The sequence below is a fragment of the Roseivivax isoporae LMG 25204 genome, assembly GCF_000521865.1.
GTDB classification, from domain to species: domain Bacteria; phylum Pseudomonadota; class Alphaproteobacteria; order Rhodobacterales; family Rhodobacteraceae; genus Roseivivax; species Roseivivax isoporae.
Genome location: NZ_JAME01000021.1, coordinates 1 through 57,370, shown reverse-complemented (window position 1 = coordinate 57,370; position 57,370 = coordinate 1). Strand labels below are relative to the sequence as shown.

General features: G+C 70.1%; 48 protein-coding genes and 1 tRNA gene (1 of these 49 cut by a window edge). 13 read left to right on the top strand and 36 right to left on the bottom strand.

Annotated elements, in window-relative coordinates; translation table 11 throughout:
* Both RISW2_RS14040 and RISW2_RS14035 read right to left on the bottom strand, forming a co-directional pair.
* Positions 1-1,651: the 5' portion of an SLC13 family permease gene (locus RISW2_RS14040; RefSeq protein ID WP_043772287.1), read on the bottom strand. The gene continues 134 nt to the left of window position 1, outside the view; the window shows 1,651 of its 1,785 coding nt (coding positions 1-1,651); its start codon is at positions 1,649-1,651; the stop codon falls past the left edge of the window.
* A gap of 85 nt (positions 1,652-1,736) precedes the next feature.
* The gene (locus tag RISW2_RS14035) at positions 1,737-2,549 is read right to left on the bottom strand and encodes a TIGR00282 family metallophosphoesterase (protein WP_043772285.1); all 813 of its coding nucleotides are present in this window, start codon (positions 2,547-2,549) and stop codon (positions 1,737-1,739) included.
* 126 nt (positions 2,550-2,675) lie between these two features.
* On the opposite strand from RISW2_RS14035, the gene RISW2_RS14030 reads away from it, so the two are divergent.
* The 4 genes from RISW2_RS14030 (at position 2,676) to RISW2_RS14015 (ending at position 7,423) form a co-directional block, all read left to right on the top strand.
* Complete coding sequence (locus RISW2_RS14030) at positions 2,676-3,059, top strand: hypothetical protein (RefSeq protein WP_051492047.1); 384 nt, start codon at positions 2,676-2,678, stop codon at positions 3,057-3,059.
* A 125-nt stretch (positions 3,060-3,184) separates the two neighbouring features.
* Entirely contained in the window at positions 3,185-5,062 is a 1,878-nt protein-coding gene (cobT, locus tag RISW2_RS14025; protein WP_043772283.1) for a cobaltochelatase subunit CobT, read from the top strand.
* Positions 5,063-5,216: 154 nt separating this feature from the next.
* Positions 5,217-7,022 (top strand): aminopeptidase P family protein, encoded by a 1,806-nt coding sequence (locus tag RISW2_RS14020; RefSeq protein WP_043772281.1) that lies wholly within the window; start codon positions 5,217-5,219, stop codon positions 7,020-7,022.
* Positions 7,023-7,078: 56 nt separating this feature from the next.
* Positions 7,079-7,423, top strand: coding sequence for a DUF427 domain-containing protein (locus RISW2_RS14015; protein ID WP_043772279.1), 345 nt, complete (start codon positions 7,079-7,081; stop codon positions 7,421-7,423).
* A gap of 248 nt (positions 7,424-7,671) precedes the next feature.
* On the opposite strand, the gene RISW2_RS14010 is transcribed toward RISW2_RS14015, so the two are convergent.
* The 3 genes from RISW2_RS14010 to RISW2_RS14000 form a co-directional block, all read right to left on the bottom strand.
* On the bottom strand, positions 7,672-8,286 hold the full coding sequence (locus RISW2_RS14010; RefSeq protein WP_043772278.1) for a response regulator: 615 nt from the start codon (positions 8,284-8,286) through the stop codon (positions 7,672-7,674).
* Positions 8,287-8,301: 15 nt separating this feature from the next.
* Positions 8,302-10,887 (bottom strand): hybrid sensor histidine kinase/response regulator, encoded by a 2,586-nt coding sequence (locus RISW2_RS14005; protein ID WP_162164331.1) that lies wholly within the window; start codon positions 10,885-10,887, stop codon positions 8,302-8,304.
* 222 nt (positions 10,888-11,109) lie between these two features.
* On the bottom strand, positions 11,110-12,501 hold the full coding sequence (locus RISW2_RS14000; RefSeq protein ID WP_051492045.1) for a WecB/TagA/CpsF family glycosyltransferase: 1,392 nt from the start codon (positions 12,499-12,501) through the stop codon (positions 11,110-11,112).
* A 288-nt stretch (positions 12,502-12,789) separates the two neighbouring features.
* Between RISW2_RS14000 and RISW2_RS13995 the strand changes: the two genes are divergently transcribed.
* Positions 12,790-14,283 (top strand): GumC domain-containing protein, encoded by a 1,494-nt coding sequence (locus tag RISW2_RS13995; RefSeq protein WP_156943857.1) that lies wholly within the window; start codon positions 12,790-12,792, stop codon positions 14,281-14,283.
* Positions 14,280-15,551 (top strand): capsular biosynthesis protein, encoded by a 1,272-nt coding sequence (locus RISW2_RS13990; RefSeq protein ID WP_043772276.1) that lies wholly within the window; start codon positions 14,280-14,282, stop codon positions 15,549-15,551. The genes RISW2_RS13995 and RISW2_RS13990 overlap by 4 nt, the downstream gene beginning before the upstream one ends.
* A 75-nt stretch (positions 15,552-15,626) precedes the next feature.
* On the opposite strand, the gene RISW2_RS13985 is transcribed toward RISW2_RS13990, so the two are convergent.
* From RISW2_RS13985 to RISW2_RS13970, 4 genes are read right to left on the bottom strand one after another with little or no spacing between them, the layout of a single operon-like run.
* The gene (locus RISW2_RS13985; RefSeq protein WP_162164330.1) at positions 15,627-16,625 is read right to left on the bottom strand and encodes a glycosyltransferase; all 999 of its coding nucleotides are present in this window, start codon (positions 16,623-16,625) and stop codon (positions 15,627-15,629) included.
* Positions 16,626-16,654: 29 nt separating this feature from the next.
* A complete protein-coding gene (locus tag RISW2_RS13980) occupies positions 16,655-17,653 on the bottom strand; it encodes a glycosyltransferase family 2 protein (protein ID WP_043772273.1) in 999 nt (332 codons plus the stop codon).
* A gap of 23 nt (positions 17,654-17,676) precedes the next feature.
* Positions 17,677-18,597 carry a glycosyltransferase family 2 protein gene (locus RISW2_RS13975; RefSeq protein WP_043772272.1) on the bottom strand — a complete coding sequence of 307 codons (921 nt, stop codon included), beginning with the start codon at positions 18,595-18,597 and terminating at the stop codon, positions 17,677-17,679.
* Position 18,598: 1 nt separating this feature from the next.
* On the bottom strand, positions 18,599-19,849 hold the full coding sequence (locus RISW2_RS13970; RefSeq protein WP_051492044.1) for an oligosaccharide flippase family protein: 1,251 nt from the start codon (positions 19,847-19,849) through the stop codon (positions 18,599-18,601).
* A 196-nt stretch (positions 19,850-20,045) separates the two neighbouring features.
* Between RISW2_RS13970 and RISW2_RS13965 the strand changes: the two genes are divergently transcribed.
* Entirely contained in the window at positions 20,046-21,272 is a 1,227-nt protein-coding gene (locus RISW2_RS13965; protein WP_043772270.1) for a polysaccharide biosynthesis/export family protein, read from the top strand.
* Between the two features lie 44 nt (positions 21,273-21,316).
* On the opposite strand, the gene RISW2_RS13960 is transcribed toward RISW2_RS13965, so the two are convergent.
* The 20 genes from RISW2_RS13960 to RISW2_RS13865 form a co-directional block, all read right to left on the bottom strand.
* Positions 21,317-22,999 (bottom strand): chloride channel protein, encoded by a 1,683-nt coding sequence (locus RISW2_RS13960; RefSeq protein ID WP_051492042.1) that lies wholly within the window; start codon positions 22,997-22,999, stop codon positions 21,317-21,319.
* A gap of 88 nt (positions 23,000-23,087) precedes the next feature.
* Positions 23,088-24,734, bottom strand: a complete 1,647-nt coding sequence (gene recN, locus RISW2_RS13955; RefSeq protein ID WP_043772268.1) for a DNA repair protein RecN — start codon at positions 24,732-24,734, stop codon at positions 23,088-23,090.
* A gap of 59 nt (positions 24,735-24,793) precedes the next feature.
* On the bottom strand, positions 24,794-25,639 hold the full coding sequence (locus RISW2_RS13950) for an outer membrane protein assembly factor BamD (protein WP_043772266.1): 846 nt from the start codon (positions 25,637-25,639) through the stop codon (positions 24,794-24,796).
* Between the two features lie 133 nt (positions 25,640-25,772).
* Positions 25,773-26,693, bottom strand: coding sequence for a UDP-3-O-acyl-N-acetylglucosamine deacetylase (gene lpxC / locus RISW2_RS13945; protein WP_043772265.1), 921 nt, complete (start codon positions 26,691-26,693; stop codon positions 25,773-25,775).
* A gap of 249 nt (positions 26,694-26,942) precedes the next feature.
* Positions 26,943-28,610 (bottom strand): cell division protein FtsZ, encoded by a 1,668-nt coding sequence (gene ftsZ, locus RISW2_RS13940; protein WP_043772263.1) that lies wholly within the window; start codon positions 28,608-28,610, stop codon positions 26,943-26,945.
* Positions 28,611-28,784: 174 nt separating this feature from the next.
* A complete protein-coding gene (ftsA, locus tag RISW2_RS13935) occupies positions 28,785-30,119 on the bottom strand; it encodes a cell division protein FtsA (RefSeq protein ID WP_043772261.1) in 1,335 nt (444 codons plus the stop codon).
* Positions 30,120-30,123: 4 nt separating this feature from the next.
* Positions 30,124-30,987, bottom strand: a complete 864-nt coding sequence (locus RISW2_RS13930) for a cell division protein FtsQ/DivIB (protein WP_043772259.1) — start codon at positions 30,985-30,987, stop codon at positions 30,124-30,126.
* The gene (locus RISW2_RS13925) at positions 30,975-31,889 is read right to left on the bottom strand and encodes a D-alanine--D-alanine ligase (protein WP_211238704.1); all 915 of its coding nucleotides are present in this window, start codon (positions 31,887-31,889) and stop codon (positions 30,975-30,977) included. The genes RISW2_RS13930 and RISW2_RS13925 overlap by 13 nt, the downstream gene beginning before the upstream one ends.
* Positions 31,890-32,046: 157 nt before the next feature.
* Positions 32,047-32,979, bottom strand: a complete 933-nt coding sequence (gene murB, locus RISW2_RS13920) for a UDP-N-acetylmuramate dehydrogenase (protein WP_043772255.1) — start codon at positions 32,977-32,979, stop codon at positions 32,047-32,049.
* Positions 32,980-33,031: 52 nt separating this feature from the next.
* Positions 33,032-33,292 (bottom strand): DUF2484 family protein, encoded by a 261-nt coding sequence (locus RISW2_RS13915; RefSeq protein ID WP_043772253.1) that lies wholly within the window; start codon positions 33,290-33,292, stop codon positions 33,032-33,034.
* Positions 33,289-33,543, bottom strand: a complete 255-nt coding sequence (locus RISW2_RS13910; RefSeq protein WP_043772251.1) for a DUF2484 family protein — start codon at positions 33,541-33,543, stop codon at positions 33,289-33,291. The genes RISW2_RS13915 and RISW2_RS13910 overlap by 4 nt, the downstream gene beginning before the upstream one ends.
* Positions 33,540-34,943 carry a UDP-N-acetylmuramate--L-alanine ligase gene (murC, locus tag RISW2_RS13905; protein ID WP_043772249.1) on the bottom strand — a complete coding sequence of 468 codons (1,404 nt, stop codon included), beginning with the start codon at positions 34,941-34,943 and terminating at the stop codon, positions 33,540-33,542. Before murC ends, RISW2_RS13910 begins: the two co-directional genes overlap by 4 nt.
* On the bottom strand, positions 34,940-36,058 hold the full coding sequence (locus RISW2_RS13900; protein WP_043772247.1) for a UDP-N-acetylglucosamine--N-acetylmuramyl-(pentapeptide) pyrophosphoryl-undecaprenol N-acetylglucosamine transferase: 1,119 nt from the start codon (positions 36,056-36,058) through the stop codon (positions 34,940-34,942). Before RISW2_RS13900 ends, murC begins: the two co-directional genes overlap by 4 nt.
* A 51-nt stretch (positions 36,059-36,109) precedes the next feature.
* The gene (gene ftsW / locus RISW2_RS13895) at positions 36,110-37,276 is read right to left on the bottom strand and encodes a putative lipid II flippase FtsW (RefSeq protein ID WP_043772245.1); all 1,167 of its coding nucleotides are present in this window, start codon (positions 37,274-37,276) and stop codon (positions 36,110-36,112) included.
* Positions 37,277-37,402: 126 nt separating this feature from the next.
* Positions 37,403-38,353: a nuclear transport factor 2 family protein gene (locus tag RISW2_RS13890; RefSeq protein ID WP_051492041.1), complete on the bottom strand. Its 951-nt coding sequence runs from the start codon at positions 38,351-38,353 to the stop codon at positions 37,403-37,405.
* Positions 38,354-38,563: 210 nt separating this feature from the next.
* Entirely contained in the window at positions 38,564-42,817 is a 4,254-nt protein-coding gene (gene rpoC / locus RISW2_RS13885; RefSeq protein WP_043772243.1) for a DNA-directed RNA polymerase subunit beta', read from the bottom strand.
* A 100-nt stretch (positions 42,818-42,917) separates the two neighbouring features.
* Positions 42,918-47,057 carry a DNA-directed RNA polymerase subunit beta gene (gene rpoB, locus RISW2_RS13880; protein WP_043772241.1) on the bottom strand — a complete coding sequence of 1,380 codons (4,140 nt, stop codon included), beginning with the start codon at positions 47,055-47,057 and terminating at the stop codon, positions 42,918-42,920.
* Between the two features lie 273 nt (positions 47,058-47,330).
* Positions 47,331-47,714, bottom strand: a complete 384-nt coding sequence (gene rplL / locus RISW2_RS13875) for a 50S ribosomal protein L7/L12 (RefSeq protein ID WP_043772239.1) — start codon at positions 47,712-47,714, stop codon at positions 47,331-47,333.
* A 71-nt stretch (positions 47,715-47,785) separates the two neighbouring features.
* Positions 47,786-48,304 carry a 50S ribosomal protein L10 gene (gene rplJ, locus RISW2_RS13870; RefSeq protein WP_043772237.1) on the bottom strand — a complete coding sequence of 173 codons (519 nt, stop codon included), beginning with the start codon at positions 48,302-48,304 and terminating at the stop codon, positions 47,786-47,788.
* Positions 48,305-48,685: 381 nt separating this feature from the next.
* A complete protein-coding gene (locus tag RISW2_RS13865) occupies positions 48,686-49,165 on the bottom strand; it encodes a MarR family winged helix-turn-helix transcriptional regulator (protein ID WP_244437567.1) in 480 nt (159 codons plus the stop codon).
* 66 nt (positions 49,166-49,231) lie between these two features.
* Between RISW2_RS13865 and RISW2_RS13860 the strand changes: the two genes are divergently transcribed.
* Positions 49,232-49,597 (top strand): DUF1428 domain-containing protein, encoded by a 366-nt coding sequence (locus RISW2_RS13860; protein WP_043772235.1) that lies wholly within the window; start codon positions 49,232-49,234, stop codon positions 49,595-49,597.
* A gap of 91 nt (positions 49,598-49,688) precedes the next feature.
* Here the strand turns inward: RISW2_RS13860 and rplA are convergent, their stop codons facing one another.
* From rplA to secE, 4 genes are all read right to left on the bottom strand, one after another.
* Complete coding sequence (gene rplA, locus RISW2_RS13855; protein ID WP_043772233.1) at positions 49,689-50,387, bottom strand: 50S ribosomal protein L1; 699 nt, start codon at positions 50,385-50,387, stop codon at positions 49,689-49,691.
* Complete coding sequence (gene rplK / locus RISW2_RS13850; RefSeq protein ID WP_043772231.1) at positions 50,387-50,836, bottom strand: 50S ribosomal protein L11; 450 nt, start codon at positions 50,834-50,836, stop codon at positions 50,387-50,389. The genes rplA and rplK overlap by 1 nt, the downstream gene beginning before the upstream one ends.
* A gap of 275 nt (positions 50,837-51,111) precedes the next feature.
* Positions 51,112-51,645, bottom strand: a complete 534-nt coding sequence (gene nusG, locus RISW2_RS13845; protein ID WP_043772229.1) for a transcription termination/antitermination protein NusG — start codon at positions 51,643-51,645, stop codon at positions 51,112-51,114.
* Positions 51,646-51,908: 263 nt separating this feature from the next.
* Positions 51,909-52,106: a preprotein translocase subunit SecE gene (secE, locus tag RISW2_RS13840; RefSeq protein WP_043772227.1), complete on the bottom strand. Its 198-nt coding sequence runs from the start codon at positions 52,104-52,106 to the stop codon at positions 51,909-51,911.
* A gap of 338 nt (positions 52,107-52,444) precedes the next feature.
* Between secE and RISW2_RS13835 the strand changes: the two genes are divergently transcribed.
* The gene (locus RISW2_RS13835) at positions 52,445-53,020 is read left to right on the top strand and encodes a hypothetical protein (RefSeq protein WP_211238703.1); all 576 of its coding nucleotides are present in this window, start codon (positions 52,445-52,447) and stop codon (positions 53,018-53,020) included.
* A 156-nt stretch (positions 53,021-53,176) separates the two neighbouring features.
* Here the strand turns inward: RISW2_RS13835 and RISW2_RS13830 are convergent.
* Positions 53,177-53,252: transfer RNA gene (locus tag RISW2_RS13830), tRNA-Trp, on the bottom strand.
* 481 nt (positions 53,253-53,733) lie between these two features.
* On the opposite strand from RISW2_RS13830, the gene RISW2_RS13825 reads away from it, so the two are divergent.
* The 4 genes from RISW2_RS13825 (at position 53,734) to RISW2_RS13810 (ending at position 54,978) form a co-directional block, all read left to right on the top strand.
* Entirely contained in the window at positions 53,734-53,967 is a 234-nt protein-coding gene (locus RISW2_RS13825; RefSeq protein WP_043772223.1) for a hypothetical protein, read from the top strand.
* An 87-nt stretch (positions 53,968-54,054) separates the two neighbouring features.
* On the top strand, positions 54,055-54,288 hold the full coding sequence (locus tag RISW2_RS13820) for a hypothetical protein (RefSeq protein ID WP_043772223.1): 234 nt from the start codon (positions 54,055-54,057) through the stop codon (positions 54,286-54,288).
* Between the two features lie 87 nt (positions 54,289-54,375).
* A complete protein-coding gene (locus RISW2_RS13815; RefSeq protein ID WP_043772223.1) occupies positions 54,376-54,609 on the top strand; it encodes a hypothetical protein in 234 nt (77 codons plus the stop codon).
* A 111-nt stretch (positions 54,610-54,720) separates the two neighbouring features.
* Entirely contained in the window at positions 54,721-54,978 is a 258-nt protein-coding gene (locus tag RISW2_RS13810) for a hypothetical protein (RefSeq protein WP_043772222.1), read from the top strand.
* Between the two features lie 13 nt (positions 54,979-54,991).
* Here RISW2_RS13810 and RISW2_RS13805 read toward each other — a convergent pair whose 3' ends face one another.
* Together RISW2_RS13805 and RISW2_RS13800 are read right to left on the bottom strand one after the other, a co-directional pair.
* Positions 54,992-56,233 (bottom strand): CoA transferase, encoded by a 1,242-nt coding sequence (locus tag RISW2_RS13805; protein WP_043772220.1) that lies wholly within the window; start codon positions 56,231-56,233, stop codon positions 54,992-54,994.
* A complete protein-coding gene (locus RISW2_RS13800; protein ID WP_244437566.1) occupies positions 56,218-57,081 on the bottom strand; it encodes an HTD2 family dehydratase in 864 nt (287 codons plus the stop codon). Before RISW2_RS13800 ends, RISW2_RS13805 begins: the two co-directional genes overlap by 16 nt.
* Positions 57,082-57,370 lie beyond the last annotated feature (289 nt).

The following is a 57,370-nucleotide window of genomic DNA, read 5'->3' as shown; positions in this document are numbered from 1 at the left end:
GGTAGCCGATCGGCGTGGCGAAGCTGCACGAGGCCGCCACCATGACCGCGACCACCAGCGGCCGCGCATCGATCCCCAGCGCGTCGGCGAGCGAGATCGCGATCGGCGTGATCACGACTGCCACAGCGTTGTTGCTGACCATCTCGGTCAGCACCGAGGTCAGCAGGAACACCGCCCAGATGATGAAGACCCCCCGCAGCTCGCCGATGAGCGGCGCGACGGCGTTCACGATCAGCTCGACCGCTCCCGAACTCTCCAGCGCGGCACCGATCGCCAGCATGGCAAAGATCAGCGCCAGGAGCTGACCCTCGACGAACGAGAACGCCTCGTCGGAATCGATGCACCGCGTCAGCAGGACCACGGCCACCGCGATCACCGTCAGCGCGAGGATCGGCGCCACCCCGAGCGCGGCCAGCACCACGATGCCCGCGAGCGCGCCCAGCGCGATCGGCGCATGTCCGCGGCGATAGGCACGCGCCGACGGCTGGCTCACGTCCACGAGCGCCATTTCCTCGGACAGCCGCTTGATGTCGCCCGGCGCCCCCTCGAGCAGCAGCGTGTCGCCCACCCGCACCACCAGCTCGTCGAGCTGCCGGCCGATGTTCTGGTTCCTGCGGTGTGCGGCGATCGTGTAGACGCCGTAGCGCCGCCTGAGCCGCAGCGCCCCGAGGCTCCGGCCCACCATCTTGCATCCCGGCGTGATCAGGACCTCGACGGTACTCGTCTCGACCGACGACACCTGGTCGACGCGTTTCAGCGACTTGTTGCGCTGCAGGCTCAGAAGCTCGGTCATCTGCGTGCGCAGCACCACGCGGTCGCCCACCTGCAGCGTCACGCCCTGCAGGTTGCGGCGCAGCGAGGTGTCGCCGCGGATCACGTCGATCAGCCGCACGCCGTCGCGCTTGAACAGCTGCACGCCCAACACCTCGCGGCCGATCAGGTTGGAATCCGGCGGAATCACCGCCTCGGTGAAGAACTTCATGCGGCTGCGGTCCGAAAGCATGCCCGCCATGCTTGCCCGGTCGGGAAGGAGCCACGGCCCCACGAACCGCAGGTAGAGCATCCCCCACGCCACGAGCACGATGCCGAGCGGCGTGACCTCGAAGATGGAGAAGGGTTCGAGCCCGCGGCTGCGCGCCACCCCGTCGACCAGCAGGTTCGTCGACGTCCCGATCAGCGTCGTCGTGCCCCCGAGGATCGCGCCGTAGCTGAGCGGCATCAGGAGCTTCGATGGCGACAGCCCCATCACGTTTGCGAGTTGCACGAAGATCGGCAGCATCACCACGACGACGGGCGTGTTGTTCATGAAGGCCGAGGCGACCACCACCAGCGCCATGATGCCCGCGAGCGCCATCCTGGGCCGCTTCTCGGCCCCCGCCTGCGCATAGGTCGTGAAGTAGTCGAGCGCCCCCGTCCGCACGAGCGCCCCCATCACGAGGAACATCGTCGCGATGGTCCAGGGCGCGGGATTCGCCAGCACATCGAGCGCGGCGTCGTAGGGCAGCACGCCCAGCGCCAGCAGCACGCCCACCCCGCCCACGGCCACCACCTCGGTCGGGTAGAACTCGCTCACGAACAGCGCGAACATGACGAGGATGACGCCGAGGGTGATGTAGGCCTGCGTCTCCTGGCCGAAACTCAGAAAGTCCATCGCCGTCCGTCAGCCTGTCGCCTGCGCATCCGCGGCATCATGTCGGGTCGGCACGCCCTGCACAAGGGTCGCACGGGCTCCCGCATCACGGCAGCGCCGCCTGCAGCCGCCCGCCGGTCCGGATCATCCGGATCGACGTGGCCTTGCCGCTGCGATCGTCGGTCTCGACCAGCACGCCGGCCAGCGTCGCCTCGCCCAGGGCCGGCTGGAACCGCGCCTTCGGCATGCCGGTGATGAAGCGGCGCAGGGGCTCGGACTTCTCCATGCCGATCACCGAATCGTAGTCGCCGCACATGCCCGCATCGGTCAGGTAGGCGGTACCGCCCGGCAGGATCTGCGCGTCGCCGGTCGGGATGTGCGTGTGCGTGCCGACGACGAGGCTGGCGTGGCCATCGCAGAAATGCCCCATCGCCATCTTCTCGGACGTCGCCTCGCAATGCATGTCCACGAGCACCGCCTGCGCCTGCCCGCCCAGCGGGTGCGCCTTCAGCACGGCGTCCACGGCCGAGAACGGATCGTCGAAGGGGCGTTTCATGAACACCTGCCCCAGCGCCTGCAGGACGAGGATCTTGCGCCCCCGCGCGTCGCTGAACAGCCGGTGCCCCCTGCCAGGCGCGCTCTTGGCGTAGTTCAGCGGTCGCAGGATCCGGCTGTCTGCCTCGATCGCCTGCAGCATGTCCTTCTGGTCGAAGGCATGATCGCCGAGCGTCACGCAATCGGCCCCGGCCTCGAACAGCACCTTGGCGTGGTCCGCGGTCAGGCCCGCGCCGTTCGACGCGTTCTCGCCGTTCACCACGACGAAATCGACCGACCAGTCGCGCTTGAGCCCGGGCAGCGTGGCGGCGATCGCCTCGCGTCCGGCCCGGCCCATCACGTCTCCGAGAAAGAGGATCTTCATGGAACCGAGGCGTAGAGGCCACCGTTCCAAAAGCAAAGCCCGAAAACGCGCATCCGCCCCTCCGCGGCCCGAGCCGGGCGCGGCGTCAACGGGACCTTCACGAGGTTCGCCGCACCCTGTCCCGCCATGCAGAACGCCCTTCGCCTCCTTGCTGCAACCTGCCTGCTTGCCGCTCCGCTCGGGGCGGCACCGCAGGATCCCTCGACGCTCTTCGCGCAATGCGCGGGTCGGCTCGCCGCGACGATCGAACAGGGTTGGCTGACCGGGCGACACGACACCCGCCTCGCCCGGCTCAAGCGCGATTTCGACGTCCTGACCGACGCCGCGCTGCCCGGGTCCGGCGTCCTGCCGCCCGCGACCCGCGCCGCGCGGATCGAGGCCAAGGCGCACCAGGCGTTCCTGCTGCGGATGGCGGCTTTCCATGCCGACCACCGGCGCGCGCGGCTCGCCGCCGCGGCGGCACGCGACCACCGCGCCCGCTGCCTGTCGCTCCTCCTCGGCGCAGGCTGAGCGCGAAATCGCAGCCAAGGCACTGACATGTAATGATAACTGCCCGAGGAACCGCGTCCGCGGCGGCACGGGCCCCGAACCCGCGCCCCCTTGCACTTCGCGCGGCGACGTTGGACAAGGAATCCATGGTCAAAAGCTCCGACAACCCGGCAGATCCGTTCAAGAAGGCGCTCGCCGAAGCGACCAAGGTCATGGCGCATGACCCCGACCTGACGGTCAGCTACTCGGTCGATCCGTCGGGCGTGTCCGGGGACGCGATGCGCCTGCCGCAGGTGTCGCGCCGCCTGACCCCGGACGAGGTGCTGCTCGCACGCGGGACCGCCGACGCGCTGGCGCTGCACCGCCGCTATCACGACGCGAGTACCCACGCGCGTTACGCTCCGCAGGGCGACATGGCGCGCGAGATCTTCGAATCGATGGAGACCGCGCGCTGCGAGGCCATGGGCGCACGCGACATGCCCGGCACCGCGGGCAACATCGACGCCAAGATCAGCCACGAGGCGGCGCGCAAGGGCTATGCCGAGGTGCGCGACGCCGCCGACGTGCCGCTCGCCACCGCCGCGGGCTACCTCGTGCGCCACCTCGCCACCGGCCGCGACCTGCCCGAGGGCGCGCGCAACGTGATGGAGCTCTGGCGCGGGCACCTCGAACGCGAGGCGGGCGGCGCACTCGACACGATCTCGGGCTCGATCACCGACCAGACCGCGTTCGCCAAGCTCGTGCGCCGCGTCATCACCGACCTCGGCTACGGCGACCAGCTTGGGGACGATCCCGACGAGATCGACGACCAGGCCGACGACCAGGCCGAGGACGGCGCCGAGGAGGAACAGGACCCCGATTCGACCGGCCAGGACGACGAGGGCGAACAGGATCCCGAGGCGAGCCCCGAGCAGAGCCAGGAGGACACCCAGGACGCGAGCCAGGCGCAGGTGTCCATGGACGACATGGCAGACCAGGAACTCGGCGAGGAGACCGAGATGCCCGACGGCGAGGCGCCGCTCGAGCCGCCCCCGCCCGCGCCGGTCTCGGATGCCGATCCGAACTACACGATCTACGATTCCGCCCACGACGAGGAGATCCGCGCCGAGGAGCTCGCCGACCCGGCCGAACTCGAACGCCTGCGCGCCTATCTCGACCAGCAGCTCGAACCGCTCAAGGGCGCGGTCTCGCGCCTCGCCAACAAGCTGCAGCGGCGCCTGCAGGCGCAGCAGAACCGCTCGTGGGAATTCGACCGCGAGGAAGGCATCCTCGATGCCGGCCGCCTCGCGCGTGTCGTGGCGAACCCGACGACGCCGCTCAGCTTCAAGGTCGAGAAGGACATGGAGTTCCGCGACACCGTCGTGACGCTGCTCCTCGACAATTCCGGCTCCATGCGCGGCCGCCCGATCTCGATCGCGGCGATCTGCGCCGACGTGCTCGCCCGCACGCTCGAGCGCTGCTCGGTCAAGGTCGAGATCCTGGGCTTCACCACGCGCGCCTGGAAGGGCGGCATGGCCCGCGAGAAGTGGCTGAACGCCGGCCGGGAACAGCAGCCGGGCCGCCTGAACGACCTGCGCCACATCATCTACAAGGGGGCCGACGCGCCGTGGCGGCGCGCCCGCGCCAATCTCGGGCTGATGATGAAGGAAGGCCTGCTGAAGGAGAACATCGACGGCGAGGCGCTGGAATGGGCGCACCGCCGCCTGGTGAACCGCGCCGAGGCGCGCAAGATCCTGATGGTGATCTCTGACGGCGCGCCGGTGGACGATTCGACCCTGTCGGTGAACCCGGCCAACTTTCTCGAGAAACACCTGCGCGACGTGATCGCCATGGTCGAGCGCAAGCGGCAGGTGGAACTCCTTGCCATCGGCATCGGCCACGACGTGACGCGCTACTACGACCGCGCGGTGACCATCACCGACGTGGAACAGCTGGCCGGCGCCATGACCGAGCAGCTCGCCTCGCTCTTCGACAGCGACCCGCGGTCGCGGGCGCGCGTCATGGGCATGCGGCGCGCCTCGTGAGCGGAGTTTCGTCTCGGCCTCCGGCTGAGCCGACGCGCCGGGGGCTGCGCCCCCGGCCCCCCGCGCGGCGTGGAGCGCCCGCGCCCCGTTCTGCGTCGCGCGGGCGGGCCGGGCGGGCTTGGATATTTTTGCCAAGAAGAAGCGGGGACGTGCGGTGAGAGACGACAGGGAGACGCAGTTCCAGACCTTCGAGATCACCGCGCGCCCCGAACAGGGGCCGCCGCGCCTCGCGCGCCTGCGCGCGGAGATGGCGCGCGCAGGCCTCGACGGCTTCCTCGTGCCGCGCGCCGACATGTACCAGGGCGAGTACGTGGCGCCGCGGGACGACCGGCTGGCCTGGCTCACGGGCTTCACCGGCTCGGCCGGCCATTGCGTGGCCCTGGCGGACCGCGCAGGGGTCTTCGTCGACGGGCGCTACCGGGTCCAGGTGCGCGCGCAGGTGGCGTCGGACTTCACGCCCGTGGACTGGCCCGAGACCTCGCTCGGATCGTGGATCGCCGCGGCGCTGCCCGAGGGCGGCCAGGTGGGCTTCGATCCCTGGCTCGTGACGGTCGAGGGCCTGCGGCGGCTCGAGGAAAGCGCGGCGCCGGTGCGCTTCGCGCGCACCGACAACCTCGTCGACCGGATCTGGGAGGACCAGCCGGCCCCGCCCATGGGCGCCCTCTCGGCGCAGCCCGCGGACCTGGCGGGCCGCGACCACGGCCAGAAGATCGCGGAGATGGCCGACGCGCTCGGAGATGCCGCGGCCTGCGTTCTGACGCAGCCCGATTCGATCGCGTGGCTCCTCAACGTGCGCGGCTCGGACATTCCGCGAAACCCGGTGCCGCACGCGCTCGCCGTCCTGCACGCGGACGCACGGGTGACGCTGTTCGTGGCGCCCGGCAAGCTCGCAGGTCTCGGCGAGCACCTGGGACCGGGGATCGCGGTGGCCGCGCCCGAGGACTTCGCCCCCGCGCTCGCGGCGCTCGCGGGCCCGGTGCGCATCGATCCCGCGACCTGCCCCGTCGCGGTGGCGGACATCCTCGCCGGCGCCGGAGCGGACCTGCGCGAGGCGCCCGATCCCTGCCTCCTGCCCAAGGCGCGCAAGACCGAGGCCGAGATCGCGGGCGCGCGGGACGCGCACCTGCGCGACGGCGCCGCGATGGTCCGTTTCCTCGCCTGGCTCGACGCGCAGCCCCCGGGCAGCCTGACCGAGATCGACGTCGTCACGCGGCTCGAGGCAGAACGCCGCCGGACCAACGCCCTGCGCGACATCAGCTTCGACACGATCGCGGGCACCGGGCCCCACGGCGCCGTCGTGCATTACCGCGTGACGCGCGAGACGAACGCGCGGATCGAGGAGGGACACCTCCTCCTCGTCGACTCGGGCGGGCAATACGTGGACGGCACCACCGACATCACCCGGACCGTCCCGGTCGGGGCGGTGGGAGCGGAGGAGCGCGCGGCCTTCACCCGCGTCCTGCGCGGCATGATCGGGATCTCGCGCCTGCGCTGGCCGCGGGGCCTGGCCGGGCGCGACCTCGACGCCGTAGCGCGCGTGGCGCTCTGGGAGGCCGGGCAGGACTATGCCCACGGCACCGGCCACGGCGTCGGCAGCTTCCTCTGCGTGCACGAGGGACCGCAGCGCCTGGCGCGCACCGGCACCGTGCCCTTCGAGCCCGGGATGATCCTGTCGAACGAGCCCGGCTTCTACCGCGAGGGGGCCTACGGGATCCGGATCGAGAACCTGGTCGTGGTGCGCGAGGCCCCGGACCTGCCCGGTGGAACCGTTCCCGACATGCTGACGTTCGAGACGCTGACATATGTCCCCATCGACCGCCGCCTGATCGTGGCCGAGATGCTGGGACAGGCCGAGCGCGACTGGCTCGACGCCTACCACGCCACCTGCCGCGCGCGGCTGGCGCCGCTCGTCGAGGGCGACGTGGCGGACTGGCTCGACCGGGCGACGGCACCGATCTGACATGTTCCCGTGACCTTCGAGGGGTCAATGGAACCGGACAAGACAGGGAGACACAGATGAGCGACGACATCAGGATCCGTCCTGCCGAAGGGACCTGGGTGGTGCGCGCCGGCGGCGCGGTGCTGGGCGAATCCGCGAACGCGCTGGAACTGAGCGAGAAGGGCCATGCGGAAGTGATCTACTTCCCCCGCGCCGACATCGCGATGGCGCTTCTCGACCGGACCGACCACACCACCACCTGTCCGCGCAAGGGGACGGCGAACTACTTCTCGATCATGTCGAAGAGCAAGACCTACGAGAACGCCGCCTGGACCTACGAGGACCCGAAGGCCGGCGCCGAGAGGATCGCGGGCTACATCGCCTTCTACGAGCAGGACGAGGTGATGGTCGAGCAGCTCTGACCTACCGGGTCCCCGGGCGACCGCCGGTCTCAGCGGCCGCCGCACCCTGCGGTTTTCCGCGCCCGGCGCGGTGGCATGCGTGGTCGGCGACCAGTGTGGGCCGCGGGTCGCGTGGACGCCCCGCGGCAAAAGGCGCCGCCGGCGCCGGCGCGTGATTCGTGCGAACCGACGGGAACGGCCGTTCGGTTGCGACCCCGCGGCGCGCCGTCGGCATGTGTGCGGCGCGCCGTCGGCATGTGTGACGAGCGTCAGCCGATGCCCGCGTCCCGCGCGATCATGACGGCGTGCGTGCGGTTCCTGGCGCCGAGCTTGCGGCACAGGGTCTTCACATGGAGCTTGATCGTCACCTCCTGGAGGTCGAGTTCGCGCGCGATCTCCTTGTTCGAGGCGCCGCGCGAGAGCCCGTCGAGCACCTGCCGCTCGCGGTTGCTGAGCTGCGCCGCGATGCCGCAAGCGGGCGCCTCGGCGGCGGAGTGCAGCAGGCTGACCGGGACGTAGCTCTCTCCCGCCGCCATGAAGCGGATGGCGTTCATCAGGGATCTCGCGCCGAGCGTCTTCGGCACGAAGCCGATCGCGCCCTGCGCCAGCGCCTCTCCGGCGACCTGCCGCGACGCGGTGCCGGACATGATGGCGACCGGAACCTCGCCCACCGCCGCGCGCATCCGGTCGAGGCCCTTCAGCCCGTCCATTCCGGGCATCGCGTAGTCGAGAAGCACGAGGTCCCAGGGTTCCGCGCCGACCGCCTTGTCGAGCGCGCCCTGCAGGTCGGAGGCCGTGTCGGTCACGGCGCCGCCTTCCGAGGAGAGGAAGGCCGCGATCGTGTCGCGCACGAGGTTGTGGTCGTCGGCGATGAGGATCCGCATTCTGTCGGTCTCCGGTCAGCAATGCGCCAGGTCATCGGCGCGGGAGGTCTGATCGCGTGGGGGCGGCTCGGGAAGCCCGCGGGCCGACGCGGCAAGGACGGGACGTGTTCCGGCCCAGAGGGGCGCGAGACCGGACAGCGCAGAGGCCGGGACGGGTCCGGGTGCCGTCTTCAGCCGGGTCTCGAGATCGGACAGCGCGCAGCGCAAGGCGGCGGCGCCGACCATGCCGCATCCCCCCGCGAGCGTGTGCACGCGCGCGGCGAGGTCCGCCCGCGGTGCCGCCGCGGCGCCGGGCCCCGTCAGCCACGCGATCGCCGCATCGGCCTCGGTCACGAAATCGGCGCAGAGCGCCCGGAAGGCCGCGGGCGCCAGCATCTCGCGCAACTCGGCCATGACGGCCGCGTCGATCGGGTCCGCCGCGGGTGCGGGCGCCGCGGCGGCGCCGCCGCGCGGGGCGTCCTCCGACGGGACAGGCGCAGAGGGGTCGGCGAGAACGCTCGCCAGCGCGGCGCGCGTCGCGGGCTTCACGATCGTGCGGGCCATGCCGGCCGCGGCGAAGCGGGCGAGTTCCTCGGGCATGGCATGGGCGGTCAGCGCCACGATCGGGGTGTCGCGGCAGGCGCCCTGCCCGCCACGGATCCTCCGCGCGGCGGTGACGCCGTCGATCCGCGGCATGCTGATGTCCATGAGGATCAGGTCGAAGGGGCGTTCCGCTGCCGCCTCGATCCCGGCCTGCCCGTCATGTGCCTCGGTCACGCAATGGCCGAGCCCTTCCAGCATCTCGCGCAGAATCATGCGGTTGACCGCGTTGTCCTCGACGATCAGGACGTCGCGGCGGGGGCTGCGCGGCGGAGACCCGGCCGGCAGGGCGCGCGACGGGGCCGCGGTGCCCGGCGCGGCGGCAGGCAGCGGCAGGCGGACCCAGAACAGGCTACCCTCGCCCGGCTCGCTCTCGACGCCCAAGGTCCCGCCGAGCGCCGCCACAGTGCGCCGCACGATGCCGAGGCCGAGGCCCGTGCCGCCGTGCACCCGCCCGTAAGAGGCGTCGAGCGTCACGAAATCCTCGAAGATGCGCTCCTGCTGGTCCTCGGGGATGCCGAGGCCGGTGTCGAGGATGCGGAGCTCCACGAGGTCGCCGTCCGGCAGCCGCTCGGCCTCGAGCGCGACGGTGCCGCCCTCGGTGAACTTGATCGCGTTGCCGAGAAGGTTCAGCAGGATCTGCCGCAACCGCACCGGGTCGCCGTGCACGTGGTCGTTTCCGTCGAGCCCGCTCGCCGTCAGGGTGTTGCCCGCCTGTTCCGCGAGCGGCTCCTGCGCCGCGGCGATGGCCTCGAGGAACGGGTTCAGCGCGAAGCACTGCTCCTCGAGGCGCATCCGGCCGGCGTCGAGACGCGCGATGTCCAGCACGTCGTTGATGTGGTGCAGGAGCACGTCGCCCGAGCTGCGCATGACCCCGAGATAGCGCGCCTGTGTCGGGTCGAGGGGCGTGTCCTCGAGCAGTTCGAGCGTGCCGAGCAGGCCGTTCAGCGGCGTGCGCATCTCGTGGCTCATGGTCGCGAGCATCCGGGACTTCGACCGCTCGCCCGCCTCCGCCCGGTCGCGCGCCTCGCGCAGCTCCCGCTCGGCCGCGACGCGCTCGGTGATGTCGCGCAGGAAGGACACGAAGATCTCGCCGTCGACGCTCTGCGCGGCGGCGATCGACAGCTCGATCGGGAAGGTGTGCCCGTCCCGGTGCAGCGCCTCGAGCTGGACGCGGCCCGCGCCAACCACGCGCGGGGCGCGGGTCGCGGCATAGCGCGCCATCCCACTGCGGTGACGGTCGCGCAGGTGGGGGGGAACGATCGTCTCCTCCATCTGCCGGCCCACGAGGTCGCCCGGCGCGTAGCCGAAGACGGCCTCGACCGCCGCGTTCGCCTCGATGATGCGCCCGGTGCCGTCCGCGACGATCACCGCGTCGAGCGAGGACGACACGACGGCGGCCCGGCGCGAGGCCGACAGGCGCGCATCGCGGGCGTGGCCATCGAGCACGCGCAGGGCGCGCCAGAGCACCGCGACGAGCAGCATGAGCCCCGCAAGCAGCGCCAGCGTGAGCGACGCGAGGTCCCGCAGCGTGTCGAGGAACCCGGTGCGCCGCAGGTCGGAGGCTTCGGCGAAATGGGCGATCCCGGTCAGCCCGATCGCACGGACGTCGCCGCGGATCGCCTGCATGCGCCGGCCGAGGTCCGGCAGCGCGGCGACCAGGGCGGCGTCGCCAGCATCGATCTGCGGCACGCTCGCCGCGACCGCCGACCAGACGGTGTCGAGCGCCGCCTCGTAATCCGCATGGGCGCGGAGCGCGGCGTAGACCCGGCTTTTGCGCAGCATGTCGATCCGGCTGTAGAAGATGTCGAACCGCAGCCGCAGGTCGGGAAGGCTTGCCCGGCCCTCGGTTTCCGCCCTGAGGAGCTGCGCGTCGAGAGCGAGGTATTCCACCTCGACCTGCGCGAGCACCCACTGGACATTGTCCGATTGCGCCTCGGCGAGCGCGTCGAACCGGCCGCTCGCCTCGCGCACCAGCATCCACGCCGTGACCGCGAGCGCGGCGATGGCGGCCACTGCCACGGCCGCCCGGACCCACGCACCGGGCGACAGCCTGGCGCCCTGCCCGCCCGACGGACGTGTCGCTGCCGATGCGGCCGAAGACGGATGAGGGTGAACGAGGCGCATCGCGATTCCGTGGTGCCGGTGAACGACGCGAACGATGCCATGCGCCCCCCGCCGCAGCGACGGCGCAGATGCTTATGGCGCCTACCCATCGGGATAGCCTTCGGCACCGGCAGGGCGTCAGTAGGCGCCCCGCCCTCCGAGAACGGCCCGGACCGTCAGGCCGATCAGCACGAGGTCCATGAGCACGCTCGGGCGCGCGGCATAGGACAGGTCCATGTCGATCATCTTGTCGAACCCGATATCGGCGCGTCCCGACACCTGCCAGAGGCCGGTGATGCCCGGCCGCACCCGCAGCCGCGCGCGGGCACGGTCGGGATAGGCCGAGACCTCCGCAGGCAGGGCCGGACGCGGTCCGACGATCGCCATGTCCCCCCGCAGCACGTTCAGGATCTGCGGCAATTCGTCGAGCGAGTACCGGCGCAGGATGCGTCCGACCCGCGTGACCCGCGGATCCGAGCGGGACTTGAAGCAGAGGCCACTCCGGTCCGACTGCGCCTCGAGCGCCCCGCGCCGCGCCTCGGCATCGACATGCATCGAGCGGAACTTCAGCATCTCGAAGGTCTGCCCGTCCCGGCCCACACGTATCTGCCGGAACAGGACCGGGCCGCGGCTGTCCAGCGTCACGGCGAGCGCGGTCAGCAGGAACACGGGCGCCAGCGGTACCAGCGCCAGCGCCGCGAGCCCGAGGTCGAGCGCCCGCTTCGCCAGCGCCTGGGCCTGCGGCTGCATCGTGGCATGCCGCGCCGCCCGCAGCAGGAAGACCGCGTTGCCCGCGACGTAGCGCCGCGCCATGCGGCGCGGCTCCATCGCCAGACGCCAGGCCCATTCGAGCCGCGCCCGGCGCAGCGGCCGCGGCGCGCGCGCGACGTTGCCCGCGAGGAAGTCGAGCAGCGCGCCGACGCCAAGCGTCAGGCGGGGCTTCAACAAGTCCGCATGGTCGGCGAGCCAGGTGTCCTGGCGCGGGACGCCCATGGCGACGATCAGGATGTCGGCGCCCGAGGCGTTGATCTCGGCGATCGCGGCGCGCGGATCGGCGGCGCCGGCATACCCGTCGCGGCAGCCGGCCACCACGAGGCCCGGGATATCCCGGCAGAGCCGGTCGGCCGCGGCCTCCGCTGTCCCCGGGCGCCCTCCGAACAGGAAGACCGACAGGCCGGCCCGTGCCGCCGCCGCCAGCAGGCGCGGGGTCAGGTCGGTGCCGTTGAGGTTCTCCGTCAGGGACCGGCCGGCCATCCTGGCAGCCAGCTCGATCCCGATCCCGTCGGGCAGGAGCACGTCGCCCGTGCGCAGCGCCCGGGCATAGGCCGCGTCCCGCGCCGCCACGTTGATGCAATGCGCATTCACGAAGTGCACCCGCCGCCGCCCCGGCGACAGGAGCGCGCGGATCGTGACCTCCGCCGTGGCATCGACGAGGTCGAGACCGAAGAGAGGTGTCGTGGTCAGCGTCCGCCGCGTGCCCGCGGGCAAGACGTGATGTGTGTCGAGCGTGGAGAAGTCTGCGTGTTTCATGGCCCCGGCCACCCGTTGATGGATGCTCGAGATCTCGCCCGGCACTTGAAAAATCGCAAAATAACAGAGGGATAAGGACGCGCATCGAACGGCCATGGGCACCGCCGCGCGCATAGTCGGCCCGTCTTCCGAAGCATAGGGCGCGCCGCGCGCCCTATGCGGGGCGCGGGCGTTGCTACCTCTCCGGATAGGGCGCGCTCTCCTCTGCGACCGGGCGCTGTCCCGCCGCACCCGCGCGGCGCGTGGCGCGCTGGCATATGAGCGGGGCCACAAGCACGGAGGCCCGTCATGATCCACATGCCCACGACCGATACGGGACGGGAGCGCGGGCCCCTGTCGCTGCGCCCTATCCTCCGCCGTGCGCCGGGCGAGATCGGCCTTGGCCGCCTCCTCACGGGCGGCGCGCTCGCCGATACGGGGCGGCTTCCGCGCTACGCCGCCGCCTTCGCGCTCGGCGCGGCGGCGATCTGGGCGCCCATCACGGGCTACCTCGGGACGGCCGCGCCGAGCTATACCTCGGAGATGTCGCTGATCCTGCCCGGCTCGGGCGCCGGCGCGTCGGTCACCCTCAGCGATATCGGCCAGGCATCGACCTTTGCCGACAGCGCCTTTGCCAGCAACGCGGTCAGCCCGACCGTGACCTACAAGCTCCTGCTGTCGGCGGACCGGATCCTCGTCGCCGCGGCCGCGCGCATCGGTCAGACACGCGCGCAGTTCGGCGCGCCGCGGATCGAGCTCGTCGACCAGACGGGCCTCATCCGCGTCGCGGTTCGGGACGGCACGCCCGAAGCCGCCCGCGCAAAGGGCGCGGCGCTCATCGACGCCTTCTTCGCCGAGCTTGACGCGCTGCGGGCGGACGAACGCGATGTGCGCGAGAGTTCGGGCGCCGACGCGATCGCCGAGTACCGCACCTCGATCGCCGAGACGCGGGCCGGGATCGCCGCGCTGCAGGACGAGACCGGCCTCGACTCGGGCGAGCAGTACCGCACCCTCGTCGCCGAGACGGACAGGCTCGCGCTCAGGGTGTCCGAGCTGGCGGCGGCGCTCGACGACGAGGAGGAGGCGGTGGCGCAGCTGCGCGCGACCCTCGGCGTCGACGCGGAGCGCGCCGCGCTGACGCTGCGCCTGCACGCCGACACCGAGTTCGCCGCGCTGGCCGAGGACATGTCCGCGCAGGCAAGCATCCTCGCGGGCGCCCGGGGCCAGTACGGACCGCGCCATCCGAGGGTCGTGGCGCTCGCGGACAATGTCCTCGCGGCCCGCCGCGCCGTCGAGATCCGGGCGCGGCAGATCACCGGCCTGCCCGCGGAGGCCTTCGCGGACCTCGACCTCTCGCCCGTGGGCGAGCGCGGGGCGCTCCTGGCGGATCTCGTGCAGCGCGACGCGGCACGGGCGGGCAAGGCCGCGGAACTTGCCGCCGCCCGGGCCCGCCACGAGGCCGACCTCGCCCGGGTCGCGGCCCTGCGCGCGCCGGCCGCCCGTCTCGAGGACCTCAGCCGCGATTTCCAGGTGGCCGAGGCGATCTTCGCCACCGCGATGGCACGGACGAAATCGTCGCGCTCCGAGCTCTATGCCTCCTACCCGATGGTCCAGGTGCTCGAGGATCCCTCGCTCCCGACCCGGCCGAGCTCGCCGCGCAGGACGCTCGCCCTCGCTGCGGGCGGCGTGGCAACCCTGATGCTGCTCACGGGCTTGGGGCTCGCCTGGATCCGCAGCTCCGTGGTCGCGGCGCTGACCGGGGCGGACCGGGGCGCGAGCGCGACACCTGCAGGCGCGACATGAGCCCGCGCACTCCCGCGGAGCGCCTGCTCTGCCGCGCCATCCTCTGGACCTGGGGCCTCTACGCGATCGGGGCGCTCTACGTCGCGGGGCCCGTGCTCGCCTGGCTCGTGGGCGGGCTCGCGGCGCTGTCGCTCTATCTCGGGCCGGCGATCCGGCCCGACCTGCGCGCCACGGGACCGGTGCCGCCGGTCATCTGGGCCTGGATCCTCGGCATGGCGGTGATGCTCGTGGCGCTCTGGGCCGGCCACCTCGACTGGGGGCTCGGCATGAAGAAGACGATCAAGTCCTCCGTCGGTTGGGCCAAGGGCTGGGCGCTGCTCGCGCTCTTTCCGCTCGCGGGCGCGATCCTGCCGATCCGGCGCGAGGTGCTCGTCCGCGCGCAATGCGTCCTCGGCCTGCAGACGCTGCTGATCGCGCCCGTCCTGCTGGCAGCGCCGTATCTTGGCCTGCCCGAGCGCCTCTTCACCTCGCCCCTGCAGGCGGTGGGCGGACCGGGGCCGGAATATTTCTCGGTCTACCTCTTCACCCTCGATCCCGCCTCGTGGACCCCGCGCTGGCAGTTCTACGCGCCCTGGTCGCCATTCGCGGCCCTCCTCGGCGTGATCATGGTCCTTTTCGCGCTCGAGGACCGCGCCCCGGGCTGGAAGGCCGCGGGCATCGCCGCGGGGCTCCTGATGATCCTCGCGTCGAAGTCGCGCATGGGTCTCGTGGGGCTCGTGGCCTGCACGCTGGGGCCCCGGCTGCTGCCGCTGCTCCTGCGCGGTTGGGCGTGGCAGGTCGGCGCCGCGCTCACCGCATCGCTCGCCGTCCTGGGCCCCGGCCTCCTGCAGGCCGGCAGGACCGGCGTCACAGCCTTCCGCTCCGCGCGCGCGGACAGCACCCGCGTGCGCGAGACGCTGCAGAGCATCGCGCGCCAGCGCTGGCGGGACGAGGCCGTGTGGTTCGGCCACGGCACGGTCGAGCCCGGCCCGCACCTTGTCGAGTTCATGCCCATCGGCAGTCACCACACCTGGTGGGGCCTTCTGTTCGTGAAGGGGCTCGCGGGTTTCCTCGCGCTGCTCGTCCCGCTGGCGTGGCACACGGCGCTTGCGCTCCGGGACGCGGCCCGCACCCCGCGCGGGGCGCTGCCGCTCGGGCTCCTGATGACGCTCTGGCTCCTGTCCTTCGGCGAGAACATCGAGATCGAGGCCTACATGCTCTGGCCCGCCCTGGTCGTGCTCGGCATCCACGCCCGCGAGATGGCCGACGCGCGACCCCGGCGCGGCTGATCCCGTGCCGGCGTCGCGCGCGGCAACGCGCCCCGGCGGCCGGCCGGGCGTCTGCCTGCCTGACGGGCGACCGGCTCAGGCGGCGCGGGCGCGGGACCCGCACAGCTCGCCGATCAGCCGGTCCCAGCCCTCCTCGGACCGGGCCATGGCGCCCGCGGCGTCTGCGCGCGCGGCGGCGATCCGGTCCCGCGGCACGGCGCGGGCGAGGTCCTCGATCGCGGCGGTCCACGCGGCAGCCGCGCGCCCGACGCGGATGGCACCCGCGCGGGCGTGTTCCTCGAGCCCGTCGACACCGGCAGACACGAGAAGCGGCCGCGACGCGGCCCGCGCCTCGAGCGCCGCGAGGCCGTAAGGTTCCCAGCGCGACGGCATGGCCACCGCGTCAAGGGCGGCGAGCGTGCGCTCTGGCGTGGAGGTGAAGGGCGCGAAGGTGATGCGCGGATCGCCCGCGGCCCGGCGCACGAGGTCCGCCCGCTCGGGTCCGTCGCCGGTGAGGCCGAGCGTGAGCGCCGGGTCGGTCGTCGCGCGGAAGGCATCGATCAGGATGTCGAGTCCCTTCTGCCGGTCGAACCGCCCGATCGCGCCGAACCGGCGCGCCGGGCGATGCGGCGCACCAAGCGCGAGGAACGGGCCGAGATCGGTCACCGGCGGGATCACCCGCAGCGCGCCCGTCCCGACGAGCCCCGTCCCGGCGAGCCACTCCGCCTGCGCCCCGCTCACCGCGACCACCCGGTCGAACAGGGCGTAGGCTCCGCCGAGCAGCGCCTGGAAGCGCGCGGGCGCACGGACGCATTCCTCGGCGAAGGCGCCGCTGTAGCTGTGTTCCACGTGGACGAGCGGCAGGTGCGCCGCCCGCGCCCTGAGCGCCGACAGCGCCGGCAGCGTCCGCCAGCTGACGGACAGGTGCGAGACGACGAGGTCGGCATCGAACCGTTTCGGCAGCCGCCCCCGCGGGACGATCACCACCGCGTGGCGCACCCCGCCCGCGAGATGCGCCGTCCCTTTGAGCCGGGCGAGGAACCGGGTGACGCCGCCCGGGCCGCCGTCGTCGAGCAGGTGAAGGATCTGGATCATGTGCGACATCCTTTCGAAGCAGGCAGACGTCAGGTCCGCGCCGACAGAAGAGCCGCCTCGGCCCGGCGGAGGGCGGCCGGGCCGAAGGCAAGCAGGCAAGCGGTGGCGCCGAGCGTCACGAGCGTCCGCCCGGGGTCGCGCCAGAGCGGCACCGACGAGGCGGCGAAGGCACGGCGCAGCCAGCCGAGGGCCGCCGTCCCGTCGCCCGCGCTGACGGCGCGCCGGGCAAGGTAGCGGCACTGGAAGGCCCGCGCGACCGGAGCCTCCGCCGCAAAGAACGCGGGCGCGCAGGGGCCAAGCTTGTCGACCATGCGCTCCCAGCTCGCATATTGCGCGCCGGTATCGGCCGAGAGCCCGGCGCCATGCACGCGGTAGAGCGTGAGGTGCCCCGGGATCCCCTCGATCCGCCAGGCGGTCGTCAGCACGAGCCGCAGCCAGCACTCGATGTCCTCGGACTGCCGGAACGTCTCGTCGAAGACCCAGGGCCGCACGGTCTCGCCCGTCGGCATGAAGGCCAGGGCGCGCAGCGCCCCGGCGCGCACCACCGCCGCCGAGCCGTTGCCGATCGGGTTGCGGCGGAACACGTCCGACGCGGTGACCCCGGTCAGCTTCGGCGTCATCCGGTGACCGGTCCTGCGGCCTGCGGCGTCGATCATCGCGCTGCCGCTGTAGCTGATGCCCAGATCCGGGATCGCGTCGAGATGCGCCACATGCGCGGCGAGCTTCCCGGGCAGCCAGAGGTCGTCCGCGTCGCAGAAACCGACGTAGCGCCCGCGGGCGGCGGCGATGCCGGTGTTGCGTGCGCCCGCGAGGCCGCGATTGGCCTGCCGCACCACCCGCACGCGCCGATCGGCGGCCGCGTAGTCCGCGCACATCGCCGGCGTCGCGTCGGTCGCGCCGTCCTCGACGAGCACGATCTCGAAATCGCCGAAGGTCTGGGCAAGAAGAGACGCCATCGTCGCGGGCAGCGTCGCCGTCGCGTTGTAGGCGGGAACGACGATCGTGGCTGTCGGGCATGTCTCGGGCATCGGGCACTCCGTGTGGCGGCAGGTCATCGGGCAAAGAGCGCGCGGCGCAGGGCGCGCGGCATGACGGGCGCGGCGAGACTGGCAAGGAGCGTGGGCCCCCCCCGGCGCAGCGGGCTCAGGAAGCCGCGGGGGCTCTGGGCGAGTCCCCGGAGCGACAGCCGCAATGCCGTCAGGCCGCCATCCTCGAGCCGGAGCGCGCGGCGCGCGAGGTAGCGCAGGTGGACGGCCTCTGCCCGCCGGCCGGGCCGCGCGCCGAAGCGCGCGGCAGACGCCATCGCCAGGGCACGTCCGCGCGCCATCGCGGTCAGGTCCGCGGACAGCCCGCCCGGGCTCTTGCGGTAAAGGACATGGACCGCGTCCAGGGCTTCCACGCGGTGCCCCGTGCCCACGAGCCGGATCAGCCATTCGAGATCCTCGTTGTGGACCATGTCCTCGCGGAACGGGCCCGCCGCGTCGAAGGCGCACCGCCGCACCGCGATGTTCGACATCGTGCAGACCGGGTTCTCGCCCATCAGGTGCGCCAGGGCGAGGCGGCCTTCGGGCGGGGTCGAAACCGTCGAGACGTGGTCCGGCGCGCCGTCGAAGAACCCGATGCGGGCATAGGCCCCGTCGAGCGCGCGATCGGCGAAGGCCGCGTCGAGCGCGGCAAGCTTGTCGGGCGTCCAGAGGTCGTCCGCGTCGCAGAACGCGAGGACCTGCCCCTGCGCCAGGCGCGCGCCGAAATTGCGTGCGGCGCTCGGACCTTTCCCTGGGTTGCGCAGGGGGCGGACGCGCGGATCGCGCCGCGCTTCCGCCTCGAGGATGGCGCGCGTCGCGTCGGTCGATCCGTCATCGACGCAAAGCGCTTCCCAGTCCGGGAACGTCTGGGCTGCGAGGCTCGCGAGCGTCTCGGGCAGGGTGCGCGATGCGTTGTGGCAGGGCACAACGACGGAGAAACGGGGCATGTCAGGCACTCCGGATCCGAAGGGGGCTCATCGGCCGGCGTCCGCCGGCCAGTGCAAGCAGCGCCGCGCCCCCCTGCAGCGCGACCGCCGCGATCAGGTAACCGATGGCGATTGCGACCAGCCCGCGGGGCGCGAGAAGGACCGTGTTGAGCACCAGCGCCAGCGTGAAGGCAGCGGTCAGGGCCAGTTCCGTGCCCGCGCGGCCCTCGGCACGCAGCCACTGGGCGGCGGCGCTCCAGAGGGTCGCGGGGATCGCGGCAAGGCAGAGGAGCGCCACGAGACCGGCGATGCCCTCCCACGCCCCGCCGTAGAGAAGCGGCACGTAGACCGGGCTCAGCAGCGCCTGCAGCGCGACCACCGGCGTGACCAGGACAAGCCCGACGAGGGCCGCCTGCCGCAGCGCGACCCGCCGGTCCTCGGCGCGGCAGAGATGCGGGAAGAGCACGGTCGCGAAGGCCACCGAGAACGAGGTCGCGAGGCTCAGGCCCGCGTTGAAGGCGAGGAACCAGAGCCCGAGCGCCTCGGCCCCCAGCATGGCGCCCACGACCAGCTTGTCGGCCTGCATCCTGAGGGCCCGCAGCACCTCGACCCCGAGGATGGCGGCGCCGAATGTCAGGAACGGCCCGACCGGCGCGCGGGGCTGGGTCCGGTCGCGCCGCCACGGCCGCAGGCGGCGCATCGCCGCGAGCCAGATCGGCGCGGTCAGGACCTTCGGCAGGACCAGCGCCGCGGGGCTCGGCCAAGCCAGGACCAGCGCCACCGAGATCAGGTTGGCCCCGACCACCTGCGCGCCGCAGATCACGGCCGTCTGCCGCATGAGGCCCGCCCGCATGGCCAGCCCGCAGGAGACGAGGCCGCCGGGCATGAAGAGGTATTCGAGCGCGAGGATCGCCACGAGCCCGGCGAGGGACAGGCTGCCCCCCGTGGCCCAGAGGAGTGCCGCGACCGTAAGCTGGACGAGGCAGAGCCCGAGGCACCAGGCCCAGCCCAGACGGTGCGCCGTGGCGCAGGTCGCCTCCAGCGCGTCGGGATCCGCGGCGATGACCTTCTGCACGATCCCGTTCTCGGTCAGCGCCTTCAGGATGTCGGAGACGGCGAGCGCCGCCGCGGCGACGCCGATCGCCGCCGGGTCGAGCGCGCGCGACACCGCGACCACCACGAGGAGACGCGAGGCCTTGGCCGCAATCTCGGACGCGCCGTAGGCCGCGAGGTGACGCAGGAAGGGCGACGAAAGGAAGGGCGCGTGGCTCATGGGGGACCCGATGTCGTGGCGGGCCCGCCAGGGGCCTGCAGCCCCCGGAATACACCGCGCGCGCCCGGTCCGCGCGGCACCGAGAGCACAGTCGCGGCGCCATTCCGAACAGGCCCATATCCTAAGGCATAGACCGGCCGCGCGCGCTCCCGTAGCCTGCGGGGCAATGGCCGAAGGCCAAGTGGTGAGGCAGACCTTGAGCAGACGCCCGTCCGCACCGCGCGCCCTCGCGCTCGTGGCCGCACTGGCCGCGTGCGGGCCCCAGCGTGCGCCGGAAAACCTCGAACTGGCCGGTCCCGGCGGCAGCGCCTACCAGGCGCAATACCGCGACCCGCCCGCGACGCGGGCCGCCGGCGGGTTCCTCCGCGCGCCGGAGATGAACGCCCGGACCTGTCGTCCGCCCGCCGGCGGCGCGCCCGGCAGCGGCGGCAAGGGCAGCCTGCCCGCGGTCGCGCTCCGCGGGCTGAAGCTGTCGCCCGGCGACCTTCTCGACGTCCGCGTGGGCGAGGACGAGACCCTGACCGGCGCCGTCGAGGTGCGCGGCGACGGCGCGGTCACCCTGCCCTTCCTGCCGCCGGTTCAGGCCGCAGGGCGGAGCGAGGCCGATGTCGAGGCCTCCGTGATCCAGGCGCTGCTCGACGAGGAACTCTACACCACCGCCCCCCGCGTGTCGGTGCGGCTGCAGGACCTGGCCGCCGTCCGGGTGGGCGTCAGCGGCGCGGTGTTCGAGCCGCAGCCGGTGACCGTCGGCAGCGTGCCGGGCGACCAGGTCGACGCGCTCCGCCAGATGGCGATCGGATCGGCGACCGAGGCTCGGAACCTCTCGGTGGCGCTGCGCGCGGCCGGCGGCGTGCGGCCCGACGCCGACCTCTCGGCGGTCGAACTGCGCCGCGCCGGCCGGCTCTACACCCTCGACCTGAGGCCGATCCTCGACGGTCAGCGCGGGCCGGACGTCATGCTCATCGCGGGCGACGAGATCCGCGTGCCCTCGCGCGGCTGCTTCGACGAGGACCTCATGGTGGTCGGCCCGATCTCGCCGCCCGGTATCACGCTCTTCCTGTCGAACCTCACGGTGCCCGCGACCGGCAACGCGCCGTCCGCGGTCGGCCGCGAGGTGCGCGAAGTGCCCTACGGCACGCGGTTCCTGCAGGCGGTCATCGACACGAACTGCGTCGGCGGCATCCGCGGCACCAGCGCGGACCGGGCGGCGGCGCTCCTGTCGCGCAATCCGGTCACCGACGTGTCCATCGTCGTGCAGCGGCGGGTCGAGGACATGCTGCGGCGACCGGACCGCGACGACTACGACCCCTACCTCCTGCCCGGCGACGCGATCGCCTGCTACGACAGCAGCATCACCAGCCTCGCCGACATCGGCCGCGTCCTCGGCATCCTCGGCGGCTCGGCCCTGCTCGTCGCGCAGTGAGCCGTTCCTGCCGGCGCCAACGGCAGAGAACGCGCCCGGCCGCTCTAGCTGTGCTCTTCCTCGGCGGTTGCGGCGAGCGCGCGGTTGTAGGCCTTGAGCGCGTCCACGTGGAAGAGCGCGCCCTGCAATTCGAGCGTGTTGGTCTCGGGCCCGCGGCGGACCACCGGGAGGAACGCGACGCCGCTCTCCTCGAACCGCGGCAGCGCGGTTTCGAGGGTCGCGGTGACGTTCACGGACAGTCCCTTCTCGATCATGTCGAGGCAGGTTTCGGTGTCGGCCGCGCCGAGATCCGTGGGCCTGCGCATCAGCCCCACCACGCGGAACATGCCGAGGAGATAGGCCTGCGGCCCGGCCGCGAGGTGGACGTTGCGCCGCTCGATCTGGCTCAGGAAGAACGACCGGTGCACGAGCCGGGAGGCGACCGCGGTCGACATGGACACCGACACCATCACCGCGAGCCCGGTCTGCCAGTCGCCGGTCAGCTCGAACACGATGAGCGTGGTGGAGATGGGCGCGCCCAGGACCGCCGCCGCGACCGCGCCCATGCCGGCCAGCGCGTAGAGCGTGTCGGCGCCCGACTGGTCCGGGAAGAGCCCCGTCGCGATGCCGCCGAAGGCCAGCCCGGTCAGCGCGCCCACCATGAGCGAGGGCGAGAACACGCCGCCGCCCATGCGCCCGGCGAGCGTGACCGCGAGGGCGGCCACCTTGAGAACGGTGAACACGATTGCCTCGTGCAGCGCCAGCGCGCCGGTCAGCGCGCGCGACGTGGTCTCGTAGCCCACGCCGATGATGTGCGGAAACCAGATCGCCATCGCGCCCAGGAGGACGCCCGCCACCGCCGGACGCAGGAAGTTCGGCAGGCCGAGCCGGGCCTGCAGACTGCTCGCCACGTCGTCAGACCAGAAAATCGCGCGCATGGTCACCACCGCCACGAGCCCGCAGACCAGCCCGAGGATCAGGAAGGCCGGCAGTTCGAGGTAGAACTCCACCACCGTGGTGCCGGGCAGGCGGAATTCGGTGACATCGCCGAAGGCCAGCCGATTGATCACCGTCCCGGCCGCAGACGCGATCACGATGGGGGCGAAGGCGTGCCAGGCGAAGTGCCGCAGGATCACCTCGAGCGCGAAGAGCGCGCCGGCGATGGGCGCGTTGAAGCTCGCAGAGACCGCCGCGGCCACGGCACAGCCCAGGAGGTCGCGGCCGGTGATGCCGTCCGCCCGGATCAGGTTCGCCACCCAGGACGAGATCATCGCGGCCATGTGCACGACCGGGCCCTCCCGCCCGGTGGAGCCGCCCGTCGAAAGCGTGATCCACGCGCAGAGCGCCGAGGCGATGCCGGCCTTCTTCTCGACGCGGCCGTCGTTCAGCGCCGCGCCCTCGATCACGTCCGAGACCGACCGGATGCGGCCGTCCGGGGTGAAGACATGCACGATCCCGCCCACGACGACACCGCCCAGCGTGGGGATGGCGATGACCCAGTACCATGGCAGCTCCGCGGCGAAGCTCGCCAGCAGGTTCACGTCCTCGGTGCCGTAGAGCGCCGTCTGCAGCCATTCGATGGCCAGCCGGAAGACAAGCGCGGCGAAGCCCGCCGCGATCCCGATCATGAGCGCGATGAACCAGAACTGGATCTGACCGGGGCCGCGATGCCGCAGCAGGTCCCAGCCGCGCCGGCAGCGGTCCAGCGCGGAGGTGACGTGACCATTTAATCCCGCGGAATCCGACATCCTGTACCGTGCCGCCGTGCATTGCCCGTCCCCGCATAGGACAATCGCGGCCGCGGTCCAAGGGTGCGGCCGGGAATGCGGGTACGGATCAGCCCGCGAGGAGCGCCCGCGCCGCGGCGCGTGCCTCGTCGGTCACGGTGTCGCCCGCGAGCATGCGGGCGATCTCGGCCTCGCGCGCGGCCGGGTCGAGCGCCACCACGGTCGAGGTGGTGACCTCGTCCGCGACGCTCTTCTCCACGCGCCAGTGATGCGCGCCGAGGGCCGCGACCTGCGGCGAATGGGTGACGACCAGCACCTGCCCGCCGGCGGCGAGCTGCGCAAGCCGCCGGCCGACCGCGTCGGCGGTCGCGCCGCCCACGCCGCGGTCGATCTCGTCGAAGATCATGGTGACGCCGCTGTCACGCTCGGTCAGGCAGACCTTGAGCGCCAGCAGGAAGCGCGAGAGCTCGCCGCCCGAGGCGATGCGGTTGAGCGGCCCGGACGGCGCGCCCGGGTTCGTGGCGACGGTGAAGGTCACCGCATCGCGCCCCTCCGGCCCGTCGGGCGCGGTCGCGATCTCGGTGCGGAACACCGCGCGCTCCATCTTGAGCGGCGCGAGCTCCGCGCTGACCGCCGCGTCGAGCCGTTCGGCCGCCGCGCGGCGCACGGCGCTCAGCGCCTCGGCCGCGCCGTCATAGGCGATGTCGGCCGCGGCGACCGCCTGACGCAGGTTGTCGAGATCGTCCGCCCCGCGGTCCAGCGCGTCGAGCTTTCCCGACAGCGTGTCGCGCAGGGCCGGCAGCGCGTCCGCCGCCACGTTGTGCTTGCGCGCGAGGGCACGGATCGCGAAGAGCCGCTCCTCGGTCTCCTCGAGGGCGTGCTGGTCGAAGGTCAGACCGTCGAGGCAGCTCTCGACCCCGCCCACGGCCTCGCCCAGTTCGACCATGGCCCGGTCGAGCGCCGCGATCGCGCCGTCGAGCGCGCCCTCCCCCTGCTGCGCCACCCCGTCGAGCCAGCGGCCTGCATCGCCCATGGCGGCCTCGGCACCGTCGGTCAGCGCCGCATGCGCGCGCGCGATGTCGGCGCGGATGCGCTCGGCGCCCTGCATGCGGCGGCGCTGCGCGTCGAGCGCGGCCTCCTCCTCGGCGCCGGGGGCGAGATCGTCGAGCTCCTTGACCGCGAAGCGCAGGAAATCCTCCTCGGCGCGCACCTCCTCGAGCGCGGCCTCGGCCGCCTCGAGACGGGCGCGCGACTCGGTCCGCGCGGCCCAGGCGTCGCGCACCGCGCGCCGCTCCTCGACAGCGCCCGCATAGTCGTCGAGAAGCGCGCGGTGCCCGCGCGGGTTCAGGAGGCCGCGGTCGTCGTGCTGCCCGTGCAGTTCCACCAGCGTGTCCGACAGCCGGCGCAGCACCTCGCCCGAGCAGCGCCGGTCGTTGACCCACGCCGTCTTGCGCCCGTCGGTCCCGTTGACGCGGCGCAGGATCAGCTCGGCGCCCGCGTCGAGGCCCGCATCCTCAAGCACTGCGCGGGCGGGATGGTCGGGCGTCAGCTGGAACTCCGCGATGACCTCGCCCTGCGCCGCGCCCGCGCGCACCAGTTCCGCGCGGCCGCGCCAGCCCAGCACGAATCCCAGCGCGTCCAGGAGGATGGACTTGCCCGCGCCGGTCTCGCCGGTCAGCACGTTCAGACCCGGCTGGAACGCGAGGTCCAGCCGGTCGATGATCAGGATGTCGCGGATTTCGAGCGCGCGCAGCATGTGTCAGGGTGTAGGGCGAAACCGCCCCGGCTTGCAACGTGGCGTCCGCGCGGGGCGGGTCAGAGCCATTCGCCCCGCACCATCTGGCGATAGATCGCCGCGAGCCAGTTGTCGCCCCGCGCCCGCATCTGCAGCCCCTGCCCCGTCAGCAGCGCGTAGCTGTCCTCGTACCACTCGGTGCCACGGTAGTTGTAGCCGAGGATCGCGCCTGCCGTCTGCGCCTCGTCCGTGAGGCCGAGCGAGAGGTAGCCCTCGACCAGGCGGTGCAGCGCCTCGGGCGTGTGTGTCGTGGTCTGGAAATCCTCCACCACCACGCGGAAGCGGTTGATGGCCGCGCCGTAATGCTGGCGCTTGAGGTAGTAGCGACCGATCTCCATCTCCTTCGCCGCGAGATGGTCGAAGGCGAGGTCGAATTTCAGCATCGCCGAGCGCGCGTATTCGCTGTCGGGATATTGCTCGATCACCGCGCGCAGCGCCTGCAGCGCCTGGAAGGTCAGGCCCTGGTCGCGGCCGACCTCCTCGATCTGGTCGTAGTAGCTGAGCGCGAGCAGGTACTGCGCGTAGGCCGCGTCGTCGTCGAGCGGGTAGAAGTCGATGAACCGCTGCGCGGCGCCGCGGCTGTTCTCGTAGTCGCGGTCGCGGTGATAGGCGAAGGCCTGCATGATCAGCGCGCGCTTGGCCCAGTCCGAATACGGATAGAGCCGCTCGATCTCGGAGAAGTAGAAGGCCGCGTCGTCGGGCGAGTCGCGGTCGAGCTCGAACTCGCCGCGCTCGAAGATCTGCTCGGCGGTGTAGTTCTCGAGCGGCACACCGCCCTGACGCCCCGGAGATCCGCCGCATCCGGCAACGAAAACCGCCAGCACGCCAGCACCGATCAGCGAAATGCGCGCCCTACCGCCTGCCATGCCCGGTTCACCCTCGATCCGTCCCGGAGGTCTTCACCCCCCTTGCCCGTCGCTCCTAGCACAGAAAAATCCGGGGCAAAACGCCTTTGGATCACATCGTTGCAGGGTGCGGCCGGGACGCCCGGCCTTCGCGTCACGCGACCGCCGGGATTTCCTCCGGCTGGATGCCCACGCCCGGAAGGCGCGCGCGCGTTACCGTGTCGCACATCACCATGCGGAACGCGTCCGGCGTCTGGAAGAGCTCGTGCAGCAGGAGGTTCGTCATCGCGTGGCCCGCGCGGAAGCCCTCGTAATGGCCGAGGATCGGCGCGCCGGCCAGCGCGAGGTCTCCGAGCGCGTCGAGCATCTTGTGGCGCACCGCCTCGTCCGCGTGGCGCAGGCCGCCCGGCGACAGGACCTCGGGACCGTCGACCACGACCGCGTTCTCGAACGTGCCGCCGAGCGCGAGCCCCTGGGCGCGCATCGCCTCGACGTCCGAGCGACGGCAGAAGGTCCGGCTGTCCGACAGTTCGCGCACGAAGGTGCCGTTGCGCAGGTTCAGGCGCTTTTCCTGCGTGCCGATGGCCGCGTCGGCGAAATCGATATGGAAATCCATGATGAGGCCCTCGGCCGGCGACAGGCGCGCCCAGCCGTTCGCGGTCTCGACCGCCACCGGGCGCAGCACCTCGATGGCGCGCACGGGCGCCGTGAGGAACCGCACGCCGCGCGACAGGATGCCCCGCACGAACGGCGCGGCCGACCCGTCGAGGATCGGAACCTCGGGGCCATCGATCTCGATCAGCGCATTGTGCACGCCGCATCCGGCAAGGGCCGCCATCACGTGCTCGATCGTCTGCACCTCGACACCGGCGGCGTTCACGATCCGGGTGCAGAGCGGCGAGCGCTGCACCGCGTCCCAGATGGCCGGGACTATCGTGTCACCCAGCAGGATGTCGGTGCGCTTGAACCAGATGCCGTGCTCGGCCACCGCCGGCCGGATGGTCAGGCGCGCCGGCTGACCGGAATGCAGGCCATGTCCGTCGAACGTGATCGGGGCGCGAAGTGTGGTTTGCACGGTCGTCTCTCCAGTCGGCGAGGAGACGGACGGGGGCCGTTCCTCGACTTGGTACCGAGATAGAGACGGGCGCATTTTCGCTCAAATCAAAGATTGCAACTGTCTGAAACAGAAGTCGCCGCTTCGGGCGGCGGCCCGCCACCTCGTTAAATGGCGCGTGCAAGATATTGTTCCGAATAGAAAAAGCCCCCTCTTTCGAGGGGGCTCCAATCTCATGCCAGTCACGAGATGTGACCGAGTGCGTGGGCCTCAGTTCGCCTGGCGGCGCAGGAAGGCCGGGATCTCGATGCGCTCCTGGTCCGGATCGGGCGCCTCGTCACGCACCGGCTCGGGGCGCGCGGACTGCACCGGGGGCTGCCGGCGGGCGGCCTGGGCCGGGCCCTCGTGGGCGTGGCCGGTCATCCGGTTGATGAGCGAGTTGATCCCGAAACGCGACTTCTCGACATCGCCAGAGGCGGCGGCACGCTGGGCGGCCACGCGCTGCTGGGTCGTCGGCTGCTGCGCCTGCTGCGGGCGGGCGGGTTCGCCGCGGGTCTTTGCGGCGGCCGCCTGCAAACGCGCGAGCGTCTCGGGCGACGGCGTGCCGGGGGCCGCGGGGCGCGGTGCGACAAAGCTCTCGGGGCCTTCCTCGGCCTCGATGGACTGGGCGCGCGGCTGCGCGTCCGCTTGCGGGCGGTAGGCCGGCGGAGGCAGGCCGTCATCCTGCTGGTGCGCCTGCGGAGCGTCGTAGGCGAGGTCGTGACGCGGCTCGGGCGCGGTCCGCTGCGACGCCATGCCCTCGAACAGCGACGGCTCGTCCTCCTCGTAGGTCTCGACGCGGCGGGCGGCCTGGACCGGCTCGGCGGCCGGGCGCGGCGCCGGCGCGGCATGCGCGACCTCTTCCACCTCGACGTTCTGCTTCAGCGGCGCGCGCAGACTGCGGCGCGGGACCGGAACCTCGGTGTCGACGTCCGAAGCGTCGATCCCGGTCGCGACGACCGAGACGCGCATCTTGCCTTCCATCGTGTCGTCAAGCGTCGAGCCGACGATGATGTTCGCATCCGCGTCCACTTCCTCGCGGATGCGGTTCGCGGCCTCGTCGAGCTCGAACAGGGTCAAATCGTGGCCGCCGGTGATGTTGATGAGCACGCCCTTGGCGCCGCGCAGCGAGATCTCGTCGAGCAGCGGGTTCGCGATGGCCTTCTCGGCTGCCTGGATCGCGCGATCCTCGCCCTCGGCCTCGCCGGTGCCCATCATCGCCTTGCCCATCTCGTCCATCACCGCGCGCACGTCGGCGAAGTCGAGGTTGATGAGGCCCGGACGGACCATCAGGTCGGTGACGCCCTTGACGCCCTGGTAGAGCACGTCGTCCGCCATCGAGAACGCCTCGGTGAAGGTCGTCTTCTCGTTGGCGAGCCGGAACAGGTTCTGGTTCGGGATGATGATGAGCGTGTCGACGACCTTCTGGAGCGCCTCGACGCCCTCCTCGGCCTGCCGCATCCGCTTGGCACCCTCGAACTGGAACGGCTTCGTGACGACGCCCACCGTCAGCACGCCCAGTTCGCGCGCGGCCTGCGCGATGATCGGCGCCGCGCCGGTGCCGGTGCCGCCGCCCATGCCCGCGGTGATGAAGCACATGTGCGCGCCCGCGAGGTGATCGACGATCTGTTCGATCGACTCCTCGGCGGCCGCAGCGCCGACCGAGGCCCGCGCGCCTGCGCCGAGGCCCTCGGTCACCTTCACGCCGAGCTGTACGCGGTTGTCCGCCATGGACTGCTGCAGCGCCTGCGCGTCGGTGTTGGCGACCACGAAATCGCAGCCGTCCAGCGCTTTCTGGATCATGTTGTTGACGGCGTTGCCGCCCGCACCGCCGACGCCGAAGACCGTGATCCGCGGCTTGAGTTCGTCGTGGCCTGGCACCGTAAGGTTCAATGTCATCGCTGTTTCCGCCTGCTTGGTTTTGGGGCCGCCCGGACCGTTTTCGCGCCCGTTTGGACGGATTTTATCGACATGTGGCCCGCGCGTCACGCAAAAAACGCAAAAAACCTACCAAATATGGCTGGAAAATGGGCCTCGGCAGCGGGATTTCGCGGACTTCCGCACATGTGGTGGTTACCAGTTGTCCTTGAACCATTTGACCGCGCGGGTGATCGTGCGCCCCGCCAGGCGCTCCACCGGAATCTCGAAATCCCACCATTCGTCCTGCGGATGGGCCGCGAAGAGGCAGAGGCCGACCGCGCTGGCGAAGCCCGGGCCGGTTGCCGCCTGCGGCAGGCCGTGCACGCGCAGGGGCCGCCCCAGCCGCACCTGCTGGCCAAGGATCTTGGACGCGAGCCCGTCGAGACCGGGGATCTGGCTGCCGCCGCCGGTCAGCACGATCTGCTGCGACGGCAGGTGCTCGAAGCCTGCCGCGTCGAGCCGCGCGCGCACCTCCTCGAGCACTTCCTCGACCCGCGGTCGCATGATCCCGATCAATTCGGCCCGGCTGACCGTGCGGCGGTCGTGGTGCCAGTCGCCGGTGTCGCCGCCGATCTCGATCATCTCGCGGTCGTCCATGCCTGTCGCCACGACGCCGCCATAGAACGTCTTGATGCGCTCGGCCGTCGCCATGGGCACCTGCAGCCCCATCGAGATGTCGCCGGTGACATGGTCGCCGCCCATCTTGACCGCGTCGGCGTAGATCATGTGCTTCTTCATGAAGATCGACACGCCGGTGGTGCCGCCCCCCATGTCGATGCAGGCCGCGCCCAGTTCCTGCTCGTCCTCGACCAGCGCCGAGATGCCCGAGACGTAGGAGGACGAGGCGATCCCCGCGAGCTCCATGTCGCAGCGCTTCACGCATTGCGCGAGGTTCTGGATCGCCATGGCGTCGACCGTCAGCATGTGCATGTCGGTGGCGAGCTCCTGCCCCACCTGCCCGCGCGGGTCGATCAGCCCGGAGCGGTGGTCGAGCGCGAAGTTCACCGGCTGGGCGTGCAGCACCTCGCGGTCATGGCCGAAATCGGGCACGTCGCAGGCCGACAGCACCCGCGCGATGTCCTGCTCGCTGACGGTGGTGCCCATGAGCTCGACCTTGCCGGTCAGCCCGTAGCTGCGCGGTTCGGCGCCCGAGAAGCACGCGATCACATGGTCGACGCGGATCTGCGCCATCTTCTGCGCCGCCTGCACGGCGGTGCGGATCGCGCGCTCGGTCTCCTGCATCGCGCTTATCTCGCCGAAGCGGACGCCCCGCGACCGCGTCGTCGCCGCGCCGATCACGCGAAAGCCCGACTGCCCGGCCAGCGAGCCGACACCGTCGAAATCCCCCGGGCGGTCGTTTCCGTCGAAGCGCAGCACGAGGCAGGCGATCTTGGAGCTCCCGACGTCGAGGATCGCCACGACGCCGCGCTGCATCGCCGCCTTGCGCATGTTGCGCATCGCCCGCTGGGATTCGTAGAGCTCGATCATAGTCTTATTGGTCCCCCGAGGTGATCGCCTTGATGCGCCAGAGTTCTTCCAGCGCGTAATCCGTCATCCTGAGCGTCGGCCGTTCCGGCAGTCTCAGGTCCACCGCGACAAGGTCGCGGCCCAGCATGTCCACCGCGTCGTCCATGGCGATGGCACGTTCCAGCGCCTGGACGGCGCCCGTCTCGGGCAGCATGATGCGCTGCCCGCGGTCCAGCACGACGTCCCAGCGCCGCTCGCCCATGCGCACGAGACCGCGCAGGCGCGCCGCCAGCGGCTCGGCCGCGGCAAGAAGCGCCAGCGCCTCGCCCACGGCGCGGTCTGCGCCCTCGCCCGCCACGACCGGCAGGTCGGGCCACGCCGCGCGGTCCGGTGCCGGCCCCACCACGACGCCCTCGTCGTCGAGGATGTCGAGCGTCCCGGGCCGGCGCCACAGCACCGCCGGCACGCGCTCGACCACGTCGACCTGCAGCACGCCGCCCTGCCGCACCCGCAGGCGCGCCGACTTGACGGCATCGAGCCCCGCGACCGTCTCGCGCATCAGGTCGAGGTCGAGGTCGAAGGACGAGATCGGGAAATCGACGGGAAGGACCTCGCGGATGTCCTCGGCGACGCCGTCCGAGGCCCCGTCGATCGCCATGAGTTTGACCATGAACTCGGGCCGCTCGTGCACCATGGCCTCGAGGTCGGCGTAGGTCTGCGCCACCCAGGCGCGGTTCTCCTCGTAGGACGCCCAGAGCGTCGCCGCCCCGAAGGTCAGCGCGAAGGGCAGACCGATGCGCAGCAGGAGCCGGTAGAGCGGCGTCAGCATCATGCGCTGCATGCGGTACTTGAGCCGCGAGGGCGCGGGATCGGTCCTTACCGGTTGCATGACGCCTCCTCCACCAGACGGCGGCAGAGCGCGCCGAAGGAAATGCCGACGCTCTGCGCCTGCTCGGGCGTGAGCGAGGTCGGTGTCATGCCCGGCTGCGTGTTGGTCTCGAGCAGGATCAGCCCGTCCGCGCCGCGCGCCGGATCCCAGCGGAAATCCGTGCGGCTGAGGCTGCGGCAGCCGAGCGCCCGATGCGCGGTCAGCGCGTGCGACAGGCAGGCGTCGAAGATGTCGGCGGGAATGTCGGCGGGCACGACATGACGCGACCCGCCAGGGCGGTACTTGGCGTCATAATCGTACCAGGTGTCGGTCAGGATGTCGGTCACGGTCAGGGCACGGTCGCCCAGCACGGTGGTGGTCAGCTCGCGCCCGGCCGCGAAGGCCTCGACCATCACCACCTCGGGCATGGTGTCGGGCAGCGCCGGCGGTCCGTTCGACCCCTCGTGCACGATGTAGACGCCGACCGACGATCCCTCGTTGTAGGGCTTGACCACGTAGGGCGGCGGCAGGACGTGGCGCGTCCGCACCTCGTCGCGCGGCGCCAGCACGCTCTCGACCACGGGCAACCCGACATTGCGGTAGATCGCCTTGGTGCGCTCCTTGTCGAGCGCCAGCGCCGAGGCGAGCACGCCGGAATGGGTGTAGGGAATGGCCATCCATTCGAGGATGCCCTGCACGGTGCCGTCCTCGCCGAAGGGGCCATGCAGCGCGTTGAAGGCGACGTCCGGGCGGAGCTCGTCCAGGCGCACGGGAAGATCGCGGCCGCAATCGACCTCGACCACCTCGAATCCCTCTTCCCGCAAAGCGGCGGCGCATCCGCGCCCTGACGCCAGCGACACCTCCCGTTCGGAAGACATGCCGCCCATCAGCACTGCCACTTTCGGGTCTGTCCTGCTCGACATCCCCAAACCGCCTGTCATGCCGGTTGTCCGCCGCGATTGACGCGGTCGGATTCCGGCTCGCTTGTTTCTGCAACCTGCCTGTGGTCGCTCTCTTGTCCGCCGGATACGCCGACGGTCTGCCCGGGGTCGGTTGCGGCGCACGATGCGCCATCCGCCCTCAGTCGCGGCCCGGCTCGCCGACCCGCATTATCTCCCAGTCTAGCGTTATTCCACTGGTTTGGAAAACCTTTTTTCGCACGTCCTCGCCCAGTCCCTCGAGATCGGCCGCCGTCGCGCCGCCGGTGTTCAGCAGGAAGTTCGAGTGCTTCTCGGACATTTGCGCCCCGCCCCTGCGGGCACCGCGCATGCCGGCATCGTCGATGACCTTCCACGCCTTCAGCTCGTGCGTATCGTCGGCGCGTCCCGTGGACGAGAACCCCGCAGGATTGCGGAAGGTCGACCCGGCGCTGCGCTCCTTCGTGGGCTGGCTGGCATCTCGGCGGGCGAGCTGCTCCTCCATCCGCGCGGCAAGCTCGGCGGGATCGCCCGGCGCGCCCTCGAAGGTCGCCTCGACGATCACGGTGCCCGGCGCGAGGTCGGTCTCGCGGTAGCGGAAGCGCAGGTCGTCCGGCCCGAGCGTCACGAGGTCCCCGCCGCGCGTGACCGCGCGGGCCGACACGAAGACATCGGCGACATAGGAGCCGTAGCAGCCCGCATTCATGCGGATGGCGCCCCCGACCGCGCCCGGAATCGTGCGCAGGAAGGTCAGGTCGACGCCTGCCTCGGCCGCGCGGCGCGCCACGTGCGCATCGAGCGCGGCGGCACCCGCGGTGACCCGCGTGCCGTCGACCGCGATGCCGTTGAACCCGCGGCCAAGCCGGATCACCACCGCGCGCAGGCCGCCGTCGCGCACGATCAGGTTCGACCCGACGCCCATGGGGAACACCTCGACCTCCGCAGGCAGCGCACGCAGGAAGTCCCGCAGGTCGTCGAGGTCGGCAGGCTGGAACAGCCAGTCGGCCGGTCCGCCCACGCGCAGCCAGGTAAGGTCGGAGAGCGGCCGGTCCGCGGTCAGTCGGCCGCGCACCTCGGGCATCGGGATCTCTGTCATGCGCGCTTCCTGCCCGTCCTCGCATCGGGCGTAAAGCCCCCTCGCCGCGGCGTCAGGCGCCCGACCCGGACCCCGACCGCCCGCGCGCCCAGCGCACGAGGTGGCGTACCGGCCAGCGCAGGACGCTCATGCCGGCGGCGAGCAGGAGCAGCCCGACCCATGGCCCGTTCTGGTAGGTCACGAACCCGAGAAGCGGGATCCCGAGCGCGATCAGGACGTAGGCGCGCATCCAGTGGTTGTCGCGCGAGGGCAGCATGGCCATCAGGTTCGCGGACAGCATCCAGACAAGGGCGAGCACCAGCGAGAGCGTCATTTCGGCACCTCCAGTCGGCGGCCAGCCGGGCGCGCCAAGAGCTGGCGCAGCGGGTTCCAGAACATCGACAGCACCGCGCCGCACGCGGCGAGCGCCACGAGCCAGCCATGCGCGATCCCCAGCGACACGATCACCAGGGGCGCGACCAGCAGGAGCATGATCCCCGGCACGGGCTGCCGGCGGAGCGGCATGCAGGCGGTCACGGTCGCGGCGAGCCCCCAGAAGCAGGCGGCAAGCGCGGCGCCGGTCACGCCGCCTTCTCCAGCCGGCGGGTCAGGCCGTAGGCCCAGGCGCTGATCGTGCCCGCGCCGAGGCAGACCACCATGTCGCCCGGCTGGGCCTGCTCGCGCACGAGGCGTTCGAGATCGTCCTCGTCGCGGATGCCGCGGGCATGGCGGTGGCCGTGGCGCACGAGGCCCTGAACCAGGTCATCCCGCGTGGCACCGGGGATCGGGTCCTCTCCGGCGGCGTAGACGTCGGCGATGGCGACCACGTCGGCCTCGTTGAAGCAGCCGCAGAAATCGTCGAAGAGCGAGGCAAGGCGGGTGTAGCGGTGGGGCTGGTGCACGGCGATCACCCGGCCCTCGCAGGCCTGGCGCGCCGCCTTCAGCACCGCGGCGATCTCCACCGGATGGTGGCCGTAATCGTCGATGATGGTCACGCCGTCAATTTCGCCGACGCGGGTGAACCGGCGGTTAACCCCGCCGAACTTCGCCAGCGCCTCGCGGATCTCCTCGCGCTTCATGCCGAGATGCCGCGCCACCGCCACCGCCGACAGGGCGTTCGACACGTTGTGGTCGCCCGGCATGGGCAGGGTGCAGCCCTCGATCATCGCGCCCTCGGCCTGCAGCGCCACGTCGAAATGCGCGATGCCCTTCTCGTAGCGCAAGTTCACCGCGCGCACGTCAGCCTGCGCGTTGAAGCCGTAGGTGGTCACGCGCCGGTCGGTGATCCGCCCGACGAGCCGCTGCACCTCCTCGTGATCGGTGCAGCAGACCGCGAGCCCGTAGAACGGGATGTTCGACACGAAGTCGAAGAAGCCCTGCTTCAGCCGCTCGAAATCGCCCCAGTGGTCCAGGTGCTCGGGGTCGATGTTGGTCACGATGGCGATGGTCGCGGGCAGGCGGTTGAAGGTGCCGTCGCTCTCGTCCGCCTCGACCACCATCCATTCGCCCTGCCCCATCCGGGCGTTCGAGCCGTAGGCGTGGATGATCCCGCCGTTGACCACGGTCGGGTCGTACTCGCCCGCGACGAGCAGCGTCGCCACCATGGTCGTGGTCGTGGTCTTGCCGTGGGTGCCCGCGATCGCGACGTTCGACTTGAGCCGCATGAGCTCGGCCAGCATCTCCGCCCGGCGCACCACCGGCAGGCCTTTGGCGCGCGCCGCGTCGAGCTCGGCGTTGCCCGGCTTGATCGCCGACGAGATCACCACCACCTCGGCATGTTCGAGGTTCTCGGCCGACTGCCCGATGAAGATCTGCGCGCCGAGGCCCTCGAGCCGCTCGGTGATCTTCGACGATTTCAGGTCCGACCCCTGCACCGTGTAGCCGAGGTTCAGCAGGACCTCGGCGATCCCCGACATCCCGATCCCGCCGATACCGACGAAGTGGATGGGGCCCACATCCGTGGGCAGCTTCGTTGCTGCGTTCATCTGCTCTTGTCCTTGTTGTGTTCCGCCAGCTCGACGACCAGGGCCGCAAGCTCCCGCGCCGCGTCGGGACGGCCCACCGACAGGGCGGCGCGGGCCATCTGCTGCGCGCCTTCGGGATGTTCGAGGACCGCGCGGACGGCATCCGTCATCGCCTCGACGGTCAACTTGGATTCGGGCATCCGGATCGCCGCGCCGGCCTCGGTCAGGGCGCGCGCGTTCGCGGTCTGCTCGTCGCGCAGCGCCGACCCGAGCGGCACCAGGATCGACGGCCGCCCGATCACGCTGATGTCGGCGACCGACGAGGCGCCCGAGCGCGAGATGATGAGCTGCGCCTCGCTCATCCGCGCGGGGATGTCGTGGAAGAAGGGCTGCACCTCGGCATCGACGCCGTTCTCGGCGTAGAAGGCCGCCACCCGCTCGCCGTCCTCGTCGCGCGCCTGGTGGCTCACCCGGAGGTGGCGCAGAAGTTCCATGGGCAGCGCCGCGAGCGCGGGCGGCACCACGTCCGACAGGATGCGCGCGCCCTGGCTGCCGCCGATCACGAGGATCGACATGGGGTAGTCGCCGGGCACGATGTACGGAGCGGCCGCCCGTTCGCGCACCGCCGCGCGCACCGGGTTGCCGACGTGGATGCCTTCCACCCCCTCGGGCAACTCGGTCGGCCAGGTCCCGCAGGCGACTGCGTCGACCCGCGTCGCGAAGAGCTGGTTCACGCGACCGAGCACGCCATTCTGTTCGTGGATCATCCGCGGCAGCCGCAGGAGCCACGCGGCGCCGAGCGCCGGGATCGAGGGATAGCCGCCGAAGCCCACCACGACGTCGGGCGGGTCGCGCCGGAGCCGCGCCGCCATGGACAGCACGCCCGCGCCGATGCGGAACGGCACGCCCGCGCGCGCGACGAGCCCCCCGCGCGCGAAGGTCGCCGACGAGACCTCCTCGATCTCGACGCTGTGGGGGAAGCCGCCGGTGTAGCGCGCGCCGCGCGCATCGGTCGACAGCTTGACCCGCCAGCCGCGCCGGAGAAGGACCTCGGCCAGCGCCTGGGCAGGAAACATGTGACCGCCGGTGCCCCCGGCGGCCATCACCAGAAGCGGCGGGCGCAGTCTTTCCGACATGACGTTTTCCCGGACGGGCGCATCCCGCCTCTCCTTGTCCTCACCAGGTCCTCAGCGGATCCTGCCGCGCAGGATGTCGCCAATCTCGCCCTGCGGGCGCGTACGTGTAAAGGCCAGCAGCATCCCCACGGCGATCCCGCCCGCGATGAGCGAGGACCCGCCGTAGCTCACGAAGGGCAGCGTCATGCCCTTGGCCGGCAGGAGCCGGACCGCCACGCCCATGTTGATCATGGCCTGGACCCCGAAGATGCAGGCCAGCCCCGTACCGGCGAGCCGGATGAACGGGTCGCGCTCGCGCATCAGCCGGATGAGCGACCGCAGGACGATGGCCGCATAGATCGCGATGATGACGAGTACAAGCACGAGGCCGTATTCCTCGGCGGCAACGGCGATGATGAAGTCGGTGTGCGCGTCGGGCAGCGACCATTTCACCTGGCCCTCGCCGACGCCGACACCGAAGAACCCGCCCTCCTGGATCGCGTTCGTGGCGTAGCCGAGCTGTGTCGTCGGATCGACCTCGGGCGACAGGAAGCCGTCGATGCGGCGGGCGAAGTGTTCGGAATTCTCGTAGGCGACGGTGCCGACGAAGACGACCGCCCCGGCCATCCCGATCAGCAGCATCATCGGCGCGCCGGCGACGAAGTACATGACGCCCCAGCCGAAGAGCACGAGGCAGGCCTGTCCGAAATCGGGCTGCAGGGCCAGCATGGCCACGATCGCCACGGCGAGGAAGAAGGACCACAGACGCCCCGGCGGGCCGCCGATCTCCTGGCTTGCCGCCATGAGCCACGCGGTCACGATCACGAAGAGCGGCTTGAGAAACTCCGAGGGCTGCACGCTCGCGAAGCCGAGGCTGTACCAGCGCACCGCGCCCTTGCCGAAATCGGTGCCGAAGACGGGCAGGAACGCCAGCGCCACGAAGGCCGCGAGGAATCCCAGCACCGCGAGACGCCGCACCATGATCGGCGCCATCAGCGACACCGCGAACATGGTCACGAGCGCGAGGCCGCCGAAGAAGGCCTGCCGCTGCACGTAGTGGAAGGGATGCAGGCCGTTGCGCTCGGCCAGCGGCGGCGACGCCGCGAGCCCGAGGAGCAGCCCGACCCCGAAGAGGATCAGGATGCAGCTCAGCGACCACTTGTCGACCGTGCGCCACCATTTCGGAAGGACCGGTTCGCCATCGCGCACCGGTGCCGCACCGTACACCATCTCCGTCATCGGAAACCGCCCGTTATGCCTGTGCCTGAACTGCCTGTCGTGTCGCCCGTTTTTCCGGGTCTGACGCCGAGTCTACCGCATGCGCGGGCGAGCCGCTACCATAATCCGATGGCGCGGCGCGATGGTTCAGCGGCCCGCCAGTATCTGCAGCCAGGTCGCGGCCGGGTCGTGCAGCGTCCATTCGCGGCGCAGGCCGTCCGGGCCGAATTCCGCCTGGCTCAACCCCAGGATGCGCACCTCCGCGCCGGTCGGCGCGCCGAAGGGCCCCCAGCCGTCGTGCCGGCCCTCGAGCGTCCAGCGCAGCGCGGCGCGCGGCGGCATGAGCGGCGCCTCGAGCGCCATGGCGTGCACGACCTCGAACCGGGCGGAAGGAAAGGCCGAGCGCAGGCCCAGCCAGAAGCCGCGCGCGGCGTCAGGGCCCTGCACCTGCACGCCCCCCGGCAGAACGAGATCCGCCGCGGCGTCGTACTGGTCCTCGAACACGCCGAACGCGCCTTCCATCGCGCGCTCGATCATGTCGGCCCAGGCCGTTCCCCAGCCGTCCCCGCGCGCGCCAGGGGCATCGTCCGCCGCGGGCGGCGCAGCGATGCGGGCGCGCACCTCGGGATCGCGGCGCAGCATGTCCTCGGCCCAGCGGACGGGATCGCGTCCGAGGGCGGCAAGGATGGCCGCGCGGTCGGTGACGCGCCAAAGCGCGGTGATCCGGCCGGCCTGCATCCGCGCCTCGGTCAGCACGCGAAACCGCAACCGCCGACCGGTCGGCGGGCCGTAGACCCCCTCGCCCGCATGCACGGTGTCGATGGCGCGGCGGTCCGACAGCACGCTCTCTGCACCGCGGCCGGGCGCGGCAAAGCTGTCCTCGACGAACCAGCGCTGGTCGGGAAAGGCCGCGAGGGGCCCGAGCGCGTCGGTCGCCACCGCCACGCGGCCGATGCTCGTGCCCTCGGGCGCTGCGAGCGTCACGTCGCGGTCGAGATGCGTGTCGACCGGACGGCTGAAATCGCCCTTCTGCCAGATCGCCGCGGCGATGTGCCGGTAGAGTGCCACGACCTCGGGCCCGTGATCGAGATCCTTCACCGCGTGCCTTCCCCCGTATCCCGGCCGCGCCCCCGATCCCGCCGGGGCGCCGGCCCCGGTTATGGGCGCGATGCGGTAAAGACGGGATTAACGTTAACGCCCTCCTGCCGGCTGCGGCGGCGCCCTCCGGAAACGAAAAGGACCTGCCGCGGGCTGCGCGGCAGGTCCGGTCTTTCGCCGTCCCGGCCCGAGGCCGGGATCAGGCCGCGATCACTCGCGGCTTTCGGGCGTGTCCACGATCAGCGTGTCGAATTCGTCTCCGCCGATCACGTCGTCGGTCGCCGTCGCCTCCGGGGCGGCAAGCCGCGCGGCCTGCTCGGCCTCGTTGCGGCGTGCCTCGATCACCACGTTGTCGCGGTCGGCCGCGATGCGGCGCACCTTCTGGGTCGCCCCGCCGGTGCCGGCCGGGATCAGACGGCCCACGATCACGTTCTCCTTCAGGCCGACGAGCCGGTCCACCTTGCCCTGCACCGACGCCTCGGTCAGCACGCGGGTGGTCTCCTGGAAGGAGGCGGCCGAGATGAAGGACCGCGTCTGCAGCGACGCCTTGGTGATCCCGAGAAGGATCGGTTCGCCCGATGCCGGACGCCCGCCCTTCTTCTCGACCTTGGCATTCGCCGCCTCGAGCTCGGCCTTGTCCACGTGCTCGCCCTTGAGCAGCGTCGTGTCGCCGGAGTCGAGGATCTCCCACTTCTGCAGCATCTGGCGCACGATGACCTCGACATGCTTGTCGTTGATCTTCACGCCCTGCAGCCGGTAGACGTCCTGCACCTCGTTGATCATGTAGTTCGCCAGCGCCTCGACACCCATGATCGACAGGATGTCATGCGGCGCCGGGTTGCCGTCCATGATGTAGTCGCCCTTCTGGACATAGTCGCCTTCCGCAACCGGAATGTGCTTGCCCTTCGGGATCATGTACTCCTTCGGCTCCTGGGAGTCGTCCGCCGGTTCGATCGTGATCCGGCGCTTGTTCTTGTAGTCCTTGCCGAAGCGGACATAGCCGTCGATCTCGGCGATGATCGCGTGGTCCTTCGGACGGCGCGCCTCGAACAGTTCCGCCACCCGCGGCAGACCGCCGGTGATGTCCTTGGTCTTGGCGCCCTCGCGCGGGATCCGCGCCACGACGTCGCCGGCCTTGATGTTCTGGCCGTCCTCGCAGGACAGGATCGCGTCCACCGACATCGGGTAGGTGACCGGGTTGCCCTGGTCGTTGCGCACGGGCTCGCCGTTCTCGTCCATCAGGATGATCTCGGGCTTGAGCTCGTTGCCCTTGGGGGCCGCGCGCCAGTCGATGACGATCTTCTGCGTCATGCCGGTGGCATCGTCGGTCTCGTCGCGCACGGCGATGCCGTTCACGAGGTCGACGTGACGGGCCACACCGTCCTTCTCGGCGATGATCGGCAGCGTGTACGGGTCCCACTCGAAGAGCTTGTCGCCCCGGGCGATCTCCTGCCCCTCGGTGACGAAGAGCTTCGTGCCGTACCCGACCTTGTGGCTCGCGCGCTCGGAACCGTCCTCGCCCGCGATGATCACCTTCATGTTCCGGCCCATCACCAGCGTCTCGCCTGCGGCGTTGACCAGCGTGTTGGGGTTCTCGAACGTGATCACGCCGGACTGGCTGGCCTCGAGGAACGACTGCTGGCCGCCCTGCGCCACGCCGCCGATGTGGAAGGTCCGCATCGTCAGCTGGGTGCCGGGCTCGCCGATCGACTGCGCCGCGATGATGCCCACGGCCTCGCCGGTGTTCACCATCGTCCCGCGCGCCAGGTCGCGGCCGTAGCAGAGGGCGCAAACCCCCTCGTCGGCCTCGCAGGTCAGCGGGCTGCGGATGCGCGCGGTCTGCACCGCCGCCTCCTCGATGGCGTCGGACATGCGCTCGTCGATGAGCTGGCCCTCGCGCACCAGCACCTCGTCGGTGCCGGGCTTGAGGATGTCCTCGGCCGCGACGCGGCCCAGGATGCGCTCGCCGATGGACGCCACCACCTCGCCGTCGTTGATCGCCGCTTCCGCGGTGATCGACTTGTCGGTGCCGCAATCGTGCATGCGGATGATGCAGTCCTGCGCCACGTCCACGAGACGACGGGTCAGGTAGCCCGAGTTCGCGGTCTTGAGGGCGGTGTCCGACAGGCCCTTCCGGGCGCCGTGGGTCGAGTTGAAGTACTCGAGAACCGTCAGGCCTTCCTTGAAGTTCGAGATGATCGGCGTCTCGATGATGTCGCCGTTCGGCTTCGCCATCAGGCCGCGCATCCCGCCCAGCTGCTTCATCTGGGTGACCGAGCCCCGGGCACCGGAGTGGGCCATCATGTAGACCGAGTTCGGTTCCGCCTCGGCACCGTTCTCGTCGCGCTGCGCCGCCGAGATGGTCGACATCATCGCCTCGGTGACCTTGTCGTTGCACTTCGACCAGGCATCGACGACCTTGTTGTACTTCTCACCCTGGGTGATCAGGCCGTCCATGTACTGCTGTTCGAAGTCCTTCACCTGGGCGCGGGTGTCCTCGACGATCGTCCACTTGTCCTTGGGGATGACCATGTCGTCCTTGCCGAACGAGATGCCGGCGCGGAACGCCTCCTTGAAGCCCATGGACATGATCTGGTCGCAGAAGATGACCGATTCCTTCTGGCCGCAATAGCGGTAGACGGTGTCGATCACGCGCTGCACGTCCTTCTTGCGGAGAAGGCCGTTCACCAGGTCGAAGGGCGCCTTGGCGTTCATCGGCAGCAGCGCGCCAAGCCGCACGCGGCCGGGCGTGGTCTCGAAGCGCTTGTAGACCTCGTTGCCTTCCTCGTCGATCTGCTTGACCCGGCACTCGATCTTGGCGTGCATGTGCACTTCGCCGGCGTTCAGCGCGTGTTCCACCTCCTCGATGGAGGCGAACTTCATGCCTTCGCCCTTCATGCCCTCGCGCATCAGCGACACGTAGTAGAGGCCGAGGATCATGTCCTGCGACGGCACGATGATCGGTGCGCCGTTCGCGGGCGACAGCACGTTGTTCGTGGACATCATCAGGACGCGCGCCTCGAGCTGCGCCTCGAGCGAGAGCGGCACGTGCACGGCCATCTGGTCACCGTCGAAGTCGGCGTTGAACGCCGAGCAGACGAGCGGGTGAAGCTGGATCGCCTTGCCCTCGATCAGGATGGGCTCGAACGCCTGGATGCCCAGACGGTGCAGCGTCGGCGCACGGTTCAGAAGCACCGGGTGCTCGCGGATCACCTCGTCGAGGATGTCCCAGACCTCCGGCCGCTCCTTCTCGACGAGCTTCTTGGCCTGCTTCACCGTCGAGCTCAGGCCCTTGGCCTCGAGCCGCGAGTAGATGAACGGCTTGAAGAGCTCGAGCGCCATCTTCTTGGGCAGGCCGCACTGGTGCAGCTTGAGTTCGGGACCGGTCACGATCACCGAACGGCCCGAGAAGTCGACGCGCTTGCCGAGCAGGTTCTGCCGGAAGCGGCCCTGCTTGCCCTTGAGCATGTCGGCGAGCGACTTCAGCGGACGCTTGTTGGCGCCGGTGATGACGCGCCCGCGGCGGCCGTTGTCGAACAGCGCGTCCACGGATTCCTGCAGCATCCGCTTCTCGTTCCGGACGATGATGTCCGGCGCGCGCAGCTCGATCAGCCGCTTGAGGCGGTTGTTCCGGTTGATGACCCGGCGGTAGAGATCGTTCAGGTCCGACGTCGCGAAGCGGCCGCCATCCAGCGGAACGAGCGGGCGCAGTTCCGGCGGGATCACCGGGATCACGGTCAGCACCATCCACTCGGGACGGTTGCCCGACTCGAGGAAGGATTCCACGACCTTGAGCCGCTTGATGATCTTCTTGGGCTTCAGCTCGCCGGTCGCTTCCTTGAGCTCCTCGCGCAGGCGCTCGGCCTCGGCTTCGAGGTCGATCTGCGCCAGCATCTCGCGGATCGCCTCGGCGCCGATGTTCGCCGTGAAGGCGTCCATGCCGTAGGCGTCCTGGGCGTCCATGAACTCTTCCTCGGTCAGCATCTGACCGTACTGAAGGTCCGTGAGGCCCGGCTCGATGACCACGTAGTTCTCGAAGTAGAGAACCCGCTCGAGGTCGCGCAGCGTCATGTCCAGCATCAGGCCGATGCGCGAGGGCAGCGACTTGAGGAACCAGATGTGCGCGCAGGGCGCGGCCAGCTCGATGTGGCCCATGCGCTCGCGCCGGACCTTCTGCAGCGTCACCTCGACGCCGCACTTCTCGCAGACGACGCCGCGATACTTCATGCGCTTGTACTTGCCGCACAGGCATTCGTAGTCCTTGATCGGACCGAAGATGCGCGCGCAGAACAGACCGTCACGCTCGGGCTTGAACGTGCGGTAGTTGATGGTCTCGGGCTTCTTGATCTCGCCGAACGACCAGCTGAGGATCCGCTCGGGGGACGCGAGCGAGACCTTGATCTCGTCGAATACCTTGGGCGGGGTCAGGGGGTTGAACGGGTTGTTGGTGAGTTCCTGGTTCATTCGTTCCTCATATCTTTTGAGGGTGCGGGGGAGCGGAGCGGGCGCGAACCGGCGACGAGCCCCACCCAAAGCGGGCGGGGCGTCTCACCGGCGGGGCGCGTCACTCCGCGTCTTCCTCCGCATCCAGGAGTTCCATGTTGAGGCCCAGACCCCGGACCTCCTTGACCAGAACGTTGAACGATTCCGGCACGCCGGCCTCGAAGTTGTCCTCGCCCTTGACGATCGACTCGTAGACCTTGGTACGGCCCGCCACATCGTCCGACTTCACCGTCAGCATCTCCTGCAGGGTGTAGGCGGCGCCGTATGCCTCGAGCGCCCAGACCTCCATCTCGCCGAAGCGCTGGCCGCCGAACTGCGCCTTCCCGCCCAGCGGCTGCTGGGTGACGAGGCTGTAGGGCCCGGTCGAACGCGCGTGGATCTTGTCGTCCACGAGGTGGTGCAGCTTGAGCAGGTACTTGACCCCGACCGTCACCGGCCGCGAGAACTGCTCGCCCGTGCGCCCGTCGAAGAGGATCGACTGGCCGCTCTCGTTGAAGCCGGCGCGCTTCAGCGCGTCGTTCACGTCGGGCTCCTTTGCACCGTCGAAGACCGGGGTCGCGATCGGCACGCCGCGGGTCACGTTCGCGGCCGCCTCGACCAGGCGGTCCTCGTCCATGTCCGACAGGCCTTCCTCGTAGACCTCGTCACCGTAGGCGATGCGCATGGCCTCGCGCACGGGGGTGAGGTCGCCGGTCCGGCGGTAGTCCTGCAGCGCCTCGTCGATCCGGATGCCCAGACCGCGCGCAGCCCAGCCCATGTGCGTCTCGAGGATCTGGCCCACGTTCATCCGGCTCGGCACGCCGAGCGGGTTGAGGCAGAAGTCGACCGGCGTGCCGTCGCCGAGGAACGGCATGTCCTCGATCGGCACCACACGGGAGATGACGCCCTTGTTGCCGTGACGGCCGGCCATCTTGTCGCCCGGCTGAAGCTTGCGCTTCACCGCCACGAAGACCTTGACCATCTTCATGACGCCCGGCGGCAGGTCGTCGCCGCGGCGCACCTTCTCGACCTTGTCCTCGAAGCGGGCATCGAGCGCGCGTTTCTGCACCTCGTACTGCTCGTTGAGGGCCTCCATGTGCTTGGCGTCCTCCTCCTCGGCGAGGGCGAGCTGCCACCACTGACCGCGGGTCAGCATGCCGAGCAGGTCCTCGGTGATCTCCGAGTTGGGCTTGACGCCGCGCGGACCCTTCACCGCGGTCTTGCCGAGGATCATGGTCTTGAGGCGCGCGTAGATGTTGCGGTCGAGGATGACGAGCTCGTCGTCCCGGTCACGGGCCAGGCGCTCGATCTCTTCCCGCTCGATCTGCAGGGCGCGTTCGTCCTTCTCGACCCCGTGCCGGTTGAACACGCGGACCTCGACGACGGTGCCGTAATCGCCCGGCTTCACCCGCAGCGACGTGTCGCGCACGTCCGACGCCTTCTCGCCGAAGATGGCGCGGAGAAGCTTTTCCTCCGGCGTCATCGGGCTTTCGCCCTTGGGCGTGATCTTGCCCACGAGGATGTCGCCCGGTTCGACGTCGGCACCGATGTAGACGATGCCGGCCTCGTCGAGGTTGCGCAGCGCTTCCTCGCCGACGTTCGGGATGTCGCGGGTGATCTCCTCGGGCCCGAGCTTGGTGTCCCGCGCCGCCACCTCGAATTCCTCGATGTGGACGGAGGTGAACACGTCGTCGCGCGCGATGCGCTCGGAGATCAGGATCGAGTCCTCGTAGTTGTAGCCGTTCCACGGCATGAAGGCGACGATGACGTTCTTGCCGAGCGCCAGTTCCCCCATGTCCGTCGACGGGCCGTCCGCGATGACCTCGCCCTGCGTGACCGTGTCACCCACCTTCACCAGCGGACGCTGGTTGATGCAGGTGTTCTGGTTCGAGCGCTGGAACTTGCGCATGCGGTAGATGTCCACGCCCGGGTCGCCCGGGTCGAGGTTGTCGGTCACCCGGATCACGATCCGCTGCGCGTCGACCTGGTCGATCACGCCGCCGCGACGCGCGGTGATGGCCGCGCCGGAATCCCGTGCGACGATCTCCTCGATGCCGGTGCCGACCAGCGGGGCCTCGGACCGCAGCGTCGGCACGGCCTGCCGCTGCATGTTCGAGCCCATGAGCGCGCGGTTCGCGTCGTCGTTCTCGAGGAACGGGATGAGCGAGGCCGCGACGGACACCAGCTGTTTCGGCGACACGTCGATGAGGTCGACGGTCTCGTTCGGCGCCAGCGTGTAGTCGCCCGCCTGACGGGTGGACACGAGGTCGTTGACGAACTTGCCGTTCTCGTCGAGCAGCGCGTTCGCCTGCGCCACGGTGTGGCGCATTTCCTCGGTCGCGGACATGTAGTGCACCTCGTCGGTGACCTGCCCGTCCTTCACCACCCGGTAGGGCGTCTCGATGAAGCCGTACTTGTTGACCCGCGCGAACGTCGCCAGCGAGTTGATGAGACCGATGTTCGGGCCTTCCGGCGTCTCGATCGGGCACATCCGGCCGTAGTGCGTCGGGTGCACGTCGCGCACCTCGAAGCCCGCGCGCTCGCGCGTCAGGCCGCCGGGCCCGAGCGCCGAGAGGCGCCGCTTGTGCGTCACCTCGGACAGCGGGTTGGTCTGGTCCATGAACTGCGACAGCTGCGAGGAGCCGAAGAACTCGCGCACCGCGGCCGCGGCGGGCTTCGCGTTGATCAGGTCCTGCGGCATGACGGTGTCGATCTCGACCGACGACATGCGCTCTTTGATCGCGCGCTCCATCCGCAGGAGGCCGACGCGGTACTGGTTCTCCATGAGTTCGCCGACCGAGCGCACCCGGCGGTTGCCGAGGTGGTCGATGTCGTCGATCTCGCCCTTGCCGTCGCGCAGCTCCACCAGCGCCTTGACGCAGGACACGATGTCCTCGCGGTCGAGGGTGCGGGTGGTGTCCGGCTTGTCGAGGTTGAGCCGCATGTTCATCTTCACGCGGCCGACGGCCGACAGGTCGTACCGCTCGCCGTCGAAGAACAGCGTGTCGAACAGCGCCGACGCGGCCTCGACCGTGGGCGGCTCGCCCGGACGCATGACGCGGTAGATGTCCATGAGCGCGCTTTCGCGGTTCATGTTCTTGTCCTGCGCCATGGTGTTCCGCATGTACGGACCCACGGTGATGTTGTCGATGTCGAGCACCGGAATGTCGGTGATGCCCGCGTCGAGCAGCTCCTTCAGCGACCCGCCGGTCACCTCGCCGTCCTTGTCGACGGTCCAGGTCAGCTCGTCGCCGGCCTCGACGTAGATCGCGCCCGTGTCCTCGTTGATGATGTCGCGGGCGACGTACTTGCCGACGATGTGGTCGAACGGCACCAGCAGGTTCTTGACGCGGCCCTCGTCGATCAGCTGCTTGACCGCGCGCGGCGTCACCTTCTTGCCGGCCTCGGCGATCACCTCGCCGGTGTCGGCGTCGACCAGGTCATAGGTCGGACGGGTGCCGCGGACGCGCTCGGGGAAGAACTTGGTCTTCCAGCCACGGCCCTTCTCCAGCGTGTAGTCGACCGTGTCGTAATACGCGTCCATGATCGCTTCCTGGTCGAGACCCAGGGCGTAGAGGAGCGTCGTGACCGGCAGTTTGCGGCGGCGGTCGATGCGCGCGAACACGATGTCCTTGGCGTCGAACTCGAAGTCGAGCCAGGAGCCGCGGTAGGGAATGATCCGGCAGGCGAACAGCAGCTTGCCCGAGGAGTGCGTCTTGCCCTTGTCGTGGTCGAAGAACACGCCCGGCGAGCGGTGCATCTGGGAAACGATGACCCGCTCGGTGCCGTTCACGATGAACGTGCCATTCTGCGTCATGAGCGGCATGTCGCCCATGAACACGTCCTGTTCCTTGATGTCCTTCACCGACTTCGCGCCGGTGTCCTCGTCCACGTCGAAGACGATCAGGCGCAGGGTGACCTTCAGCGGCGCCGAGTAGGTCATGTCGCGCTGCTGGCATTCCTCGACGTCGTATTTGGGCTTTTCCAGCTCGTAGGACACGAACTCGAGCACGGCGGTCTCGTTGAAGTCCTTGATCGGGAAAACCGACTGGAACACGCCCTTGATGCCCTCGCCGTCCGCCGGCTGGGGCTGGTCGCCCGATTTCAGGAACAGGTCGTAGGACGACTTCTGAACCTCGATGAGGTTCGGCATCTCCAGCACTTCCCGGATCTTGCCGTAGTACCTGCGTAGACGTTTCTGGCCGAGGAAGGATTGCGCCATGGGCTCATCACCTTTCAGTGGTCTCACCTGGAAGCGCGCGCCGTCGGGCTCCGGCCGCGCATCCATCCGCGAGGGGCAGGTTCCGATCTATGCCTGACCACCGTCCCAAGGGTGGCCTCCCGATCGTGAGAACCTTGCCTGAGAAAGGGTCCGCCCGACGATCGTCCGGCGCGGGCCCTCTCTGAGACAGGTTCGGCTGGACCCGGGAACTCCCGGATCCAGCCCGTCCTTCGTGCCGCGGGGCGCGGGCGCGCACGCCCGGCCCCTGCCGGATCACTTGAGCTCCACCTCGGCGCCAGCGGCCTCGAGCTTGCTCTTGATGTCGTTCGCTTCGTCCTTGGAGACCTGCTCCTTGACGGGCTTGCCACCCGCTTCGACCAGTTCCTTGGCTTCCTTGAGGCCAAGGCCGGTGATCGCACGGACTTCCTTGATCACGTTGATCTTGGACGCGCCGGCCGACTTCAGGATGACGTCGAACTCGGTCTGCTCTTCCTCGGCCGCACCGGCGTCGCCGCCTGCTGCGGGGCCGGCCATCATGACCGCGCCGCCAGCGGCGGGCTCGATGCCGTACTCGTCCTTGAGGATGGTTTTCAGTTCCTGCGCTTCGAGCAGCGTGAGGCCCACGATTTGCTCGGCAAGTGCTTTAAGATCAGCCATTGTGACTTCTTTCCATATCTAGATGTGATCCAACGTCGGGAATACAACCCTTCGCGGTCTCACGGATTGCCTTAGGCCGCCTCGGCCCTGTCCTCGATGGTCGACAGGATGGAGGCGATGTTCGAAGCAGGCGCGCCGATCGCACCGGCGATGTTGGAAGCGGGTGCACCGATCATGCCGGCGATCTGAGCGAGCATTTCCTCGCGCGACGGCAGTTTCGATACGGCCTCAACACCGGCCCGGTTCAGGACCTCACCACCCATTGCCCCGCCAAGGATCTCGAACTTCTTGTTATCCTTGGCGAAGTCCTCGACCACCTTGGCCGCGGCCACGGGGTCTTCGGAATAGGTGAGGACGGTCATCCCCTCGAGGTACTTGGCCATGCTGGCGCAGGGCTTTCCCTCCAGGGCGATCTTGGCGAGCCTGTTCTTGGCGACGCGAACCGCCGCGCCACCCTCACGGGCGCGACCGCGGAGGTCCTGCATCTCGGCAACCGTGAGGCCGGTGTAGTGTGCAACCACAACGACGCCAGAGCTTTCGAAGATCTGGCCGAGTTCCTCGACCACTTTCTCTTTCTGGGCTCTATCCACAGTTTCACTCCAAGTTCTGGAGGGGCGACCCCTCCGGCTCTGCGAAAGCCGGACAAGAACTGCCCGGCCCCAAGGTCCGATCGGGTCGTCACAATCGCATGCCCGAAGGGCGCGGAAGCGCCCGGCAGGCCGAATGTCTCTTCCCGTCTCAGGCAGGACTTAGCGGCGCAGGAAGTTTCCGTAGCCAGCCCACCGTCTCGGACGAAACGGGGGACGCGCGCGAATCGCGTGCGCCATCCCGTAACCGGCCGATTAGAACTTTTGGAACGAAATGCCAAGAGCGCCGCGGATCTTTCCGCGCCCTCTTTTTCGGCACCCCCGAAAGGTATCACGAAATCCGGCGCGCGCCAAGCATGGGCCGTGACGCCCCTGCCCCGCAGGTCACGGACCAAAGGCGAGTCCGGCCAATCCGTCGCGCAGGTCACCGAGGGCCTCGGCCCCGTGTTCCCGGTCGAGGGCATCATGCGTCGCACGCCAGGCCGGCAGCGCCGCCTTGAGCGCCGCGCGCCCCGCCCCGGTCAGGTGCAACCGCCGCGCGCGGCCGTCACCCGCATCCGCCTCGGACCGCACGAGCCCGCGCCGCTCGAGCGGCTTCAGCGCGGCGGTCAGCGTCGTGCGGTCCATGCCGAGCACCGGCACCAGCGCGCCGAGCCGCGGCCCGTCCGGCCGGTTCAGCGCCATCAGGACCGAGAATTGCCGGTTCGTCAGCGCGAAGGGCGCCAGTGCCTCGTCGAAACGCCGCGCGACGATGCGGGCCGCCCGCTGCAGGTGCAGGCACAGGCAGCGGTCGCGCACCTCGTGCGTCACGCTCAGTGGCAGGTCGGGGTCCATGCCCGGCGGGTTCTTGCGCGGCTCGTCCATGAACGTTGATATCAACTCAAATACGCGCGATCCTCAAGCGGCATCCTGTCGCAGAGGAGATTCGAGATGCCCTACTACTCAGGCTTCCTTCTGGCCGTGCCGTCCGCGAACAAGACCGCCTACAAGGACATGGCCGAGAAGGTCTGGCCGATCTTCAAGGACCACGGCTGCCTCGGCATGGTCGAGACCTGGGGCGTCGACGTCCCGGACGGCAAGGTGACCTCGTTCCCCATGGCGGTGAAGAAGGAGGAGGACGAGACCGTCGTCTTCTCCTGGATGGTCTGGCCCGACAAGGCGACCGCCGATGCGGGCTTCCAGAAGATGATGGAGGACGAGCGCATGAAGGACATGCCCGAGAAAATGCCCTTCGACGGAAAGCGCATGATGTGGGGCGGGTTCGAGCCGATCGTGTCGGTCGGCCAGCCGGCCTGAACCGTCACGGCGCGGGCGGACATGCGAAGGGCCCGGGGGTGGCAGCGCACCCCCGGGCCCTCTGTCGTGGATCCGTCGCCGAAGCGGGGCGTCAGCCCTGCGTCGCGCTGGTCACGTCGATCGTGACGCCGGGGCCCATCGAGGACGACAGCGCGATCTTCTTCATGTAGGTGCCCTTGGCGCCCGTGGGCTTCGCCCGCGACACGGCCTCGACGAAGGCGCGCACGTTCTCGACGAGCTTCGCCTCGTCGAACGACACCTTGCCGACGCCGGCGTGCACGACGCCCGCCTTCTCGGCCTTGAACTGGACCTGGCCGCCCTTCGCGTCCTTGACGGCCTGACCCACGTCCATGGTCACCGTGCCGACCTTGGGGTTCGGCATCAGGTTGCGGGGGCCGAGGATTTTCCCCAGCCGGCCCACGATCGGCATCATGTCCGGGGTCGCGATGCAGCGGTCGAACTCGATCTTGCCGCCCTGGATGGTCTCCATCAGGTCTTCGGCGCCGACGATGTCCGCGCCGGCCGCCTGGGCCTCCTCGGCCTTCGCGCCGCGGGCAAAGACCGCCACGCGCACGGTCTTGCCGGTGCCGTTGGGCAGGCCGACGACGCCGCGGACCATCTGGTCGGCGTGGCGCGGGTCGATCCCGAGGTTCATGGCGATCTCGACGGTCTCGTCGAACTTGGCGCTGGCGGTCGACTTGATGAGGCCCACGGCCTCCTCGACGGACAGGTTTTCCTTGCCCTCGAAGGCCTCGCGCAGGGTGCGGGTGCGTTTACCGATCTTGCCCATCACTTCACCTCGATGCCCATGGACTTCGCCGAACCGAGGATGATCTTCATTGCATCCTCGACGTCGTGCGCCGACAGGTCCTTCATCTTGGCCTCGGCGATTTCGCGCACCTGCTTGCGGGTCACGGTCGCGACGGTCTCGCGGCCCGGCTTCTCGGCGCCGCGGGGACGGTTGCGCTTGCCCACGGGCTTCAGGCCCGCCGCCTTCTTCAGGTAGTAAGACGCCGGCGGCGTCTTGATGTCCATCGTGAAGGACTTGTCCTGGTAGTAGGTGATCACGGTCGGGCACGGCGCACCGGGCTCCATGTCCTGCGTCTTGGCGTTGAACGCCTTGCAGAACTCCATGATGTTGATGCCGCGCTGACCGAGCGCGGGACCGACCGGCGGGGAGGGGTTGGCCTGCCCGGCCTTGATTTGCAGCTTCATCTTGCCAGCGAGCTTTTTCGCCATCTGGCTTCTCCTTTCCATCTCCCCGACGGACGCGTCCGCGAGGGGTTCATGTGGCGTGGTGGGGTCCGGACGTCGCGACGCCCTCGCCTCCCACGTAGGGACGACCGCCGCGCAGGGCGGACGGTCGGCGGCGCGGATACACCCGCGCCTGGGGGATTGCAAACGATTCCGGACGGGCCGTCACGCCCCGCATCGCCGCAACGACAAGGGCCGCCCCCGATCGGACGGCCCGCAAGCGCGCGCCCCCGGTGCGGGCGCGCGGATCGTGACAGGGCTCAGCCCTGCTTCGTCACCTGCGTGAACTCGAGCTCGACCGGCGTCTCGCGGCCGAAGATCGACACCGACACCCGCAGGCGCTGGTTCTCCTCGTCGACGCCCTCGACCATGCCGTCGAAGTCCTCGAACGGGCCGTCGTTGACCTTGACCCGCTCGCCCACCTCGAAATGGATGAGCGTGCGCGGTGCCTCCTCGCCCTCCTGCACGCGGCCGAGGATCTGCTGCACCTCTGCATCGCGCATGGGCATCGGGCGCCCCTGAGGCCCGAGGAAGCCGGTCACGCGGTTGATCGAGTTGATGAGGTGGTAGCCGGCATCCGACATCTCCATGCGGACCAGCACGTAGCCCGGCATGAAGCGCCGCTCGGTCGTGACCTTCTTGCCGCGCCGCACCTCGATGACCTCTTCGGTCGGAACGAGGATTTCCTCGATCTGGTCGCCGAGACCCTGCTCGGCCACCGCCGTCCGGATCTGTTCGGCAACCTTCTTCTCGAAGTTCGAGAGCACGCTCACCGAATACCACCGCTTCGCCATCTGGCTCCGACCTTTCGTTTCCCTGCGCAGCGTTCCCGACGCTTCACGCCCCGCATCCGTGTTTCACGTGTCCGCGCCTGCGCGGCCAACCCTCCGCGACCGCCGCCGGCGCACGCGCCTGGTCAAGGAGGTCTCCCGACAAAGAAAAGCGGCGCGCAACGCGACTCATTGCACGCCTGCCGGTGGAAGTGCCGCGTCACCTACCGCCGGTGTCGGCGGAATTCAAGCCCTCCAGGTGCCCCGGATCGCCCTCCGGGCGCCGCTCAGCCGAAGATGCCGAGGATGCCCTGCAGGCCGCTGCGGATGGCGAGATCGACCAGCGCGAAGAAGATCGCGGTCAGGGTCGCCATGATGAACACCATCACCGTGGTCAGCAGCACCTCGCGCCGCGTCGGCCAGACGACCTTGCCGACCTCTGCGCGCACCTGCTGGACGAACTGGATAGGATTGGTCCGGGCCATGCGTGTCACCTTGTTCCTCTGACCGGGCAGATACGGGGATGTGCCGCCGGGTTCAAGCGCGACCTGCCGTCCCGCGCGGGCGCGCGGCTAACCGGTAGCATCCCGGGCCGGGCCGTGCGCGCTTCCCGCGAGAGGCGTCAAGAGAAAAAACGCTGGCAGTTAATGCGGCGGCGCCCGCCGTCCAGCGCTCCTCATCTCTTTGTGATACCGCGGTTTTTTCGGGGAACGCATGCGGTTGGGCCCGTGTTGATTGCCCAGAACCGGGATCGGTCGCAGGACGCGTCCGGTCCGAAGGGTCACAGAATACGAGACCAAGGAGTAACGATATGAAGCGCATCATGCTTGCATCCGCCCTCGCCCTCTCCGTCGCCGGCACCGCGTATGCCGCGACCGAAGCGGAGATGGTCGAGATCCAGTCGTACCTGCCGAATGCCGACGTGTCCACCTGGACGGATGAGCAGGTCGCGACCGCGATGAACGTCATCAACAGCGACGAGTCGCGTTCGGACAAGATGGGCCAGCTTCAGGCGCTCTATGACGGCGAGACCTACACCCGCCCGATGCCCGAGCTGACCGAGGCCGAGCGCACCATGCTGATGGAAGCCGCTCCCGAGGCGAACCTCGACATGATCCCGCAGGCACGTCTCGACGCGGCGCTGGTGGCGCTGAACAGCGAGATGTCGGAAAGCGACCGTCAGGGCCGCGTGCAGGAACTGCTGTCCACCGACACCGCCGCGGTTTCCGAGATGAACTCGGCCACCGCAGCCGAAGTGGCGATCATCAACGACTACGCGCCGGACGTCGATGTCTCGACCCTGAGCGACGAGCAGGTGACGAGCGCGCTGGCGATCATCTATTCGACCGACAGCCGCGCCGATGCCGAGGGCCGCATCCAGACGCTTCTGGCGAACTGATCGGTCCGCGTCACAAGGACACGAGATGAGAGGGGGTGCGCAGTGCGCGCCCCCTTTTTCGTGCGCGCAGGGCGCACGGGACCCGCGCCCGTGAGCGCGGCCATCGAGAGGATGCACCGCATGCGGGCGCGCCTCGATCGACATGTCGCTGGAAAGTGGCAGGGGCAGCAGGGCTCGAACCCGCGACCTACGGTTTTGGAGACCGTCGCTCTACCAACTGAGCTATACCCCTAAGGCCGAGGCCGTCGATACCGCCCGTCGGCGGCGAATTCAAGGCCCGAATCCGCGCGTCCCGACGCTGCGATGTGCCCCCCCGGATCCCGTTCCGACGGCAAAGGTTCATCACCTGCCGAACACTGCGCGTCACCGCGCCGTGATCCGCTGTTTCAAATATCGATTTGCAAAAATGCACAGTAAATGTGGTGCATGGTCGCGCGGCCCCGGGGCGGGCCTCTCATCACGGCCCTCACGCGATCTCGTGCTTTGTTGATACACGATTTTCCGTTCCGTGACAGCCACTTGTGGCGAATGACGCGACGCGCTCTCCGGAGCCGATCACGTGCAAGTCCACATCTGCGTGACCGGCCGTGAACCGTCCCGTGATTTGCGAAGTCGCTGGGGAACAACAATCTTTTCGCCATCGACGGGACGCACCGCCGAGAGACGCAAACGCACCTCGCGGTGCCCCACACGAAGAGAAAAGGAATTCTGACATGAAAACCCTTATCGCATCCGCCCTCGTCGCCACCGCAGCCCTCGCCGGCGGCGCCTCCGCGATGACCTCGACCTCCGCTGCCGAGGTGAAGATCCAGCGCTATGCCCCCGATGCCGACCTCTCGGCCCTGTCGGACGCGCAGATCGCATCGCTGCTGAACGTCGTGAACGGCGGCGACAGCCGCGGCGAGACCGAGTCCAAGATCGAGTCGCTGCTGCGCGCCTACAACTGATGACGGCGTGACCGGCCCGCCGCGCAACGCGGCGGCGCCGGTCCCTCCGGACCTCCCAGATCACATCGCACACAAAGGACCACAGACATGAAAACCCTTATCGCATCCGCCCTCGTCGCCACCGCAGCCCTCGCCGGCGGCGCCTCCGCGATGACCTCGACCTCCGCTGCCGAGGTGAAGATCCAGCGCTACGCCCCCGATGCCGACCTTTCGGCCCTGTCGGACGCGCAGATCGCATCGCTGCTGAACGTCGTGAACGGCGGCGACAGCCGCGGCGAGACCGAGTCCAAGATCGAGTCGCTGCTGCGCGCCTACAACTGATGACGGCGTGACCGGCCCGCCGCGCAACGCGGCGGCGCCGGTCCCTCCGGACCTCCCAGATCACATCGCACACAAAGGACCACAGACATGAAAACCCTTATCGCATCCGCCCTCGTCGCCACCGCAGCCCTCGCCGGCGGCGCCTCCGCGATGACCTCGACCTCCGCTGCCGAGGTGAAGATCCAGCGCTACGCCCCCGATGCCGACCTCTCGGCCCTGTCGGACGCGCAGATCGCATCGCTTCTGAACGTCGTGAACGGCGGCGACAGCCGCGGCGAGACCGAGTCCAAGATCGAGTCGCTGCTGCGCGCCTACAACTGATCGTCCCCGCGTCACGGGACGCGACCGATCACGAACGCCGCCCCTGCCCTTGGCAGCGGGCGGCGTCTGCCCCATCTCGGGGGTCACACGCGACGAACGAGGAGAGCCGACATGACGAACGCATCGAGACCGGCCCGCATCGCGGCCCTTGCCGTCGCCGCGACCATGCTGGCGCAGGGCGCCGCCGCGCAGTCCGCCTCCGAAAGTCCGGTCAGCCGCGCCAAGATCGAACGGCTGGCGACGCAGGAGGTCGACTTCTCGCGCCTGACCAACATCCAGATCCTGACGCTCCTGAACATCGCGAACATGCAGGACAGCACCGTCGAGAAGAGCGGCAAGATCGACGCTCTGCTGCGCCGCTACCAGTGACGCAGCGCGGCCGTCAGGCCGCGTCGCGGGCCGATTTCCGCGCCCCGCCCGCCACGACACCCCGGTCGTAGAGGCGGGCGATGTCGGCATCGTCGAGACCCGCGACCTCCGACAGAATTTCCTCGGTATGCTGGCCGAGGCGCGGCGCACCCTCCGGATCCTGCCGCGCGAAGCCCGAGAAGGTGACGGGCGAGCCCGGCACCGGGAAGCGCCCGAGCCCCGCCTGGTCGAGCATCCTGAACATCGGGTTGTCCTCGGACAGGTCGGGATCTTCCGCCAGCGCCTCCGGAACCGTGCGGAAGGGCGCCCAGGTCACCCCCGCATCCTCCAGCGCCGCGGCGACCGCGTCGAGGTCGCGCTGCCCGAACCACGGCGCCAGGGCCGAGGTGATCCGGTGCCGCAGCCGGTAGCGGTTGCCCTCGTCACCAAGATCCGTGCCCGTCTCGGCGGCGAGCGCCGCCATGGCCTCGCCGGTGCCCGTGACGTTGACGAGGCCGCGCCACTGCCGGTCCGTGAGCCCGATCACCATGACCCGCCGCCCGTCCGAACAGACGAAGTCCTGACCGTAGGCGCCGTACAGCGCGTTGCCCGACTTGGGGCGAGCCCGGCCGGAGGTCGCGGCCTCGCCGATGAGGCCGAGATGCCCGATCGTCGCCGCCGCCACGTCCTTCAGCGACAGCTCGACGTCCTGGCCCTCGCCCGTGCGCAACCGGTGCCGTTCCGCCGCGAGGAGCGCGTTCACAACCATGCCGCCCGCCGCCACGTCCCAGGCCGGCAGGGCATGCGCCACCGGCGCATCGTGCCCCTCGGGGCCGGTCATGTCCGGGATGCCGAGCGCGGGGTTCACCGTGTAGTCGACCTGCGGGCGGCCGTGCCGGTCGCCCATCAGCGTGACCATCACGAGGTCCGACCGACGCTCGGACAATGTCGGATGGTCCATCCAGCCGCGCACGCGCAGGTTGGTGATGAAGAGGCCGGCATCCTCGCCGCCGCCGGTGATGATGCGGGTGATGAGCTCGCGCCCCTCCTCGGACCGCATGTCGACCGCGACGGATTTCTTGCCCTTGTTGAGGCCCGCCCAGAACAGGCTCTGGCCCGACGGGGCGAGCGGCCAGCGCCCGGCGTCGAGCCCGCCCTCGATCCGGTCGAAGCGGATCACCTCGGCGCCCATCTGCGCCAGCGTCAGCCCTGCGAGCGGGACCGCCACGAAGGCCGACCCCTCCACCACGCGCATGCCGTTCAGGATGCCGCCCATGTTCCGCCCTCCCATTCCGCGGTGGCCTGCAGGCCCTGGTGATCCTCCCCGCGCGCCGTGCAGAGCCGGAGCGCGCCGTCTTCCCCGTCCTCGGCAAGGAGCCGGAGGTCGGCGTCGTGGAACATCGGGTGCACGCCGCGGAACCGGAACCGGTCGGGCGCGCGGCCGCGATGGGCGGTGGCCTGCAAGGCCAGCATCATCGCCTGCAGCGGCCCGTGCACCACGAGGTTCGGGTACTTCTCGACCTCGCGCGCATAGGGCAGGTCGATGTGGATGCGGTGCGCGTTGAAGGTGCAGGCGGAAAAGCGGAAGAGCAGCGCCTCGGACACAGGCACCCGCCGCTCGAGGATCGGCGCCGCGGGCACGGGCACCGGTTTCGGCGCGCGGAAGCGGTCGGGCATCTCGAGGTAGACGATGTCCTGCGTCTCTCGGATGGCGAGCCCGTCCTCGCCCGCGATCTCGTGCGCCACGGTGACGAAGACCATCGCCCCGGTCGAGCCGTGCTTCTCCACCACGTCGCGGATGACCGAATGGCGCGTCAGCCGCTCGCCCACGTGCAACGGACGGTGAAAGCTCAGCGCGCCCGAGGCCCACATGCGCCGCGGCAGGTCCACGGGCGGCAGGAAGCCCCCGAGCCGCGGATGCCCGTCGGACTTCAGGTCGGCCATGGGCACGGTCGGCAGGAAGGCGATCCAGTGCCAGAGAGGCGGCAGGAGCGCGCCGTCGGCCGGCACCTCGGCGCCCGCGTCGGACAGGGTCGCGGCCAGCATCTCGGCCTGCACGGGCGCCACGCGCGCCTGCGCGGTCTCCTCGCGCCCGATCCAGTCGGTCACCTTCAGTTCGGACACGCGCGCCTCCCTCATCCGCCGGCCCCGGTCGGGCGCGGCTTGCGGACCGGTCCCATCCTGACACGGCAAGATGCAGGCGCCTACGCGAAAATCAAATGTTTTTAATGCGTTAATGGAATACCGCCGCATACCGGCGCGGCACGCGGCGGATCGCGGGACGGCTTCGTGCCTGACGGGAAACGGATTTTCCGCGCCGGGGCCCAACCCCGAACGAGAAACGGCGCGCCCGAGGGCGCGCCGCTGCAGGTCCTTACGAGGGCCCTGTCGGGCTTACTCGATGATCTTCGAG

Bases quoted from the DNA above. Each gene is read 5' to 3' on its own strand.
- RISW2_RS14035 (WP_043772285.1), bottom strand. From the start codon at position 2,549: ATGAAGATCCTCTTTCTCGGAGACGTGATGGGCCGGGCCGGACGCGAG.
- RISW2_RS14030 (WP_051492047.1), top strand. From the start codon at position 2,676: ATGCAGAACGCCCTTCGCCTCCTTGCTGCAACCTGCCTGCTTGCCGCT.
- cobT (WP_043772283.1), top strand. From the start codon at position 3,185: ATGGTCAAAAGCTCCGACAACCCGGCAGATCCGTTCAAGAAGGCGCTC.
- RISW2_RS14015 (WP_043772279.1), top strand. From the start codon at position 7,079: ATGAGCGACGACATCAGGATCCGTCCTGCCGAAGGGACCTGGGTGGTG.
- RISW2_RS14010 (WP_043772278.1), bottom strand. From the start codon at position 8,286: ATGCGGATCCTCATCGCCGACGACCACAACCTCGTGCGCGACACGATC.
- RISW2_RS14000 (WP_051492045.1), bottom strand. From the start codon at position 12,501: ATGAAACACGCAGACTTCTCCACGCTCGACACACATCACGTCTTGCCC.
- RISW2_RS13995 (WP_156943857.1), top strand. From the start codon at position 12,790: ATGATCCACATGCCCACGACCGATACGGGACGGGAGCGCGGGCCCCTG.
- RISW2_RS13990 (WP_043772276.1), top strand. From the start codon at position 14,280: ATGAGCCCGCGCACTCCCGCGGAGCGCCTGCTCTGCCGCGCCATCCTC.
- RISW2_RS13985 (WP_162164330.1), bottom strand. From the start codon at position 16,625: ATGATCCAGATCCTTCACCTGCTCGACGACGGCGGCCCGGGCGGCGTC.
- RISW2_RS13980 (WP_043772273.1), bottom strand. From the start codon at position 17,653: ATGCCCGAGACATGCCCGACAGCCACGATCGTCGTTCCCGCCTACAAC.
- RISW2_RS13975 (WP_043772272.1), bottom strand. From the start codon at position 18,597: ATGCCCCGTTTCTCCGTCGTTGTGCCCTGCCACAACGCATCGCGCACC.
- RISW2_RS13970 (WP_051492044.1), bottom strand. From the start codon at position 19,849: ATGAGCCACGCGCCCTTCCTTTCGTCGCCCTTCCTGCGTCACCTCGCG.
- RISW2_RS13960 (WP_051492042.1), bottom strand. From the start codon at position 22,999: ATGTCGGATTCCGCGGGATTAAATGGTCACGTCACCTCCGCGCTGGAC.
- recN (WP_043772268.1), bottom strand. From the start codon at position 24,734: ATGCTGCGCGCGCTCGAAATCCGCGACATCCTGATCATCGACCGGCTG.
- RISW2_RS13950 (WP_043772266.1), bottom strand. From the start codon at position 25,639: ATGGCAGGCGGTAGGGCGCGCATTTCGCTGATCGGTGCTGGCGTGCTG.
- ftsZ (WP_043772263.1), bottom strand. From the start codon at position 28,610: ATGACATTGAACCTTACGGTGCCAGGCCACGACGAACTCAAGCCGCGG.
- ftsA (WP_043772261.1), bottom strand. From the start codon at position 30,119: ATGATCGAGCTCTACGAATCCCAGCGGGCGATGCGCAACATGCGCAAG.
- RISW2_RS13930 (WP_043772259.1), bottom strand. From the start codon at position 30,987: ATGCAACCGGTAAGGACCGATCCCGCGCCCTCGCGGCTCAAGTACCGC.
- RISW2_RS13925 (WP_211238704.1), bottom strand. From the start codon at position 31,889: ATGTCGAGCAGGACAGACCCGAAAGTGGCAGTGCTGATGGGCGGCATG.
- murB (WP_043772255.1), bottom strand. From the start codon at position 32,979: ATGACAGAGATCCCGATGCCCGAGGTGCGCGGCCGACTGACCGCGGAC.
- RISW2_RS13915 (WP_043772253.1), bottom strand. From the start codon at position 33,292: ATGACGCTCTCGCTGGTGCTCGCCCTTGTCTGGATGCTGTCCGCGAAC.
- murC (WP_043772249.1), bottom strand. From the start codon at position 34,943: ATGAACGCAGCAACGAAGCTGCCCACGGATGTGGGCCCCATCCACTTC.
- RISW2_RS13900 (WP_043772247.1), bottom strand. From the start codon at position 36,058: ATGTCGGAAAGACTGCGCCCGCCGCTTCTGGTGATGGCCGCCGGGGGC.
- ftsW (WP_043772245.1), bottom strand. From the start codon at position 37,276: ATGACGGAGATGGTGTACGGTGCGGCACCGGTGCGCGATGGCGAACCG.
- rpoC (WP_043772243.1), bottom strand. From the start codon at position 42,817: ATGAACCAGGAACTCACCAACAACCCGTTCAACCCCCTGACCCCGCCC.
- rpoB (WP_043772241.1), bottom strand. From the start codon at position 47,057: ATGGCGCAATCCTTCCTCGGCCAGAAACGTCTACGCAGGTACTACGGC.
- rplL (WP_043772239.1), bottom strand. From the start codon at position 47,714: ATGGCTGATCTTAAAGCACTTGCCGAGCAAATCGTGGGCCTCACGCTG.
- RISW2_RS13865 (WP_244437567.1), bottom strand. From the start codon at position 49,165: ATGGACGAGCCGCGCAAGAACCCGCCGGGCATGGACCCCGACCTGCCA.
- RISW2_RS13860 (WP_043772235.1), top strand. From the start codon at position 49,232: ATGCCCTACTACTCAGGCTTCCTTCTGGCCGTGCCGTCCGCGAACAAG.
- rplA (WP_043772233.1), bottom strand. From the start codon at position 50,387: ATGGGCAAGATCGGTAAACGCACCCGCACCCTGCGCGAGGCCTTCGAG.
- rplK (WP_043772231.1), bottom strand. From the start codon at position 50,836: ATGGCGAAAAAGCTCGCTGGCAAGATGAAGCTGCAAATCAAGGCCGGG.
- nusG (WP_043772229.1), bottom strand. From the start codon at position 51,645: ATGGCGAAGCGGTGGTATTCGGTGAGCGTGCTCTCGAACTTCGAGAAG.
- secE (WP_043772227.1), bottom strand. From the start codon at position 52,106: ATGGCCCGGACCAATCCTATCCAGTTCGTCCAGCAGGTGCGCGCAGAG.
- RISW2_RS13835 (WP_211238703.1), top strand. From the start codon at position 52,445: ATGCTTGCATCCGCCCTCGCCCTCTCCGTCGCCGGCACCGCGTATGCC.
- RISW2_RS13825 (WP_043772223.1), top strand. From the start codon at position 53,734: ATGAAAACCCTTATCGCATCCGCCCTCGTCGCCACCGCAGCCCTCGCC.
- RISW2_RS13820 (WP_043772223.1), top strand. From the start codon at position 54,055: ATGAAAACCCTTATCGCATCCGCCCTCGTCGCCACCGCAGCCCTCGCC.
- RISW2_RS13815 (WP_043772223.1), top strand. From the start codon at position 54,376: ATGAAAACCCTTATCGCATCCGCCCTCGTCGCCACCGCAGCCCTCGCC.
- RISW2_RS13810 (WP_043772222.1), top strand. From the start codon at position 54,721: ATGACGAACGCATCGAGACCGGCCCGCATCGCGGCCCTTGCCGTCGCC.
- RISW2_RS13805 (WP_043772220.1), bottom strand. From the start codon at position 56,233: ATGGGCGGCATCCTGAACGGCATGCGCGTGGTGGAGGGGTCGGCCTTC.